Genomic DNA, 57,671 nt, shown 5'->3' on the forward strand with positions numbered 1-57,671 from the left:
CCTGAATGAACAGGGAGTTCGCCGCCACCCCGACTCGGGGCTCCAGGTCAAGGTTAGGTTAGGCTAACTTCATGTTGGTTGCGCAAGAGGGGCGGGTCCCAACGTCCGGATCCAGACCTCCCATACCGGGCTTGGCGAAGTTGCATCGCCCCACGCTGTGGGCGGCTGCCGCCCTTGTTGTCCTGCTCCTGCTGCTCGGCCTCCTTTCGCTCCTGGTCGGGTCCGGGTCGACACCGATGGGCCGCGCCTGGGACTTCCTCACCGGGGACCCGTCCGCGCGGGCCGACGCCCAGATACGGCTCGCCGTCATGGATGTACGCCTTCCGCGTACGCTCGCCGGCGTCCTGATCGGTGTCGCCCTCGGCGCGGCGGGCTGCCTCCTCCAGGCCGTCACACGCAACCCGCTCGCCGAGACGGGCCTCCTCGGGGTCAACTCGGGCGCGGCGCTCGGCGTCGTGATCGGCCTCACCTACTTCGAAGTGACGTCGGCGTACGGCGTGTTGGTGTGGGCGCTTGTCGGCGGCATGGCCGCGAGCGCGGTGGTGCTGCTGCTCGCCGCGTCAGGCCGGGCCGCGGGTTCCCCGCTGCGGCTCGTGCTCGCCGGATCGGCGCTCGGCGCGACCTTCCACGGCATGACGTCGTACGTGCTCCTCGGTGAGCAGGCCACCTTCGACACCTACCGCTACTGGACCATCGGTTCGCTGGCCGGCATCAAGACGTCCGAGACGTACCCCCTGATCCCGTTGATCGCGGTCGGGCTGCTCATCGCCTTCTGCTGCGTACGCCCGCTCTCCGCGCTCGCGCTCGGCGACGACAGCGCACGCTCGCTCGGCCACCACCCGGGGCGGATCCGCCTGATCGTGGCGGCGGCGGTGACCCTCCTCGCGGGCTCGGCGGTCGCCCTCGCCGGACCCATCGCCTTCCTCGGCCTCCTCGCGCCGTACGCCGCGCGCGCCGTCACAGGGCCCCGGATGGCGGGCCAGTTGGTGCTTTCCGCGCTGGTCGCCGCGAACGTGATGATCGCCGCCGATCTCCTCGCCAGGGTCGTGATCCGCCCCTGGGAGACCCCGGTCAGCGTGCTTCTCGCCTTCATCGGCGGCCCGTTGCTGATCTGGATCGCCCGCTCGCAGCGGATGTCCACGGCGGGGGTCGCCGCGTGACCACGGAACGCATGCCCGACTCCGGGCCCGCCGACATCACCCCGCCCGACTCCACCGCCGTACGCGTCGGGACCTTCTCCTGGCTCTTCCCCTACCGCAGCGCCCTCGCCGCTGTCGGGCTCACGCTGGTGATCGCGGCGGTCGTCTCGCTCGCCACCTTCGCCAGCTCCACCGGGATGAGCTTCTCCGACAGCCTCTCCGGACTGCTCGGCACCGGAGACTCCGCCACCGTCATGCTGGTCCAGGACTTCCGCCTTCCACGGATCGCCGTGGGGCTCATGGTCGGCGCGGCGCTCGGCATCGCCGGGTGCCTGACCCAGACGCTCGCCAGTAACCGGCTCGCGACGCCCGACATCATCGGCGTCAACGAAGGCGCCACCGCGGCCGTCGTCGCCTCCGTCGTCGGATCGTCCACCGGGATGATCGGCGACTGGTGGCTCGGGCCGCTCGGTGCCGCCGCCGCGGCCATGGTCGTCGTCGCCTGCGCGGGCGGAGCGGGCAGCGGGGGATACCGGATCCTCGTCGTCGGCATCGGCGTCTCCACCGTCATCGGCGCCGTCACCGACCTCGTCATGTCCCGCGAGAACGACAACACCGCGGGCGGCGTCTTCCTCTGGACCGTCGGCTCGCTCAGCGGCCGTGACTGGAGCGTCGGCACACCCCTGTCGCTCATCCTGCTCATCCTCGTCCCTCTGTCCCTCGTCGCGGGCAGCCGACTCCAACTCCTCCGCTTCGACGACGACATGGCGGCCACCCTCGGCGTCAACGTCCGCCGCGTCCGCGCCGTGACCCTCGCGCTCGCCGTCGCCCTGTCCGGCGTGGCCGTCGGCATCGGAGGGCCGATCGCGTTCGTCGCGCTCGCCGCGCCCGTCGTCGCAGGCCGGCTCAGCGGCCCCACCCGAGTCCCGATCATCGGCTCCGCCCTGGTGGGCGCGGCCCTCGTGGGCGCCGCCGACGCGCTCGGCCGCGTCGTCGCCCCCGTGGAGATCCCCGTCGGCGTCATCACCAGCGTCCTTGGCGGACCCTTCCTCCTGTGGGTCCTCTTCGGCAAGAACTCCGAGCAGCAGACCGGAAAGGCCTGACCCCGTGCAACTGACCGTCGAGGCGCTCACCTCCGGCTACCCCGGCCACACGGCCGCCGTGGACGGCGTCGACCTGACCATCCCCAGCGGGCAGGTCGCCGCCATCGTCGGCCCCAACGGCTGCGGGAAATCGACGCTGCTGCGCTCCATCTCCCGGCTCCACAAGCCGAGTTCGGGAACGGTGCGCGCCGGGGACGAAGACGTGTGGCGGCTCACCCAGCGCCGCGCCGCCCACCGCATCGCGCTGCTCGCCCAGTCGCCACAAGCCCCCGAGGCGGTCACCGTCGCCGGACTCGTCCGCTACGGCCGCCACCCCCACCAGGGCCTGTTCCGCCAGTGGTCGCGCGAGGACGAGGCCGCCGTGCGCGAGGCACTCGAAGCCACCGGCACCACAGGCCTCGCGGCGCGCCGACTCGACCACCTCTCCGGCGGTCAGCGGCAGCGCTGCTGGCTCGCGATGGTCCTCGCACAGCAGACGCCGATCGTGCTCCTGGACGAGCCGACCAGCGCGCTCGACCTCGGGCACGCGGTCGAAGTCCTGTCCCTGGTAAGGGAGGTGGCCGCAGCGGGCCGTACGGTCGTCATGGTCCTGCACGATCTGGCGAGCGCCGCGCGCTACGCCGACACCGTCATCGCCATGAACGCGGGCAAGATCGTCGCGAACGGCCCGGCCCGCGATGTGGTGACCGCCGAGCTGGTCAAGGAGCTGTACGGGATCGACGCGGACATCCTGCGGGCACCGGGCGACGGCTCCCCGGTGGTCGTACCGACGATGAAGGCGAAGGCGCCTGGAAGGGCGCCGGAGGATTCGGCCGAGCAGGCGCCGGAGGGGGCGACCGCCAGAACACCCGAGCAGGCGCCCGAAGCGGCCTCCACCACGGCCTCCGCGAAGGCGGCTAAGAGCGGCTAGGACCGGCTGCCGGCGAAGTCCGCCGCCGTCCATGCGAGGCCGACAGCCCCGTCGATCATGGCCTGTTCGGCGACCGGAGTGGCGGCCGCGGCGGCGAACTCCGGCTGGTGCGGGCCGCAGCCGCCCCCGCTGATGTCGAGCACGGGGTGGATCGACGGCACGACGTGCGAGACGTTGCCCATGTCCGTCGAGGCGAAGGGGCCGCGCCGCTGCGGTTCGGGGCGCCCGAGGGCGCGGGCGTTCGCTTCCCACAGGGCGACCAGAGCGGCGTCGGACCGGAAGTCGAGGTAGTCGGGCGCGGGCTGCTCCAGTTCCACCGCGCACCCGGCCGCGAGCGCCCCCGCCCGGAAGCAGTCCGCCACCCGCTCCCGCAGCTCGCGCAGTTCCTCCACCGACGGCGTCCGCAGCGCGTACGCGGCGCTCGCCCGCTCGGGAATGGCGTTGAGCGCCGTCCCCGCCTCGGTGGTGATGCCGTGGACCTTCCACTCCCCGGGCAGCTGCTGCCGGAGCAGCCCGATGGCCACCTGCGCCACGGTCAGCGCGTCGGCCGCGTTCCGACCGTCCTGCGGGTTGAGTGCGGCGTGCGCGGACTTGCCCGTGTACTCCACCGAGAGCGCCCCCATCGCGTACGAGTGGAAGTCGGCGACCTCGAACGGACACGGGTGGATCATCATCGCCGCGTCGACCCCCTTGAAGGCCCCGGCATCGAGCAGCAACGCCTTCCCGGCCCCGCTCTCCTCTGCAGGAGTCCCCAACACGCGCACGGTGAGCCCGAGTTGATCGACGACCGGAGCAAGCCCGAGGGCGGCCCCCACGCCCGCCGCCGCGATCAGATTGTGCCCGCAGGCATGCCCCATGCCGGGCAGCGCGTCGTACTCGCAGGCAAGCGCGACCGTCACGGGCCCCGACCCCAGGGTCGCCTCGAAGGCGGTATCGAGCCCGTACGCCGGAGCGGTCACCGCGAACCCGTGCCCGCGCAGCACATCCGCACACCACCCTGCGGCCTGCCGCTCCTCGAACGCGATCTCCGGATGGGCGTGAATACGCCGACTGAGCCCGACGAGCTCGCCCCGCACCTCACCGATCCGAGCCCGGATCCCCTCCTTGGACTGGACCGCGCCGCCTGCCATGTCGACTCCTCGCCGTTCTGTCGCCCCTGCCGGGACAGCTGGGTCAAAAATACTTGCCGAACGTGCGTGGGTTCTGGGCTCCGTGGTGCATATAAGCATCATGGGTGAGCTATGGGGGACGCCGGGCAGCGTGGGGACGCAGGATGTCCGTGATCACCTCGGGGCCTACGGATACGGGACGTTGCTGCGGCTGATCCGTTCAAGGCAGGTCTACGAACGATGCGTTGGCACGAAGCCCCCCATCAGGCCGACCTTCGACGAGCTGGAGACTCTGCGCCGTTCGGCCGACGAGCGCCACGTCCTGGCCAGCGAGACCGTCCTCGCGGTCCTGGAGAGGCAGCACAAGGTGTGGGCCACCTGGGACGCACGCAAGGGAGCGGCACTGGAGACGTACTTCGTGAACGCCCTTCTCCTGCGATTCCCGACGGTCTTCCGCACATGGCAGCGGACCCGCCGACGCCTTCCCCTCCCGTACGGCGCCGATGTGGCCGACCTGTCCGTCGAGGTCACCCACCTCGACCCCGCCCTCGCCATCGTGTCCCGCGACGCCCTGGAGCGGGCCCTGCGGACCGCCGGGCCCGAAGTCCGCGCCGTGCTCGGTCTTGTGGCCGTCGGCTACCCGCACAGCGACATAGCCGACCGCCTCGGGATCAGTGAACGTGCCGTCGAGGGGCGGCTGTACCGCTTCCGCAGGCAGGTCCGGAGCGGTCCAGATGGCTCCTCGGGGAACGTCGGCCCGCATGCCCATCAGGCCACGAACCTGGCGGGGGCACCAGGCCGGGCCGCTTCGCGGTCGCGCAAGCGCGAGCCTGGTGCCCCCGCCAGAACCGTGGCAGATGGAGCACGCGGGCCGACTGCCCCCGAGGACCAGTTGAATCACTGACCTCGGTCGGCGGTCGGCCACACCGTCACGCTTTTCCGAAGCCCCGCCTCCGGTAGGCGGGGCTTCGTGGTGTACCGACCCCGACACACTCCCGGAGGGAATCCGATGAGCTCCAAGACCACGCCACCGCCCGCCCCGCCGTTCTTCGAACTGCGCATCGGCGGAATGCGCGTGACCATCCAGCAGGCGCCGTACCGCCTGGTCGCCCTTGCCGCCGCCGTCGTGGGTCCGCTCGCGGGCGCGAGCTGGTTCGCCCGATGACGTGGCCCGCGGCGGGAGAGCCGGGCGGCTCAGACCGGCAGCAGACGCCCGATCAGCGCGCTGAGCTGCCGCGCGTTGCGGCACTCGTACATCTCCACCAGCTCGGCGTACGTGCCGGCCGCCGAGTCGCCCGTCTGCCACTGGGCGCGGCGCTCGGGGTTGAGCCAGTACACCTTGCGGGCGCGCGACGCGACGGTGCGCAGGGCGGGGATGTTCGGGTCGCTCATGTTCGTGCGGGCGTCGCCGAGTACGAAGACCGTGGAGCGCGGGGTGACCGCTTCGGTGTAGCGCTCGGCGAACTCGCCCAGGGCGGAGCCGTAGTCGCTGCTGCCGTGGTAGCCGGTGACCGCCGCTCCCGAGATGATGCGGCTGCCCAGGCCCTCGGGGTCGGCGGCGCCGCGCGCGATGAGGTCGGTCACCTCGTCGACGCGGTTGACGAAGGCGAACACCCGCACCTTGCTGAACTGGTCGTGCAGCGCCTGGACAAGGAGCATCGTGAAGTTGGCGAAGCCCGCCACCGAGCCGGACACGTCGCACAGCAGGACCAGTTCGGGGCGTGCGGGGCGGCGGCGCCGCAGGACCGGACGCATCGGGATGCCGCCCGTGGACAGGGAGCCGCGCAGCGTCCGGCGCAGGTCGATGTGGCCGCGGGCGGCGCGGCGGCGGCGCGCGGCGAGGCGCGTCGCCAGCTTGCGGGCCAGCGGCTGGACCGCTCTGCGGAGTTCGTCGGGCTGGGCGCGGCCCGCGATGAGGAAGTCGACCCGGTCGGCGGTCGGGGCTATGGCCCGCCGCGCGATCTCGTCCGCACCGCGCCGCTCGGCGACCCGGCGGCGCGCTTCGGCGCCCACGAGCGCGCGGAAGTTCTCGATGCGGCGGCGGATCTCGTCGGCGGTGAGACGGTCGGTGAACTCCGCATCGGAGGCGGCCCCTTGGCGGATTCCGGCCAGGACGCGGGCCAGCAGGGTCTCCGGGCGCAGCCGGGAGAGCGTCTGGTGGGACGACCAGCCGTCCGAGCCGCCTGTACCTCCCGAGCCCGGCCGCGTCCCGTATCCGCCCATGCCGTCGACCGCCTCGGCCGCCAACTGGGCAAGGAGTGCCTGGTCGTTGGCGACCAGCGCGGCGGCCAGTCGCTCACGTAGGTCGTCCCTGTCGAACTCCCGGCCACGTGAGTCGGCGCCCGATCCCCCCGGCGCCCCGATCCCGCGCGGAAAGTACAGGTCGAAGACCGGATCGAAGACCGGTCGCTGTCCCTCGCTGTGCAGCAGCGCGGCGGCGAGTCCCTCCCGCACCCGCTCCCGGTCGGCGAGACCGAGGGCCTCGATGGCCTGCCCTGCGTCCACCGTCTCGCCCGTACCGATCCGGATGCCGTGCGAACGCAGCGCCTGCACGAGCGCGCTGAGCCGCTCCGTGACGCCGGTCGAGGACGTGGTCACACCGCGTCCAGATCCAGCTTGGCCGCCGCCTTCAGCACGTCGTCCTGGTGCTTGAGGACGACGCCCAGAGTGTCGCGTACGACGTCCTCGTCGAGGGAGTCGGCGCCGAGGGCGAGCAGCGTACGGGCCCAGTCGATGGTCTCCGCGACCGACGGCACCTTGCGCAGGTCCATCGCGCGCAGCGCGCCGACCACGCGGACGACGGACCGCGCGAGGGCCTCGTCGAGTCCGGGCACCTTCAGGCGCACGATGCGGCGCTCCAACTCCTCGTCGGGGAAACCGATGTGGAGGAAGAGGCAGCGGCGGCGCAGCGCCTCGGAGAGCTCGCGGCTCGCGTTCGACGTGAGGACGGTGAAGGGGCGGCGCGTCGCCGTGATCGTGCCGAGCTCGGGGACCGTGACCTGGAAGTCGCTGAGGACCTCCAGGAGCAGCCCCTCCACCTCGACGTCCGCCTTGTCGGTCTCGTCGATCAGGAGCACCTTCGGCTCGCTGCCGCGGATGGCGGTGAGCAGCGGGCGCGGGAGCAGGAACTCCTCGCTGAAGATGTCCGTGCGCGTCTCGTCCCAGGACTCGTCGCGGCCCGCGGTGATGCGCAGGAGCTGCTTGGCGTGGTTCCACTCGTAGAGCGCGCGGGACTCGTCCACGCCCTCGTAGCACTGGAGCCTGACCAGGCGCGCGTCCGCGACCTCGGCGACGGCCTTGGCCAGCTCGGTCTTGCCGACACCCGCCGGGCCCTCCACGAGGAGCGGCTTGCCCAGGCGGTCGGCAAGGAAGACGGTGGTGGCGACGGCCGTCGAGGCCAGATAGCCCGTATCGGCGAGCCGCGTGGCGACATCGTCCACGGATGTGAAGAGCAACGGAGCCTCCGGGGCTGATACGGAACGGCGCGATGGCTCCTGCCACTTGATCAGCAGCACGGGCCGCTCCACAACGGGGCCGCCGCGTTTGCGTCGAACGTCACGTGACAGGTCCCGCACCCGCCGCGGGCTGCTGAGTCCAGTCCCGAGACCCACCGGGATGCCTGGCCCCTTCTCGTATCCTTGCGGCATGAGGCGGACCTCCTTTGCCAACTGGCCCTGCTCCATCGCCCGCACCATGGACCTGCTGGGCGACTGGTGGACCCCGCTCGTGCTGCGCGAGGCCTTCTACGGGATCAAGCGGTTCGACGCCTTCCAGCAGGAGCTGGGCATCGCGCGCAACACCCTGACCGACCGGCTGCGCCGCCTGGTCGACGAGGGGCTCATGGAGAAGCGCGCCTACCAGAGCGAGCCGGTCCGCTACGACTACGTGCTCACCGAGAAGGGCCGCGACTTCTTCGGCGTGCTCGCCGTGATGAACAGCTGGGGCAACCGCTGGCTGAGCGGTGACGAGGGCGCGCCGGTCGTCTTCGAGCACGACCGCTGCGGGCACGAGACCGAGGCCGAGGTGGTCTGCGGCCACTGCAAGGAGCCGATGTCGGCCGACGACACGCATGCGCGCATCGGCCCCGGCTACCCGGCACGCCTGGCCGAACGGCCGGACATCCGGGCCCGCTTCAGCCGCTGAACCCCCGTCTCCCTGTCGGAGCCCTCACCCTTGACGAGTGAGTCTATCTACGCAACTCTCGTGGTCAGAGAGGTAAGCAGGGCGACAGAGAGGCGGCCCCCGATGGAGTGGACAGGCGCGCGTTACGCGGACAAGCCGACGGCCGAGGTGCGCACACGGATCGCCGCGTCACCGGAACGCGTGTGGGAGCTCGTCTCCGACATCGGCCTGATGCCCACGCTGAGCGCGGAGCTGCGGTCGGTCGAGTGGCTGGACGGTGCGGCGTGGCCCGCGCTCGGAGCGCGGTTCGTCGGCCGCAGCGAGCACGCGTCCTTCGGCGCGTGGCAGACCACGTCGTACGTCGTGGAGTGCGAGGCCCCGCGCGTGTTCGCCTGGGCGGTGGAAGACCCCGAACAGCCCAGTGCCGTCTGGCGGTTCAGCCTCACGGCGGCGGACGACGGCGGCACCGAGCTGACCCAGTGGATGCAGATGGGACCGGGCCGCTCGGGCCTCTCGTACGCGATCGACCGGATGCCGGAGAAGGAGCAGAAGATCGTGTACGTACGGATGCGGGAGTTCGAGCGGAACATGACGGCCACGCTGGACGCGATCAAGAAGCTGGCCGAGGGCGCCGACTCCACGGAGGCGGGCGCCTGATGCGCACGTCGACGACCATCGAGGCGTCCGGGCCGAACTGGCGGGAGACCGTCGACTTCGTCACCGAGGCCGAGAAGCTGGGCATGGACATCTGCTGGGTCGCGGAGGCGTGGGGCGCCGAAGCGCCGTCCCCGCTCGGCTACTTGGCCGCGCGCACGGAACGTATCCTGCTCGGCTCCGGCATCATCCAGCTCGCCACCCGCACCCCGGCGGCCATCGCCCGCGCGGCGATCACCCTCTCCAACATCTCCGGGGGCCGCTTCCTCCTCGGGCTCGGCCCGTCAGGACCGCAGGTGATCGAAGGCCTGCACGGAGTGCCGTTCGCGCGGCCGCTCACCCGGATGCGGGAGACGGTGGAGATCGTCCGCCAGGCGGCCACGGGGGAGAAGATCTCGTACGCGGGACGGGAGTTCACGCTTCCGCTGCCCGGCGGCGAGGCAAGGCCCATGCGTCTGTCCATGCGCGCCGAACACGAACTGCCCGTCCATCTGGCCACCCTCTCGCCCAAGATGCTGCGCCTGACCGGCGAGATCGCCGACGGCTGGCTGGGCACCAGCTTCGTCCCGGAGGGCGCGAAGGAGGCCTACTTCGACCACCTCGACGCGGGCCTGGCCGCCTCCGGCCGCACCCGCCGCGACCTGGACATCTGCCAAGGCGCCGAAGTGGCCTTCGCCGACGACGAGGACGCGCTGCGCGCGATGGTCGCGGGCCGCAAGAAGGAGCTCGCCTTCAGCCTGGGCGGCATGGGCTCCGCCACCACCAACTACTACAACAATGCCTACAGCAGGCAGGGTTGGGCCGGCATCGCCGCCGAGGTCCGCGAGCGCTGGCAGTCCGGCGACCGCGACGGCGCCGCCACACTGATCACCGACGACATGGTCCTCGCCACCACCCTCATCGGTACCGAAGACATGGTCCGCGAGCGGCTGAGGGTGTGGCGTGGCGCGGGCGTGGACACCGTCCGCTTCTACCCGGCGGGCGAGAGCCTGGAGGCGCGGCTCACGACCCTGGGGCGGGCGATCGATCTGGTGCGGCAGGTGGAGGAGCAGGAGAGCGCTCCGGCCGCCCGGCCGCCGTCAGGCGCCACAGCGACGTGACCTCCGCCGCACGGGCCGCGTGCAGGGGATCCTCGGGGTCGGAGGCCCGCGCGTGCCGGGGCAGGGTGTCGAGGCGGGCGGCGACCCGCAGGCCCGCCGCCGCGAAGGCCGAGCGGAGTTCACCGGGGGCGCGCAGGCCCAGATGCTCTGCCAGGTCCGACATGATCAGCCAGCCTTCGCCGCCGGGCAGCAGATGAGCGGCCAGGCCCGTCAGGAAGGCGTGGAGCATGGCGCCCTTGGGATCGTAAACGCCCTGCTCAAGCGCCGAGTTGGGCTTCGCGGGGAGCCAGGGCGGGTTGCACACGACGAGGGCGGCGCGGCCCGGCGGGAAGAGTGCGTCGCCGGCGGTGATCTCCACCTGGCTCGTCAGGCCGAGGCGGCTCATGTTGGCGCGGGCGCAGGCCACCGCGCGGGGGTTGTTGTCGGTGGCCACGACGCGGCGGACTCCGCGCCGGGCCAGGACGGCGGCCAGGACGCCGGTACCGGTGCCGAGGTCGAAGGCCGGTCCGCCGTGCGAGGCGGGGCGGGGCAGCGGCGCCCGCGCCACCAGGTCGACGTACTCGCCCCTGACCGGTGAGAACACCCCGTAGTGCGGGTGGATCCGGGCGTCGATCGCGGGGACGTCCACACCCTTCGTGCGCCACTGGTGCGCGCCGAGCACACCGAGCAGCTCCCGCAGGGAGACCACCGAGGGGGTGGGCAGGGGCGGGCCGTACGCCTCCTCGCAGGCGGCCCGGATGTCCGGCGCCCTGCGCAGGGCGAGCGTGTGGTCCGCGCCCAGCGGCACGAGGAGCCTGCCGAGCACGCGGGCCCGGTGGCCACTGGCGCGGCGCTGGAGGTGGAAGGCCGCCGTCGGTGACGCGACCGCGGCGGGGGCCTTGCGGTCGATCCGGCGGCCCATCGCGCGCAGCAACTGGCACGCCTGGTGGTAGTCGCCCCGCCACAGCAGGGCGGTGCCTTCGCAGGCCAGGCGGTGGGCGGTGGACGCGTTCATACGGTCGTCGGCCATGACGACATGACGGGGTACCGGCATTCCGGACTCGGAGTGCCAGCGGGCGGTGTGCTCGGTGTCGCCGTCGGTCCAGTGGATCCAGCGGATCTCGGACACAGAAACTCCTCAGAGAGTGAACGTGCAGGGGCACGAACAGCACTTCGACGAGGAGCGGGAGCGGTCGGCTCAGGACTTCCTTGAGGAGATGGGCCGTGAGGAGGGCGAATGTCTCATACGGGACCGCGGCCGGGCAATCGAATTCCCGGCCCCTCAGCCGTGGCCACCCCTACCGGGTCTGACCAGCGGATCCGATGATCGTCAACTACCGGTGTGGCAGGGCCTGTTGGCTCCGGGAAACCCTTGATCTAACCTGGTAGCCGCCTGAGGGGGAGACGAATGAGCGGAAGCGTCGAGCACACCCGGGAAAGCAAACGGCCGGAGCCCGCCGGTAAGGGGGAGCGGGTCGCCGACTGGGCGGACGGCCGCCTCGGCATCAACACGCTGGCCAAGAGCCAGATGCGCAAGATCTTTCCCGACCACTGGTCCTTCATGTTCGGGGAGATCTGCCTCTACAGCTTTCTCATCCTGATCCTCACCGGGGTCTGGCTGACGCTGTTCTTCGAGCCGAGCGGCGCCGAGGTCGTCTACGACGGCGTCTACACCCCGCTCAAGGGCATCCAGATGACCCGGGCGTTCGAGTCCACGGTCGAGATCAGCATGGAGGTGCGCGGCGGTCTGCTGATCCGGCAGATCCACCACTGGGCCGCGATCGTCTTCGTCGCCGCCATGCTCGTGCACATGATGCGGGTGTTCTTCACCGGCGCCTTCCGCAAGCCGCGCGAGGTCAACTGGCTGTTCGGCTGGACGCTGCTGTTCCTCGGAATCATCACCGGCCTCACCGGATACTCGCTCCCGGACGACCTGCTCTCGGGCACCGGCATTCGCTTCGCGCAGGGCGCGATCCTGTCCGTCCCGGTGGTGGGGACGTACCTCTCCTTCTTCCTCTTCGGCGGAGAGTTCCCGGGCGACGCCATCATTCCGCGGCTCTTCAGCGTCCATGTCCTGCTGTTGCCGGGGATCATGCTGGGGCTCGTCGTCGCCCACCTGATCCTGGTCTTCTACCACAAGCACACCCAGTTCGCCGGGCCGGGAAAGACCGAGAAGAACGTGGTCGGGGCGCCGTTCATGCCCATCTACATCGCCAAGGCGGGCGGCTTCTTCTTCCTCGTCTTCGGCGTCCTGGCGTTCATGGGCGCGGTCGCCACCATCAACCCCGTGTGGGTGATCGGGCCCTACCGCCCGGACCTGGTCTCCACGGGCGCTCAACCCGACTGGTATCTGGGCTTCTCCGAAGGCCTGATCCGGGTGATGCCCAGCTGGGAGATCAACGCGTGGGGGCACACGCTCGAACTGGGCGTCTTCATCCCCTTCTCGCTCTTCCCACTCATCCTGATGGCCATCGCCGTCTATCCGTTCATCGAGGCCTGGGTCACCGGCGACAAACGCGAGCACCACATCGCGGACCGGCCGCGCAACGCCCCGGTGCGCACCGGGCTCGGCGTGGCGTGGCTGACGCTGTTCGCCGTACTGATGGTCGGCGGCGGCAACGACATCTGGGCCACGCACTTCCATCTCTCCATCAACGCGATCACCTGGTTCGTGCGGATCGCCTGCTTCGCCGGACCGGTCATCGCCTTCTACGTGACCCATCGATGGTGCATGGGGCTCCAGCTCCGCGACCGCGAGAAGGCGCTGCACGGCCGGGAGAGCGGCACGATCAAACGCCTGCCCCACGGTGAGTACGTGGAGGTCCATGTGCCGCTCACGCAAGGTGAGTTGTACAAGCTGACCGCACACGAGCAGCCCAAGCCGTACGAGATCGGCCCGGCCGTCGACGAGCACGGCGTCGCACGCAAGGTCACCCGGGGCGAGCGGATGCGGGCGCGCCTGGGACGGGCCATGTACGGCCCGTCGGCGCAGGTGCCCAAGGCGACGCCCGAGGAGTATCTGGAGATCCAGCAGGGTGGCGGGGACGGGCATCACTGAGGGATGGGGTGGCAGGGCCACCGAATACGTCGATCAGCCTCACGGAGTGACCCAAGTGCCGCAGAACCGCCCGAAGTTGTACGCCATCAGTGATCTGCACGTCGCGTACGACGACAACCGGAAGTTCCTCGAGTCCCTGCGCCCGGAGACCGACGAGGACTGGCTGATCGTCGCGGGGGACACCGCCGAGCGCATGGCCGACGTCGAGTGGGCGCTGCGCACTCTCACCGAGCGTTTCGCCAAGGTGGTGTGGACGCCGGGCAACCACGAACTGTGGACGCCCCGCGACGACCCGAACCAGCTGCGCGGCGAGGCCCGCTACCGCCATCTCGTGGACCTGTGCCGCTCGTTGGGCGCCGCGACCCCGGAGGACCCCTACCCGGTCTGGCGCGGCGAGGGCGGCCCCGTCACGGTGGCGCCGCTGTTCCTGCTCTACGACTACACGTTCCGCCCCGAGGGCACGTACGCGAAGCGGGACGCGCTGGAGGCCGCGCACGCGGCGGGCGTCGTCTGCACCGACGAGGTACTCCTGCACCCCGACCCCTACCCGGGCCGCGACGACTGGTGCCGCGCCCGCGTGGCGTTCACCGAGGAGATGCTCGCCCGACGGACGCCCGGCCTCCCCACGGTCCTGATCAACCACTGGCCGCTGGTGCGCGACCCCACCCGGATCCTGCACTACCCCGAGTTCGCCCTGTGGTGCGGCACCGAACTGACCGCCGACTGGCACGTGAAGTACGAGGCGGCGGCGGTGGTCTACGGCCATCTGCACATCCCCCGCACCACCTGGCACGACGGAGTCCGCTTCCAGGAGGTCTCGGTCGGCTACCCCCGCGAGTGGCGCCGCGACCATCACCCCGCCCCACGCCTCCGCCAGATCCTGCCGGAGCCGCGGGACGCCGGATAGTCAGCCGGGCCGGGGCGCGTCCAGCCTGCGGGCGAGATCGAGCAGGTCGGCGAGGCGCAGCGTCCGGCCCGGTACGGCGGAGCCCGGGAGCGGGACGTGCAGGGGAGCCGTCCATGCGGTGGGTACGGCGGCGAGGCCGTGCCGGGCGCCGGCCAGGGCGCCGGTGACCGCGGCCACGGTGTCCGTGTCGCCGCCCAGGTCGACCGCCGCGCGCACCGCGTCCTCGTACGACGCCGTGGCGCGCAGTGCCCAGACGGCCGAGCCCAGACAGGGCCAGACGGCGCCGTTGAACTCGGTGGCGTCGTCCGGGTGCCAGTAGGGGGCCAGGGCGAGCGCGTACCGGTCGCGGTGGTCCGGGTGGACCAGGGCCAGCGTCTGTGCGATGTGATCCAGCGGATCGGCGCCTTCCAGCGTCAGCCGCAGCAGTTCGTGGAAGATCGCCGTGCCTTCCCAGGCCGCGCGGTCGCCGTGGGTGAGGGCGGCGATGCGGCGGGCCGCGTCCATCGTGGCCGCCCGGCCGGCGCGGGCGAAATAGAGGGCCGCGGTGGTGGCGCGCATGAGCGAACCGTTCCCCGCGGCACGCGTGTTGACCTGGAAGTGGACCTGGGCGGCGAGGTCCCACGGCAGGCCGTTGGTGAGTACGTCCTCCGTCTGGAGGCCGATGTCCTTGGGTTCGGCCGCCGCCCACCGCTGGAAGCGGCGGAAGATGTCGGGCAGGTCGAGCCCCGCGTTCGTGAGCAGCGAGTCGGCGACGTGCACGGCCATCTGCGTGTCGTCCGTCGCCTCCCCGGCGTCCCAGCCGCCGCCCCCGCACATCTCCCCGCCCCGGCCGGGCTCCGGGAAGCGCGTCGAGAAGTCACCCGCGAGCCCGAACTCGAAGGGCGCCCCCAGCGCGTCCCCCACGGCGGATCCGACGAGGGCGCCCGCGGCGCGCTGGGCACGGTCGGGGAGAGGACTCATGAGGGCAGGCTAGCCCCGCCGCGCTCCGGCGGGCGGCGTCACCCCCGCCCGAGGCCGAGCGCCCCGTCCATCTGACGGTCGACGGCGAGCCCGAACTCCCGCAGCCAGTCCGGGCGTACGGCAGCCATACCCAATCCCGACGGGGGCCGCAGCGGGCCGTGGGACAGGTCCTCCTCGCGGTAGCGGCGGCAGTCGCGGTGCCAGGTGTAGATGCCCGCCATCCAGTTCTCCAGCTCGCGCACATAGCCGTCGAGGATGTCCCGCGTCTCCTGCGGCAGGGCGAAGTCGTCGTACAGGACGGGGAGTTCGTGCGTTGCGACGTGCTGGAACTGGCTCAGCCGGGACTTCATCAGGTCGTCGATGATGCCGAGCGCCGTCGGGTAGTCGCAGCCGAAGAAGTTCTGGACGACGAGGATGCCGTTGTGGATCTCGCCCTCGTACTCGATCTCCTTCTGGTACGAGAAGACGTCGTTCATCAGGGCGGAGTAGTCCCCGGCAGCGTTCTCCAGGCTCTGCATGGGGCCCGTGCGGTAGATCTCCTGCGGGACCTGGGGGCCGTTGCCGAGGCGGCACAGGCTCATCGTGAGCGGGGCGCCGAAGGTGAGGCGGCGCATCTCGATGTAGTCCACGGGGTCGGGGATACGGTTCTGCGCCTGGTTGTCCAGCTCCCAGAGCCAGCTGGCCGTCATCACCTCGATGGCGGTCCGCAGCGTGCGGCGCCCCTCCTGGTCCATCGGCTCCGCCGTGCGCACCCACAGGTCGGCGAGCCCCCGCTCCATCGCGTTCGTCGGCACTGGCATGTCGGCGAAGTCCAGCGGCATGAAGAGCGAGAGCCGCTCGTTGCAGAGCTTCGCGCCCGTCAGGTCGCGGGGCCTGCCGAAGACCACGGGGAAGTAGTCGTCCCCGTACGTCCCCCAGGTCAGCCACTGCGAGCCCAGGTCGAGAGCTTCGAGGTCCGCGTCCGGGTGGATCCCCGCGGCGCAGAGCGGGAAGTCGTAGCCGTACAGCTTGCGCGCGTCCCAGATGTCCGAACTCGGCACACCGGGCTGGGGCCGGAGCATGCCCATCCGGTCCGCCCACTCGACGGCGCGCGGGCGCGCCGCCTCCAGGTGCGGCGAGAGCCGGGTCTCGTACGGCAGGTCGAAGTCGGGCAGCCGTGACGGGCCCACCCGCTGGAAGGGCACATGGGTGTAGCCGCGCAGCCGCTCCGCACCCGTGGCGGCGATCAGCGCCTTGATCCCGGCGGCCGACGTGCCAGGTCCTGTGGGGCCGTCGAGCGGCGAAGGCGTGGCGCCGCCCTTGTTCATGTAGCGGCTCGACACCATGTGCCACTCCTGCCCGCCGGACTGCCAGTCCTGGAGCCCCTTGGTGTACGCGAGGACGTCCGCGCACTCCTTCGCGGGCAGCCCGGTCTCCGCGAACAGCGGGGCGAGTTCGGTCAGCGCCGTGTTCTCGAACTGCTGCATCCGCGAGGTCAGGAGGTCGTTCACGGCATCCGCCGCCTCCTGCGTGGTGCAGCCGAGGAACTTCTCAAGTACCAGCACCCCGTTGGACAGTTCACCCTCGTCCTCGATCTCCCGCTGGTACGAGAAGAGGTCGTTGCGCAGGTGGACGGCGTCGGAGAACGTCTCCTTGAGGACGCGCAGCGGCCTGGAACCGGCGACGGCCGGGGGAACCTCCGCGCCCGTCGCGTACTCGATGAGCCCCGCCGACCAGGGCGCACCGCCCACCTTGCGGCGCATCTCGATGTACTCGACGGGGTTGGCGATCCGGCCCTCGTTGATGTTCGAGAGCTCCCACAGGGATTCGTTGAGCAGATTCTCCGTGCTCTCGGCGAACCGCGCCCGCCACTCACGCGACATGTACGGCACCGTCCGCGCCCACAGGTCCGCGAGACCCGCCTCGACCGGATTCGTCGGCTTCGGCACGGGTGTGGACAGGTCCATCGGCATGAAGGCGGGCAGCCGGTCCAGATAGGCCTTGCCGCCCTCGCGGTCCTGGGTCCGCTTGAACAGTTCGAGGAAGTGGTCGTCGAAGAAGAACACCCACACATACCAGTCGGTGACCAGGGACAACGCGCGGCCGTCACAGTCGGGGTGGGTGTACGCGCACAGCAGCGCGTAGTCGTGGGCGTCTAAGTCACGCTGCTCCCAGACGCCCGACCCCTCCAGCATCCCCATGCCACGTGCCCACTTCCTCGAGTGCTCCCTCGCCTCTTCCACATGGGGGTTGAGGCGGGCGGGATGCACCATGTAGAAGGTGGGCAGTTCAAAGGGCTGCGACATACGGCGTACTCCTCGCGACGGCGGCTTACGGGCAGCGAAGCACTACCCCGGCGGGGGGTGGCCGATGCGGCGAGCGCCGGAGGGTCACACCATTGCGTGACCCGCGGAGTTCAAACCCTCAACGGAGCCACTCCATGCGCGTGGTGGCGGGCTCACCTCGGGTGCCGTCCGGGGCCACCGGTGTGAGGGTCAGTTCCGTGTGCGCCTCGCTTGCGGCCCTGCGCAGGGACTTCACGTAGTACACCTCGTCGTAGATCCGCCCCAGCCACTCCTCCCCGCGGTGGACGTCGTAGTACCAGACCTGCCCGGGGTCCGCGAGATGCCAGGAGAGGAACACCTCGGCGGTCCCGCCGTCGACGTACGCGGCGTCGATCCGGAAGCCGCAGGGGCGCTCCGGCGGCGGCAACGGGCCCTCGCGCAGGGCGAGTTCACCGAGGTATAGGCGAGAGGCGGCGCGCACCGCGAGCGCCGCGATCGTGCGCCCGCGGAACTCGGCGAGCGAGCGGGCCTCGGTGTGCCATCCGGCTCCGGAACCCGCCCCCATCCGCCGCCATACGAAGGTGCCCGGATCGTCGGCGAAGAGCAGCCCCACCTCCGGCGCGCTCCCCGAGAAGGTGGCCGAGAGCGTCTCCTCGCCCGTGCGCACCGCTAGCTCCGTCTTGTAGAGGCGGACCGTGGTGCCGCCCGGAATGCGCAGGCAGGAGCCGCCGTCGTAGGCCCGTGTGTAGTCGAAGTCGGGCGTCTCCCCGCCCGCGGAACCCTCCGTCCCCTCCGTCCCCTCCGTCCCCTCCGTCCAGAACTGCCACGTGGGCAGCACGTCCTGGATCGACGCGTTGTACCAGTCCGAGTCGCTCGCGCGGCGCCCCGCCAGGAAGAAGCCGCGGCCGTGCCCGGTGTTGAAGCGGGTGACGAAGGGGAACGCGCCGATCACCGAACGCTCGGTGATGTGGTGGGCCACGCCGTCCCACTTGTGGGGGTTGGCGGGGTCCGGCGCGCCGGGCTCATGAAGCTGGGTGCGGCCGGTCCGCGTGGGGTCGCCCGCGGGACCCGACCAGTACTGCCGCTCGCGCTCGAAAGCGGGGCCCTGGTCCTGAGGGTCCTCGTGCCCGGGATGCAGCTCCCAGACGAAGTGCGAGCCGAACAGGGCCCAACTGGTCCTCGCGGGAGCCGAATCGGGGAAGATCAGCCGCGGGTCGTACTCCGGATCGAAGCCGAACTGCTCGTTCTCCGTGCCGTGGAAGACCGCCTCGTACGGATCGCGGCCGAGGCGCAGGGCCGTGGCCCGGGAAGTCTCCACCCCCGCCTCGGTCATCCAGTAGTTGGCGAAGAAGCTGTCGGCGGCGGACTCCAGCCAAGGGGCGTTCTCGTCGTTCAGGTGGTTGAGGTAGTCGAGGCCGCCGTCCGGCCTGATCGTGTCGTACCACTGGAGATGGAAGCCCTCCGGAGCCCGGGAGCGGAGATACGTGAGCAGCTCGCGCAGCCGCTTCGCCTCGTCGGGCGGGGTCTCGGCCTCATGATTGATGAAGTAGCCGTCGAATCCGAAGTATTCGGCCATCTCGATCAATTTGTCCGCCACCGGGTACGAACCGTCCGCATGCCGTTCGAGATACGGGGCGAAATCCCCCGGCCGCGGCCAGAACCAGCAGCCGAGACTTCTGACGCCATTGCGGTGGGCGGCGTCCGTATAGGCGGGGTTGGGCGGATTGATCAGGCCGTGCACGATGCGGTCGGGCTCGGCGCCGGGCTCGGCGCCGGGCTCGGCGCCGGGTGATCCGTCGACCGGCAGGCCGTGCCAGGAGCCGTAGAAGTCCGAGTACTGCCAGAAGCGGAGCAGGCGCCGGGCAAAGGCGTCGTCGTACTTGCGGGCGGTGAAGAAGGCGCCGTCGTAGTCGTTGCAGAGGTTCATCACCTGGGCGCCCGTGGGGAGTTGAGGGCGGGCCTGGGTCGCGGGGAACGGTGCGATGCGCGCGGCGAGCGGCACGCGTGAGCGGAAGTACCTCGCCCAGCGGTCGGTCCGCGGACTCCAGTTCTTCAGCGCCTCGGCGTCGTACCCGTGCATGAAGGGCTGATGACAGGGTGCGGATGTCGGGCTCATCCGGGTGAGAGTGAAGCAGGAACAAGCCTCCGTCAATACCCGTAACAGCACCGGAATTTGGATTCCTACGCCCTCTTGTCCCCGGCGCCTTTAGCGCTTTAGCCTGCTCGCCCTCAAGCGCTTTAGCTCTGCGGCCGGCATCCGGCGGCACCCACGCGAGGGGAGGTCACGCATGCGCCGCACCCCGGCCCGACGCCCCACCATCAAGGACATCGCCCTGCGGGCCGGTGTCTCGGAGAGCGCGGTCTCCTTCGCGCTCAACGGCCGGCCCGGAGTCTCCGAGGCCACGCGCGGCCGCGTCCGCCGGGTCGCCGAAGACCTCGGCTGGCAGCCGAGCGCCGCCGCTCGTGCCCTCTCGGGCGAGGGGTCGGGCACGGTCGGTCTCGTCCTCGCGCGCCCCGCGAAGACCCTGGGCGTCGAGTCGTTCTTCCTCCAGCTGGTCTCCGGCATCCAGGAGGTGCTCTCGCGCCGCAACCTCGGTCTGCTCTTCCAGGTCGTCGAGGACATCGACGCGGAGTGCGCGGTCTACCGCCGCTGGTGGGCCGAGCACCGCGTCGACGGCATGCTCGTCGTCGACCCGCGCGGCTCGGACCCACGCCTCGCGCTCCTCGACGAACTAGGGCTCCCCGCCGTCGTGGTGGGGACACTGCCGGATCCGCACACCGACCATCCCGGCATCTCCAACCTCTGGGCCGACGACGCGCTCGCCATGGCCTCCATCGTCGACCACCTGTACGGCCTGGGGCACCGCCGCATCGCGCACATCGCGGGCCTGCCCGACCTCACCCACACCCGGCGGCGCATCGACTCCCTGCGGGCGGAGGCCGAGCGCCGCGGGCTGCGGCACGTGGACTCGCTCACCACGGACTACTCCGACACCCAGGGCGCCGAGGCCACCCGGCAGGTCCTGGCGTGGGACCCGCGGCCCACGGCGATCGTCTACGACAACGACGTCCTGGCCGTCGCGGGCCTCGGTGTCGCCGCCGAGCGCGGCATCGCCGTACCGGCCGACCTGGCCATCGTCGCCTGGGACGACTCCGTCCTCACCCGCTCCACCCACCCCACGCTCACCGCCCTCGTCCGCGACACCGCCGTCTACGGCGGGCACGCCGCCGAGCAGCTGATCGCCCTCCTCGACGGCGGCCCCGCCGTCCGCGTCCAGGACGAACTCCCGCATCTGGAGGCGCGCGGCAGCACCGCCGCCCGCGCCGCCCCCTGACCCGCCCCGCGCACCCGCGTACCGTCCCCGCCTGCCCGACAACGTTGCCAACCGGAGGTATCAAAGCCATGAAGTGGACCAGACTGGGCGTCACGGGCGCGGCCGCTCTCGCGCTCGCCGTCACCGCGGCAGGCTGTTCGGCGACCCCCGCCGCCTCCGGCGGCAGCGGCTCGGACTCCTTGACCGTGAACATGGGCTTCTCCGGCAACACCATTGCCCGCAACTTCAACCCCTTCTCCCTCAAGGCGAGTCAGGGCACCTTCGGCTTCCAGTACGAGCCGCTGTTCGCCTTCAACACCCTCCAGGGCGGCAAGTTCGTGCCCTGGCTCGCCACCAAGTACGCCTGGTCCGACGGCGGCAAGGAGATCACCATCGATCTCGACAAGCGCGCCAACTGGAGCGACGGCACGAAACTGACTGCCAAGGACGTCGTCTTCGCCCTGGAGTACGTCACGAAGCAGGACCTCCCCGTGGAGTGGAAGTTCGAGTACGAGAAGGCCAAGGCGACCGACGACCACACCGTCGAGATCACCTTCGACACCCCCGGCTACGCCCGCCTGCGCAGCATCGGCTCCATCCGCCCCGTACCGGAGAAGATTTGGAAGGGCAAGAACGGCAAGACCTTCACCAACCCGGAGCCGGTCGCCAGTGGCCCCTACACGCTCGAGCGGTACGCCGCACAGCAGCTCACCTTCGAGGCCAGGGACGACTACTGGAAGCAGAAGGTCCCGGTGAAGACCCTCAAGGCGCCGGTGGTCGCCTCGTCGTCCGAGATAGGCAAGCTGCTCAGCGGTGAGGTCGAGTGGAGCGGCGGCGCCGTCCCCGACGTCAAGAAGTCGTACGTCGACAAGGACCCGAAGAACCACCACGCCTGGTACCCCACCTACGGCGGCACCTACATGTTCTTCAACCACAAGAAAGCGCCCTTCAAGGACGTCCACGTCCGCAAGGGCATCTCGCTCGCCGTCAACCGCTCCGAGCTCGCCGACGTCGGCAACCCGGGCATGTTCGAGCCGCTCAACCTCACCGGACTCGACACCAAGACGCAGGGCAAGTGGATCGACGCCAAGTACCAGGACGCCGAGCAGCCCAAGCCCGAACTCGCGGCGGCTGAAGCGGAGTTCGCCAAGGCCGGCTACAAGAAGAAGGACGGAAAGCTCGTCGGCAAGGACGGCAAGCAGCTCAGCTTCAAGATCCTGGAGGTGACCGAGTTCGCCGACGCCATCCAGCGCGACAAGGTGCTCGCCCAGCAGCTGAAGCAGGCCGGCATCAAGGTCGAGGTCGAGCCCATGGCCAGCGCCCAGCTGGACACGGCGCGCCAGGAGGCCCAGTTCGACGTCCTGGTCGGCGGCGCCGTCTTCTACAACACGCCGTACAACTTCTACAAGGACATGCTGCACAGCAAGAACGGCGGCATCTGGACCAACTACGGCCATTACAAGAGCGCCAAGGCCGACGGCATCCTCAAGGAGATGGAGCGCGCAGGCGACGACGCCACCATCAAGAAGCTCTCCGCGAAGCTGGAGAAGCTGATGATCGACGAGGTGCCCGCCGCCCCGCTCATCACGAACGGCGCCTCCACCCAGTACAACAGCAAGAACTGGACCGGCTGGCCGGACGAGAAGAACCCCTACGCCATCCCCGCGCCCTGGGCGGGCCCCACCGACATGGTGCAGACGATCCTGTCGCTGCGCCCGGTGAAGGCGGGCTAGGTGACCGGCATCGCCGCCGTGACCGCGGCCGATGAACGCGCCAAGGACCGGCCGGCGGGCCGCCGCGTCCGGCTCGGCGCCGCCCGCTACTTCGTGCAGCGGCTCGGCTTCTACCTGGCCGCCGCCTGGATCGCCGTCACGCTCAACTTCCTGCTGCCCCGCCTGATGCCCGGCGACCCGGCCTCCGCGCTCATCGCGCAGATGCAGGGGCGCTCGGCGCTCAGCGGGGAGCAGATCGCCAGCATCTACCGGCTCTTCGGCGACCCGGGCGAACCCCTCTGGAGTCAGTACGTCACCTACCTCGGGCAGGTGGCGCGCCTCGACTTCGGCCTCTCCGTGGCGTTCTTCCCGACCCCGGTGTGGGAGGTCATCAGCGCCGGGCTGCCGTGGACGATAGGGCTCGTCGGCGTCACCGCCGTCCTGTCGTTCGTCATCGGCACCGCGGGCGGCATCATGGCGGGCGGTCGCGCGGGCTCGCGTACCGACTCGGTGGCCACGCCCGGGGCGATGTTCCTCAACGCCCTTCCCACCTTCTGGATCGCCCTGCTCTTCGTCCTCGTCTTCGGCTTCCAGCTGGCGTGGCTGCCGACCGGCGGCGCGTACGACGGGGATCTGACCCCGGGCTTCTCGGCCGCCTTCATCGGCAGTGTCATCAGCCATGCCGCGCTGCCCGCGCTCACCATCGCCCTGGGCTGGTCGGCCACGTGGTTCATCGGCATGCGGAACATGATGATCACGACGGTCTCCGAGGACTACGTGCTCCTCGCCCGCGCCAAGGGCCTCGGCAGGACCCGCGTGATGTTCCGGTACGCGGCCCGCAACGCGATCCTGCCGAGCGTCGCGGGCTTCGCCATCAACATCGGCAACGTGGTCGGCGGTCAGCTCCTGGTGGAGGCTGTCTTCGCCTATCCCGGCGTCGGCTATCTGCTCTACCAGTCCGTGGCCAGCGTCGACTATCCGCTGATGCAGGCCCTGTTCCTGATGGTCTCGCTGTCGGTGCTCGCCGCGAACTTCCTCGCCGACTCCGTGTATGGCCTGATCGACCCACGCGCAAGGGAGGGCCGCGCATGAGGCTCAAGGTGGTTCCTCGCCTGCCGGAGAACCGCAAGGTGCGGGGCCTGCCGGAGAACCGCAAGGTGCGGGCCGGGATCGCGATCCTGGTGTTCTTCGCGCTGTTCGCGCTGGCCGGTCCCTTCCTCGTGGAGGACGTCTTCGGGCTCTCCGCCACCGCCATCCACACCGCCGACGGCATGCAACCCCCTTCCGGTGAGCACCTGTTGGGCACGACAGCCACCGGCGAGGACGTCCTTGCCCAGCTCGTCGTGGGAAGCCGGGTCTCGCTGCTCGTGGGCCTGGTCGCCGCCGTCATCTCGACCACCCTGTCCGTACTCGTCGGCGTCGCGGGCGGCTATCTGGGCGGAACGGCGGACGCGCTGCTCACCGCGGGCACGAACATCGCCCTGGTCATCCCCAGCCTGCCGCTGCTCATCATCGTCGCCAGTTACGTCAAGGGGCGCGGCGGCTGGCTCACCGTGGCCCTCATCATCGGCCTCACGTCCTGGCCGTGGGGCGCACGCGGGAAACGCGCGCAGACCCTCTCGCTGCGGCGGCGTGACTTCGTGACGGCCGCCGAGATGACCGGCGAGAGCCGCTGGTGGATCATCACTCGCGAGCTGATCCCCAGCATGGCTCCGCTGATCTCGGCGAGCTTCCTGTCCGCCGTGGTCCTCTCGATGTTCGCCGACGCCGGGTTGTCCTTCATCGGCCTCGGCAACATCAACCTCACCAGCTGGGGCTCGATGCTCTACTGGGCGCAGAACGCGTCGGCCCTCGCGCGCGGAGCCTGGTGGTGGTTCATCCCGCCCGGCGCCTGCATCGCCCTTGTCGGGATCGCCGCCGGACTCATCAACTTCGGCATCGACGAGATCGCCAACCCCCGTCTGCGCAAGCCGAGTCGGGCCGTACGCCGCCGGGCAGCCTCCGCGGCGGCGCACACCCCCGAGGAGGCACGATGAACGACAGTCACGACGTGCTCCTGTCCGCGCGAGGCCTGCGCGTCGACTACTTCGACCAGGCGGAACCCGTCCACGCCGTACGCGACGTCGACCTCACCCTCTACCGCGGGGAGACCCTCGGGATCGTGGGCGAGAGCGGCTGCGGCAAGTCCACCCTGGTGACGGCACTGACCCGCCTTGAGCGCCCGCCCGCCGTGACGACGGGCGGCACGGTCGACTTCCACGGCACCGAAGGAACGGTCGACCTGCTGCGGCTCACCGAACGCGAACTGCGCGCCCTGCGCTGGGAACGTATCGCGATCGTCTTCCAGAGCGCCATGAACGCCCTCAACCCCGTGCACCGGCTCGGCGCCCAGTTCGCCGACGTCCTGCGCCTGCACCGCGGCCTGTCGCGGGCCGACGCGTGGCGGCGGGCGGGGGAGCTGCTCGGCATGGTCGGCATCCCCGCCGACCGGGTGCGCGCCTATCCGCACGAGCTGTCCGGCGGGATGCGGCAGCGCGCGACGATCGCCCTCGCCCTCGCCTGCGAACCCGACCTCGTGGTGATGGACGAGCCGACGACCGCCGTGGACGTGGTGATGCAGCGGCAGATCCTGCGCCAAGTAGCCCGACTCAAACGTGAGTTGGGTTTCTCCGTCATCTTCATCACCCACGACCTGTCTCTCCTCATCGAGATCGCCGACCGGATCGCTGTCATGTACGCGGGCCGCGTCGTCGAGACCGGACAGGCACGGCAGCTGTACGCCGACCCGCGGCACCCCTACACGGCCGCCCTGCGCAGCGCCTTCCCGCCGCTGCACGGACCGCGCCGCGAGATCACCGGCATCCCCGGATCGCCGCCGGGGCTCCGGCACCCGCCCGCCGGCTGCCCCTTCCATCCGCGCTGTCCGAAGCGGTTCGACCCCTGTGACGCGGAAGTCCCCGCGCTGCTCGCCGGGGAGGGCGGCGGGGTCGCCTGCCACCTGCACGACGAGCGTTACGAGCGGCAGAACGAGCCGAGGAGCACCAATGTCCGTGGGTGAACCGGTAGTTGACCCGGCACGTGAACCGGTACTCGTTCCCGCACGTGAACCGGTACTTGGGGCCCGCGAGGTCACGAAACGCTTCCCTCTGCACGGCCCGGGGCAGCACGGCAAGGTCGTACGAGCCGTCGAGCCCACCACCCTCGCACTCCACGCGGGCCGCATCACCGCCCTCGTCGGCGAGAGCGGCAGCGGAAAGTCGACCCTTGCCCGGCTCCTCGCGCTCGGCTATCCGCCCAGCGAGGGCGAGATCCGCCTCGACGGCGCACCCGTGGTGGCGGCACGCTCGGCCAAGGCCAAGCGTGCCTACTACCGCCAGGTGCAGATGGTGTTCCAGGACCCCTTCTCCTCGCTCAGCCCCGTCCACCGGCTGCGCTACATCCTCGGCCGTCCGCTGCGGCTGCACGGCCACGTCCGGGGCAGGGCGGAGGTGGAGAAGGCCGTCGTCGACCTCCTGGAGCGGGTGAATCTCACCCCCGCCGACCAGTTCATCGACAAGTTCCCGCACGAACTGTCGGGCGGACAGCGCCAGCGCGTCGCCATCGCCCGTGCACTCGCCGCCCGCCCCAAGGTGCTGCTCGGTGACGAACCCGTGTCGATGCTCGACGTCTCCATCCGCCTCGACATCCTCAACCTCCTCGGCAGGCTCCGCGACGACGAGGGCCTGGCGATCCTCTACATCACCCACGACATCGCGAGCGCCCGCTACTTCGCCGACGAGATCAAGGTGCTCTACGCGGGCCAGCTCGTCGAGTCGGGTCCGGGCGACGCGATCGTGGAGAACCCCCGACACCCGTACACCCGGCTCCTGTTGGAGTCCGCGCCCGACCCGGACCGGGGCGGACTCCTCGACGAGCCGGAGGTCCTCGACGCCGAGGAGACGCTCGGTGAGCCGCCGAGCCTCGTGGACCCACCGGCCGGCTGCCGGTTCCATCCACGCTGCCCGATCGCCAGACCGGTGTGCGCCACGGCCTTTCCGCCGCGCACGCACTTCGACGACGGGCAGTGGGCCCACTGCTGGAGCTACGACGAGGACAATTTCAAGTGAAGGAGAACTGCCAGTGATTCAGCCGTGGTTCAAGGACGCCAAGCTCGGCATCTTCCTCCACTGGGGCATCTACAGCGTGGACGGAGTGGCCGAGTCCTGGTCCTTCTTCCACGACCAGGTGCCCTATGACCGCTACATGGCGCAGCTCGACGGCTTCACCGCCTCCGCCTACGACCCCGACGCCTGGGCCGATCTCTTCGTCCGCGCGGGCGCCCGCTATGCCGTGCTCACCGCCAAGCACCACGACGGGGTCGCCCTCTGGGACACGGCGGCGAACGACCTGTCCGTCGTCAAACGCACCCCCGCAGGCCGCGACCTCATCACCCCGTACGTCGCCGCCCTGCGCGCCCGAGGCATCAAAGTCGGCCTGTACTACTCGCACTTGGACTGGTCCCACCCCGACTACGCCACCGTGCGCCCCGACGGACAGGACCCCGCCGAACGCGGCAACCGCTACTCGATGCCCGCCGTCGGCGAGGAGTCCGAGGAGAGGTGGGCGGAGTTCCTCGCCTTCCACCGCGTACAGGTTCGGGAACTCCTCGAACGCTTCGAGCCGGACCTGCTGTGGTTCGACGGCGAATGGGAACGCAGCCCCGAGCAGTGGCGGATGGCGGAACTCGCCGACGAGATCCGGGCGCTCTCCCCGCACACCGTCGTCAACGGCCGCCTCACCGGCCACGGCGACTACGCCACCCCCGAGCAGGGCGTTCCGATCGAACCACCCTCCCAGCCATGGGAGTTGTGCCTCACCGTCAACGACTCCTGGGGCTACCAGCCGCAGGACACCCACCACAAATCACCGCGTCAGCTCGTCCGCATCTTCGTCGAAGCCATCGGAGGCGGCGGCAATCTACTCCTCGACGTCGGCCCGAAGGAGGACGGCACGCTGCTCCCCGAACAGACCGAGCGCCTCGAAGCGCTGGGGGAGTGGACGGGCCGCCACGCCGACGCGGTCCACGGGACGGTACGCGGCCTCCCGCACGGCCACTTCTACGGCCCTTCGACGCTCTCCGCCGACCGCCGCACCCTGTACGTGTTCCTCTTCGACCGGCCCAACGAGTACGTGGTGCTGCGAGGCGTACGGAACGGCGTGACGTCCGCCCGTGTGCTCGGCACGGACACCGCCGTCCGGCACGAGCGGGTCGGCGGCCTCGGCGACGTACCCGGCTGGGAGTACGTACATCTCACCGACGACCAGCTCGATCCGCTGTGCACGGTCATAGCCCTGGAACTCGACGGCGAACTCGACCTGTACCGCGCGCACACGCGCGACTGAGCGCTCCCCTTGATCCCACCCGCACCCCCATCCCGAAGTTCGGAGGCCCTATGCCCCGCACCACACGCAATCTCAGACCCAGGACGGCGCTTCTCGCGCTCGCCGTCCTGGCGATCCCCCTCGCACCATCCGCGGCCGCCGCGCCTTCCTCTACCCAGGAGGAAGCCGTGACCGGCCGGCTCCCCGTAGTGTCGCCCACCCCGCAGCACATGGCCCGTGCGGGCGACGACGTGCCGCTGGCCCGGCGCGCCGAACTCGTCGTCGGCGACGTCGCAGGGGAAACCGACGAGGTGGCCAAGCGCCGCGTCACCGAGACGCTGCGTGCCCACGGGGTGCGCGACATCGACGTACGCGCCAAGGCGTCGGGCCGTGCCCCGCTGACCGTGCTGCTCGGCCCGGCGACCCGGCCCGACATAGCGAAGGCGCTCGGCGGCACGAAGGTGCCCGCGCAGGCGGAGGGCTACGCCCTGCGTGCGGAGCGCCGCACCGTCGCGCTCGGCGGCAAGGACGCGACCGGCCAGTTCTACGCGGCGCAGACCCTCGGCCAGCTCATCTCCAAGGGGCGGATAGCCGGTGCCGAGGTCTCCGACTTCCCCTCCATGCCGCTGCGCGGCAGCATCGAGGGCTTCTACGGTCCGCCCTGGACCGAGGCCGAACGCCTCGACCAGATGGACTTCCTGGGCGACACCAAGGCCAACACCTACGTCTACGCGCCCAAGGACGACCCCTACCACCGGGAGAAGTGGCGCGAGCCGTACCCCGCGGACAAGCTCACCGAACTCGGCAAGCTGATCGACCGCGCGAGCGCCAACCACGTGCGCTTCACGTTCGCGGTCTCGCCGGGCGGCTCCATCTGCTACTCCGACCCGGCCGACGTCAAGGCGCTGACGGCGAAGCTCCAGGCGATGTACGACCTCGGGGTGCGGTCCTTCTCCGTCCCGCTGGACGACATCAGCTACACCAAGTGGAACTGCGAGGGCGACAAGGCCAAGTTCGGCGAGCCCGGCCGCGGACCGGCGGCGAAGGCGCAGGTGGGGCTCCTCAACACCATCCAGCGGGACTTCATCGCCAAGCACGAGGACGCCAACCCGCTGCAGATGGTGCCCACGGAGTACGGGGACCTCACCGACACGGCGTACAAGCAGACGATGCGCGCCGAGCTCGACGGCGCGGTGGAGGTGATGTGGACCGGGACGGACGTGGTCCCGCCTGAGATCACCAACTCCCAGGCGGAGAAGGCCGCGGAGCTGTTCGGGCGGAAGGTGTTCGTCTGGGACAACTACCCGGTGAACGACTTCGCGCGTACGGCGGGGCGGCTGCTGCTCGCGCCCTATGACAAGCGCGAGCCCGGTCTGTCCGGTCACCTGAGCGGCATCGTGTCCAACCCGATGAACCAGGAGGGCGCCAGCAAGCTCGCCGTCTTCACCATGAACGACTTCTCGTGGAACGACCGCGGGTACGAGCGGGCGCGGTCGGGGCGGCAGGCGGCGCTGTATCTCGCCGGGGGCGATGGGCGGGTCGCCGACGCGGTGCAGACGTTCGTGGACCTCAACCACGCGGCGCCCACCTTCGGTGAGTCGAACTGGCAGCCGCAGTCCCCGGTCCTCGGCCCGAAGCTGGACGCGTTCTGGAAGCGGTACGAGAGTGACCCCGCCGGGGCGGTACGGGCGCTGCGGCCCACAGCTCGGGAGATCGAGAAGGTCCCCGCGGTGCTGCGTGGCGGGGTGCCGGATGCTCTGTTCCTCCATGATGCGAAGCAGTGGCTTGATGCTACGGAGCTGTGGGGTTCCGCGATGCGGCATGGGCTTGCGGCGCTGTCCTTCGCCCAGGAAGGGGACTCGGCCTCGGCGGCGCGGGAGCGGGCCTCGATGGAGTCCCTCGCGGGACGGGCGCGGGCGATTTCCGTGGACCCGGCGGAGCATCATCAGCTGGGGGCGGTGAAGATTGCTGACCCGTTCCTGGATCAGTTCGTGAAGGGGGTCCAGGACAGGGTCTAGCCCCTGGGCTTCGCGACGGATTTCTTTCCCACCCACCCACCCGTTTACCCCGTAGTGCAGGGGGGAGCGGGTGGGTGGGCGTGCGTGGTCCCGTGCTGGTGGGTCGGTCGTCCCCGTCGTCCCCGTTGTGGGCAGGCGTTCCGCACGGCGGAACGGGTGGGCACAACGCACCGCTGCCGGGTCGCGATGTACGAGGCGCCAGCCCCGGCGGGGGAGGGAGACATTGCGATAACTGAGACGTCAGTCAGGATCGCAACCCCGGCGGGTAGCTGCGCAAAGGACCGCCCCGCGGATTCGCGGATTGCGATCAGCGCAACGTCAAGGTAGCGTCACCGCCCATGCAGCAAGACCCCGAGGTCGCGGACAGAGTCCGCAAGGTCATCGCCGACGCCGGAGCGACCCAGCGCGAGTTCGCCCGGCGCATCGTCATGGACCCCTCCAAGCTCTCCCGCTCCCTCGGTGGCACCCGCCGCTTCACCGCCGCGGAGCTGGCCCGCATCGCCGACACCGGCGGCGTGGACGCGGGCTGGCTCCTGGGCACCCAAAGCCTGCCGGGCACCCAGCACGTGGCACCCTCGGCCCGCCGGGAACGCACTGCCGCCGCCCCGGCGGAAGGCGGCCGCCCCCTCCAGATCGTCCGCGAAACCGTACGGCTCGTCGCCGAGCGCGGATTCCACGCCGTCCGCGTCGCGGACATCGCCGAAGCCTGCGCCACGAGCACCGCCGCCATCCACTACCACTTCCCCGGCCGCGACGACCTCCTGGAGGCCGCGGTCCGCTGGTGCATGGACGAGGACACCGCCCGCCGCGCGGCCCGCATCGCCGACGCGGCCGACGCCGCCGACGAGCTGCGCCAGCTGATCGAGCTCCAGACCCCCCGCACCCCGCAGCAGCGCTGGCAGTGGAGCGTCTGGCTCGACCTGTGGGCGGAGGCCGCCCGCTCCACCGCCGTGGGGCGGCTGCACGCCGAGTACTACCGGCAGTGGCGCGCGACCGTCGCCGACGTCATCCGGCGCGGCGTCGACCAGGGAGTGTTCCGCCTCGTCGATCCGCAGTCCGCCGCGCTCCGGCTCACCGCGCTGATCGACGGCCTCGCCACCCAGGTGCTCGCCTCCACCCCGGGAGACGACGGCACGACCCCCGACGACATGCACGAGGCGCTGCTCGTGTACGTGGACGCGACGCTCGCCGCGCCGAGACCCGCATAAGTATCAGCTGAGCTTCTGCAGTACCTCAGTAGTACCCACAGCCCCCAACACCCCACCCCCGAGGGAGAGTTCACCATGCCCGTGAATCAAGACGTCATCATCACCGCCGCCCTCACCGGAGCGGGCGACACCGTACGCAAGAGTCCGCACGTCCCCGTCACTCCCGAGCAGATAGCCACCTCCGCCGTGGAGGCCGCCGAGGCGGGCGCCGCCGTCGTGCACATCCACGTACGCGACCCCGAGACCGGCGACCCCTCGCGCGACCCCCGCCTGTACCGCGAGGTCGTCGAGCGCATCAAGGAGACCGGCACCGACGTCGTCATCAACCTCACCGCGGGCATGGGCGGCGACCTCGTCATCGACCCGGTCGAGCCGCTGAAGGAGCTCGGCGAGCTGCCCGGCACCGATCTCGTCGGCGGCCTGGACCGGCTTCCGCACGTCGAGGACCTGCTCCCGGACATCTGCACCCTGGACTGCGGCTCCCTCAACTTCGGCGACAACCTCTACATCTCCACCCCCGACATGCTCCGCCAGGGCGCCAAGCGCATCCAGGAGCTTGGCGTGCGACCGGAGTTGGAGATCTTCGACACCGGTCAGCTGTGGTTCGCCAAGCAGCTCCTCGCCGAGGGCCTGCTCGACAACCCGACCGTCTTCCAGCTCTGCATGGGCATCCCGTGGGGCGCCCCCGCCGACCCGGGCGTCCTCCAGGCCATGGTCAACATGCTTCCCGAGGGCGCCCAGTGGGCCAGTTTCGCGCTCGGCCGCATGCAGATGCCGTGGGTCGCCCAGTCCATTCTGCTCGGCGGTCAGGTGCGCGTGGGCCTGGAGGACAACCTCTACCTCGGCAAGGGCAACAAGGTCAGCAACGCCCAACTCGTCGAGCGTGCCGTGCAGATCACCGAGAACCTCGGCTCGCGCGTCGCCACGCCGGACGAGGCGCGCCAGAAGCTCGGCCTCAGGCCCCGCGCCTGACACCCCTCCCCCCCCCACGACGAGTAGGACCCCGCATGAACGACGCCACCCCCACACCCCCCGCCCCCTGCGCCCCCGAAGACGTACGCCGCATCGCCTGCGTCGGCGCCGGAGTGATCGGCGGCGGCTGGGTCGCCCACTACCTCGCCCGCGGCTACGACGTCACCGCCTGGGATCCCGCGCCCGACGCCGAGCAGAAGCTGCGCCGCCTGGTCGACGCGGCCTGGCCCGCGCTGACGCAGCTCGGCCTCGCCGAAGGCGCGTCGCCGGAGCGCCTCACCGTCACCGCCACCCTCGAAGAGGCCGTGGCCGACGCCCAGTTCGTGCAGGAGAGCGCCCCGGAGAAGCTGGAGCTGAAGCGCGATCTGCTGGCCAAGCTGGACGCCGCCGCGCCCGCCGGAGTCGTCATCGCCTCCTCCACCTCCGGCTACCCGATGACCGACATGCAGACCGAGGCCACCGACCCCGGGCGCCTCGTCGTCGGACACCCCTTCAACCCGCCCTACCTGATCCCGCTCGTCGAGGTGGTCGGCGGCGACAAGACCGCTCCCCACGCGGTCACTTGGGCGTCGCGCTTCTACGAGGTCGCGGGCAAGTCCGTGATCACCATGGCGAGCGAGGTCCCCGGTTTCATAGCCAACCGCCTCCAGGAAGCCCTGTGGCGCGAGGCCCTGCACATGGTCGCCAACGGCGAGGCCACGGTGAAGGAGATCGACGACTCGATCACCGAAGGCCCCGGCCTGCGCTGGGCGTTCATGGGCCCCATGCTCACCTTCGCGCTCGCGGGCGGCGAGGGCGGCATGGCCCACATGCTCGACCACTTCGGCCCGTCCCTGAAGTCCCCGTGGACGCGGCTCGAAGCACCCGAGCTGGACAAGGAGTTGTACGACGCCGTGGTCGCCGGATGCGACGACGCGGCGGACGGCAGGACCATCGCCGACCTGGTCGCCGAGCGTGACCAGGGAGTCATCGACGTACTGCGGGCGACGGGACGCCTGCCGCAGCAGCGCACCAAGGAGGAAACGAAGTGAGCGAGCCCCTGCACCGCGAGCGCGAGCCCCTCCCGCTCCTGCACCGGACCGTACGACCCGAGTGGATCGACTACAACGGCCATATGAGCGAGGCGTTCTACGTCCTCGTCTTCGGCTACGCGACCGACGCCATGATGATCGAGACGGGCCTGCACGCGGGATACCGCGAGGCGACCGGCTGCTCCCTCTACACGGTCGAGGCACACATCCGTTACCTCGACGACGTGGCGGAGGGTGCCCACCTCGCCGTCCGCACCCGCATCCTGGGCGCGGACGCCAAGAAGGCACGCTTCACCCACGAGCTGTACGTGACCGAGGAGCCCGAAGCGGAGATCGCCCCGGACGCGACCCCGGTGGCGACCACGGAACTCCTGGCCCTGCACGTCGACCAGAACGCGGGCCGCACAACCCCCTTCCCGGACCCGATCCGCGACCACCTGACGGCACTCTCGGAACAGGCCCCCGAGTGGGCGGGCCGCTCCATCGCCGAGGTACCCCGCCCGACCTGACCGCGCTGAACCTCAGGTGTCGCAGCCGACGCCGTCACCGTCACGGTCGAGGTGAGGTCCGTAACCGGGCTCACCGCGGTGGACGGGCGCGGCTCCCGCCGCACGGGCTTCGCTGCAGTTGCCGAACGAGACGCTGCCGCCCCCACCGGTGCCGGAGTCGCTGTCACCCGAGCCGGGATCGGCAGCTTCCGGCTGAGCGGTCACCGTGGCTTTCACCGTCTTGGTGGCTTTGACGGTCTTGGTGACGGTGGGGGCCGGCTCCGGTTTCACTGTCTCAGTTGCCGTGGCAGTCGCCGTGACGGTGGGAGTCGCGCTCGATTTCTTCTCGGCGGCCTTCGCCGTGGTGGTGTTGCCGTCGTCACCGAGCCCGGCCCCGAGCCCGATGAAGAAGGTGAGTGCGAGGGCGGGCAGCATGTAGCGCTTGCGCGCCCATTTCGGTGCGGCTCTTGGTGCGGACGGCGGTGCGGGATACGGATTGGCCATGGCGCCCCCTCAGAACGGGAAGGGGCATGACGCTAGTCCTGCGGTGTCGGATGTGAAGGTGCTTTGTTCGAGCAGTGACGGTTCCGTGACCGGCTCAGCGGTCCAGTTCCTTGTGCGCGGTTTCCGGGAGCCTGAGATACACCGCTGACGACGCCAGGCAGAGCGCGGCCACGTACCAAGGGAAGAGGCCCGGGTTGCCCATTTCCTTGAACAGGGTGCCCATGTACGGGGCCGTGCCGCCGAACAGGGCGACCGTGAGGGAGTACGGGAAGCCGATTCCCGCGGCCCGGACGTGGGCGGGGAAGATCTCCGCGTTCACGGCCGCCGAGATCGATGTGAAGCCGGTGAGCAGCACCATGCCCGCGCACTGCACCAGCAGGAGCGAGCCGAACGAGCCGTTCAGGGAGCGCAGCAGCGGCACGCTCAGGACGGCGAAGCCGAGTCCGAAGAAGAGCAGGAGCGGCCTGCGGCCGAAGCGGTCGGAGAGCAGTCCGCCGACCGGCTGGAGCAGCGCGAAGAACGCGAGCGAGAGGGTGCCGGAGAGCAGGGCCTGACTCTTGCTGATGTCGGTGTTCAGCTCGGCGTACGTCGGAAGGTACGACGTCCACGTGTAGTACGCGATCGTGCCGCCCGCCGTGATGCCGCAGATCAGCAGGGACTGGCGCGGATAGGTGCGCAGGGCGTCGAACAGTCCGGGCCGTTCGGATTTCTCCTGGGGCGCCTGATGGGTCTCGTACGCGCCCTGCCTGATCCAGAAGCCGACCAGGCTGAGCACCGCGCCGATGACGAACGGCAGCCGCCAGCCCCAGCCGTCCATCTGCCCGTCCGAGAGCGTGCCGACGAGCAGAGCCGCGATCCCGGAAGCGGCGAGCTGCCCCGCGCTCGTCGACACGTACTGGAAGCTGGAGAAGAGACCGCGCCGACCGGGCCCCGCGGACTCGACGAGGAAGGTCGTCGATGCAGCGAACTCACCGCCCACGGACAGGCCTTGGAGCAGCCGGGCCAGGACGAGGACGACCGGAGCCAGCACGCCGACCGACGCGTAGGTCGGCGTCAGGCCGACCAGCAGGCTGCTGCCGCCCATCAGCAGGATCGTGACGGTCGGCGCGGCGCGCCTGCCGCGCCGGTCGGCGACCGCGCCCATGAGCAGGCCACCGACCGGACGCATGAAGAAGCCGACCGCGAAGACGGCGAACGTGGAGAGCAGCGGTACGAGGGAGTTGCCCGAGCCTTTGGGAAAGACCTGGTCGGCGATGTACGTGGCGAGGAACGTGTACGCGTACCAGTCGTACCACTCCACGGCGTTGCCCACCGAAGCGGCGAGCAACTGCCGTATGGGGCGGCGGGTGCCGGCGGGGAGTGTGTCGGGCACGGGTTCGTGCCGGTGTTGCTGTGTCATGATCGCGACCATCCCCCGGCAGGACCCTCCGCACACGTCCGGCGTGTGCGGGGTGTGTTCGGAGCGGGCGCGCCCAGGTCAGCCGGTCGTCAGCCGGTCGTCGGCCTGTACGAGTACACCGACGTCGTCACCAGGCACGGCACCGGAGGCACGACCTCGGCGCGCAGCGTACGGCGCTCGGAGTCGTAGTCGACGCCCTCCGCCTCGAACGTGCCGCGGCAGATACTCCGTTGAGGGATGGCGAACAGACTCGTGACCTTGCCCGTGACGGGCTTCCCGTCGAGCGCGTGCTCCAGGTCCACCTGGAGGACGGGCCGGTCCTCGGGCCACAGCTCCTTCGACGCGTCGTTGGACGCACACACGAGGCGGGTGGCGGAGACGAAGTCGCAGCCCTGGATGTCACGGACCGGCTTGTCGAGCGAGATCTGGCCGGCCTGGGGGAGTGCACCACCGGTGGGCGGGGTCGAGGAGTTGAGGAGCGGGGCGGGGAAGACCTGGAGGCGGTTCTGGTCGCCCCACTCACCCGACACGAGCCACTGGTTGTCGGGCGAGACGGCCGCGAAGGAATTGTTGAGCTTCTCGCCCGCGTCGAGCTGGTGCTCGTAGAGGTAGCGCTTCCCGCCGGGCGTCGTGACGGCGAACATCTTCGACTTCGCGTCGTCGCCGCCCTGATAGGCGTCGACGGTGTGGCCGGCGGCTATGTCCGGGTCGCCGACGTGGCTCCAGCCCTTGACCCGCAGGTCGAGCGGTATCGAGGCGAGACCCCGGTAGAGCAGGCTTCCGTCGGCGCGGCTCGCCAGGCCCTGGCTGCCGGTGAGGGAGTTGACGGACGAGACGCCGGACTCCTGCCAGCCGCCGGGGGATCTCGGGGCGGTGTCGGCGTCGGCGGATGCGCTGGTGCCGGTCGCCATCGTCAGCGCGAGGGCGCCGAGCAGGGCGGCGGATGCCTTCGCGGTCGTCTTGAGGGGTGTCATGGGTGCGCTGCCTCCGTGGGGGGTCGATCGCTGCCGGGCAATCGTACGTAACGTGACCTCTGTCGACGGGTGAGTTTCTGACAGGTCGACAGGTACGTGTGCACCGGTTGAGTCAGTTGGGCCGGTTGCGTCGGTTCCGACAGAAGGTGGTTGAGACGTGAAGCTGGTCATTCTCGGTGGCGGCGGATTCCGCGTTCCGCTCGTGTACGGGGCGCTGCTCGGCGACCGTGCCGAAGGCCGGGTCACGGAGGTCGTCCTGCACGACCTGGACGCGGGCCGGCTCGGTGCGGTCGCCCGCGTACTGGCCGAGCAGGCGGCCCGGGTGCCGGACGCCCCCGCCGTCACGGCCACCACCGACCTCGACGAGGCGCTGCGGGGCGCGGACTTCGTCTTCTCCGCGATCCGGGTGGGAGGTCTGGAGGGGCGGGCTGCCGACGAGCGGGTCGCCCTCGCGGAGGGCGTCCTGGGCCAGGAGACGGTCGGCGCGGGCGGCATCGCGTACGGCCTGCGGACCGTGCCCGTCGCCGTCGACATCGCGCGGCGGGTGCGGCAGCTGGCCCCAGACGCCTGGGTCATCAACTTCACCAACCCCGCGGGCCTGGTCACCGAGGCGATGTCCCGGCACATCGGCGACCGCGTCATCGGCATCTGCGACTCGCCGGTGGGCCTGGGCCGCCGCGTGGCGCGCATGCTGGGCGGCAACCCCGACGAGGCGTTCATCGACTACGTCGGACTCAACCACCTGGGCTGGCTACGGGGCCTGCGGATCGCGGGACGCGACGAACTGCCGCGGCTGCTCGGCGACGCGGAGCTGCTGGGCTCGTTCGAGGAGGGGCGGCTGTTCGGCGCGGAGTGGCTCCAGTCCCTGGGGGCCATCCCGAACGAGTACTTGCACTACTACTACTTCAACCGCGAGGCGGTCCGCGCCTACCAGGAGGCGGAGCAGACGCGCGGGGCTTTCCTGCGAGACCAACAGGCGCGCTTCTATGGGGAGTTGGCGCGGACGGCCGACGGGGCTTCGTCGTCGGCGCTGAAGGCGTGGGACGCGACGCGTGCGGAGCGTGAGGCCACGTACATGGCCGAGAACCGGGAGGCCGCGGGCGTGGGGGAGCGTGCGGCCGAGGACCTTGAATCCGGGGGGTACGAGAAGGTCGCCCTCGCCCTGATGCGGGCGATCGCGCGGGACGAGCGGACGACGCTGATCCTCAACGTCCGCAACCGCACGACGCTTTCGGCGCTGGACGCCGAGGCAGTGATCGAGGTCCCGTGCTCCGTCGACGCCAACGGCGCGCATCCCATGGCGGTGGATCCGCTGCCAGGTCACGCGACGGGGCTTGTGTGCGCGGTGAAGGCGGTGGAGCGAGAGATCCTCTCCGCGGCGGAGAGCGGCTCCCGCACCACGGCGGTGAAGGCGTTCGCGCTGCATCCGCTGGTGGATTCGGTGACGGTGGCGCGACGATTGGTGGAGGGGTACAGGGGGGTGCATGCGGGGTTGGGGTACTTGCGCTGAGGGTTCCTTGCGGGGGCTGCTTTCGCTGCGGGGCTGGTGCGTGTGTGGGTGCGGGGCCGCGCCGGTATGTCCGTCCTCGCTATCGTCCGGTGGCCGCAGGGCTACTTCGGCGCCGGAGCGCCGCGAACCGTGCTCCGGGCAGACAAACCGGCACGTCCCCTCGCGAGCGCTGCCGCTGCAGCCGATCGATGGCTGATCGATGGTCGCTGCGGGGTAATCGGGTGGGAGAGGGCTGAGATGATCACTGGATGAGTCCCGTCATCTCCATCGGATCCGCCGCCGCCCGCCCCTGCACACTGGTCGTGTGCCGGGGCTGCTGCTGCGGCAACTCGCGGAAGCACCCCGGTACCGACCACGCCTGGCAGCTTGAGCGGATGCGGGCCGCCGCCGCGGAATCGGCGGGGCGGTTCGCGGTGCGTACGAGTGAGTGCCTCGGGCCCTGCGGGCAGGCGAACATCATCGTCATACAGCCATCCCGGGAAGGGCGCAGGCGAGGTGGCCGAGCCGTCTGGGTCGGCTTCGCCATGGACGACGACTCGATCGACGAGATACTCGCGTGGGCCGGGGCCGGCGGTCCTGGCATCGCCGCGCCGTCGGCGGCACTCACGCTGCAGATGGTCGATCCGCGGAAGACCTGAGGGTCAGGCCGCCGCCTTCGAGCCTTCGAGGACCTTGGCGACGAAGCCGTGCAGGTTCGCCACGGTGCGCGCGTTCTGCTCCTCCAGGGTGAGGCTTTCCTCGAAGCGGCGGGCCAGTGCGGTGGTCTTCTTTCCGCGTACGTAGAGGGAGCAGGCGAGGTCCGCGCAGATGTAGATGCCGACCGAGTTGCCCTGTCGGCCCGCGGGGCCGGAGAGGGGTGCCACGAGCAGCGTGATGCCCGAACCGGACTGCGGGGTTACGCAGATGGAGCAGATGCTGGACTTGAGCAGGCTCTTGCGTGCGCCGGTCGAGGCGCGCAGGGCGATGCCTACGTACTCGCCGTTCCGCTCCGTCACGATGTAGCCGCGGTCCGGGGCCTTGGGGTCCCGCCAGCCGAGGAAGTCCAGGTCGGACCAGGGGGTGTCCGGGAAGCCCGCAGGGAGAGTGAGTCTGCGGGCTTCGCCCTTGGAGCAGTTGACGAAGGACGCGCGGATCTCTTTCTCGCCGATAGGTTCCATGATCCGGAATTTACCAACCGGGCCGCGGCCCCGTCCTCCCCTTTTTCCGCCGGCGAAGCGCAGGGGTTCCACCGAACAGACCTCTCCCACCCACCCGCCCGTCACCCCGCATCCACCCCTGAACGAACAAGCTTTCCCGCCCACCCACCCGATTACCCTGCGGCGACCATCGATCAGCCATCGATCGCCCGCAGTCGGCGACGCACGCGAGGGGACGTGCCGGTATGTCTGCCCGGAGCACGGTTCCCGGAGGCTCCGGAGCCGAAGCACCCAAGCGGTCACTGGACGATAGCGAGGACGGACATACCGGCGCGGCCCCGCACCCGCAGACGGACCGGCGCCGCAGCGCGCCACGCACCCGCAGTCGGCAGTGAGACGCGAGGGGACGTGCCGGTTTGTCTGCCCGGAGCACGGTTCCCGAAGGCTCCGGAGCCGAAGTAGCCCCGCGGCCACCGGACGATAGCGAGGACGGACATACCGGCGCGGCCCCGCACCCACAGACGCACCTGCCCCGCAGGGACCCCTCAGCTACCCCCGCCCCCACCCCCCACCGGCACCCGAGCCGACAGGAACCGTGTCCCGCGGCGCAGGCTGAAGCCCAGTGACTCGTACAGCCGGATGGCATTCGTGTTCTGCGCCGACGTGTGCAGGAACGGAGTCTCCCCGCGGGCGCGGATCCCGTGCGCCACCGCCAGGACCAGCCGCGTCGCAAGCCCCTCCCCCCGGTAAGCCGCATCAGTGCAGACCGCGCTGATCTCCGTCCACCCCGGCGGACGCAACCGCTCCCCGGCCATCGCGACGAGCGCACCCCCGCGGCGTATGCCGAGGTACGTGCCGAGTTCGACGGTGCGCGGCAGGAAGGGACCGGGCCGCGTGCGCTCCACCAGAGCCAGCATCTCCGGCACGTCATCCGCCCCGAGCCGCACAGCCTCCGCGTCCGGCGCGGCGGCCACCCCGTCATCCACCAACTGCACGCCCGCCATGTCGAACGTCACCTCCCACCCCTCCGGCAGAGCCACCCGCACCCCGGCCAGCGGAACGTCCGCACCGGGCCCCGCCAGCGCGGCGAGATCCGCCCAGTCGCCAGCCTCCGGGGCATCGGGCAGCCCCAGCCAAGGCGACACGTCCAGCGGATACCGCACTACGCGCCCCCGCCGCTCGGCGAACCGCGCATGGGGCCCGTTCAACGCGGCGTAGGCGGGATTGTCCAGGGGATGCGCAACCTCCAGGCCGCCCTCCAAGTCGGCCCCCAGGCCAGCCCCCAGGCCAGCCTCCAGACCGGCCGGACCACCGCTCAAGGCCGAAAGGCCAGCCCCCTTCACGCCCCCACCTCAATCACAACCTTGCCCCGCGCATGCCCGCCCTCGACCGCCCGAAGCGCCTCCCCGGCCCGCTCCAGCGGATACGTCACCGTCACCTCAGGACGCAGCACCCCATCCACGGCCAGCCGCGCCACCGCCTCCAGGACCTCACTCGTCCGCGCCCGCGCGACCGCCGCCCCGCCCAGCTCACCGACCGTCTCCTTGGCCGCGGCCGTGATCAGTTTCCCCTCGCGGCCGGGGAGCGGCAGCAAGGACGCCACCGCCACGAGATCCTCGCCGCCCACCAGATCGAAGATCGCGTCGACGCGCCCGCCCGGCGCGGCCGCCCGAACCCGGTCCGCCAGATCGGGCCCCGGCGGCACATGCACCGCCCCCAGCGACTCGACGAAGTCCTTCTTGCCCGCGCTCGCCGTGCCCACGACATGGATGCCAAGGTGCCTCGCCAACTGCGCCGCGGCCACGCCCACCCCGCCGCCGACCCCGGTGATCAGCAAGGTGGCCCCGGCCGGCAGATCCAACTGACGCACCCCGTCGTACGCCGTCGCCACGGCGACCGGCAGCGCGGCGGCTTCAGCGAAGGTCAGGCCCTCCGGCTTGTGCGCGGCGAGCGAGGCGGGGAGCAGGGTGTACTCGGCATAGCCACCGGCGTCCGGGTTGCCGAACACCGCGTCGCCGACCGCGAAGCCTTCGACACCCGCCCCCACCGCTTCGACCACGCCGGCGACCTCGCTCCCCAGCACCTCGGGGAACTGAACCGGCGGCGCCCCCGGCCGCCGCTTTCCGGCCCGCAGCTTCCAGTCGACCGGGTTGACCCCGGCGGCCCGCACCGCGACCAGGAGCTGCCCCGGGCCGGGCTCCGGAAGCTCCTGGTCGATGAAGGCCTCCACCTCAGGGCCGCCGAACCGCGTGAATACGTACGCCTTGGACATGTGCTCCCTCGCTTCGAACCGTGAACGTGAACCGACGTGGGTGTCACCTTGACCGACGTGGGTGTCACCTTGGACGACCGCCATGATCGCCTCGCTATTCCCCGTACATCGCAGCGTTCATGAGGCCGCAACGAGAGTCGCAACGAGAGCCGACCCCACCGCCCAGATCCAAAAACTGAACGACCCACAAAGTTTTGCCGACGCGAGCCTTGACCTTAAGCGTTCAACCAATCAAGACTCAGGCCCCGTAACACCGCACTGGCGCGGATGACGCATTCAGTTCTTGGCGTCGTCGACCAGTTCGGCATGCCCAGAGCTGCGTTGAGAGCTGCGTTCAGAGCCGCGTTCGGAGGCCATTCCGCCATGCCTGCCACCACACGTCGTGAACTTATGAAGCAACTGGGCGGCACCGCAGCCGCCTTCGCCTTCGTGGCCGCCGCCGGCCCGATCGCCGCCGCCACCCCCGCCGCGGCGGCAACCAACCCCACCGCCTCCCCGGCCGCGGCCGCCGCCACGCGCCGCGTCCGGGGGCTCATCGCCCGCCTCACCCTCGACGAGAAGATCAGCCTCGTCCACGGCGCGACCGACCCGCGAAGGCTGGGTCAGGCCGGGTATCTGCCGGGCGTCAAACGGCTCGGCATACCGGAGCTCCGCCTGAGCGACGGCCCCGCGGGCGTGAACGTCACGAAGTCCGCGACCGGCCTCCCGCCCGTCGCCACGCTCGGCTGCTCCTTCAACCTCGAACTCGCCCGTGAATACGGCGAGGTGATGGGCCGTGAGGGCCGCACCCTCGACATGGACGTGCTGCTCGCCCCCCAGATAGAGCTCTCCCGCACGCCCTTCTTCAGCCGCAACAAGGACCAGTCCGGCGAGGATCCCTACCTCAACGGCCTCATCGGCGCCGCCCAGGTCGAGGGCGTCCAGGCGCAGGGCATGCTCGCCCAGGCCAAGCACTTCATCGCCAACAACCAGCGCCTGCACGAGTTCGACCGCGAGAAGCCGGAGAACTCCTACGACTTCATCGTCGACGACCGCACCCTGCACGAGCTGTACCTGCCGGCCTTCGAGGCAGTCGTACGCGCCGGTGTCGCCTCGGTCATGTCGGCGTACAACCACCTCAACGGCAAGTGGAACTCCGAGCAGCGCACCACCCTCACCGACATCCTCCGCGGCGAACTCGGCTTCAAGGGCTTCGTCACCTCGGACTGGGGCGCCACCCACTCCACGGCCGCGCTCGAAGCGGGCCAGGACATGCAGATGTGGGACGGCTCGTTCTACGGGGAGCCCCTGAAGAAGGCCATCAAGGACGGGTCCATCCCCGAGACCGCCCTGGACACCGCCGTCTCCCGCATCCTCGGCCAGTACGACGCCTTCGGCATGCTCGACGGCAGCCGCGTCCCCGCCCGCAGGAACATCGACGTCAGGGCCGGTGCCCGAGTCGCCCGCGAAGTCGCCACCCAGGGCGCGGTGTTGCTCGCCAACGACGGCGGCCTGCCGCTGTCGCGCGCCGCCCTCCACGACCTCGCACTCATCGGCCCGACCGCGGGCCAGGTCGCCACATCGGTCTCGGGCGAGCGCGCGTACGGCTTCGAGGAACGCCTGGTCAGCCCCCTCGATGCGCTGCGCCGCAGCACCAAGCGGAAGATCGCGTACGAGGTCGGCGTCGACCTCACGGGCACGGCGGTCCCCGCGTCCGCGTTCCCCAAGGGCCTCACGCGCAAGGGTGGGGGCACCGACAGAGCAGTCGACTTCGTCGGCGACAAGGCCCTCCCCGTCGGCACGACCGCCGAGTGGACCGGCACCTTCGTGCCGCCCACCACCGGCGAGTACGCGCTCAAGATCCAGGGCTGGGGCGCGGCCGTCTCGCTGAGCCTCGACGGCAAGGAGCTGACGACCGCGGCGGGCGCCCGCGACAGCTTCGCGCGCAAGTGGTCATCGATCGTGCCGACCACGGACGGCCTCGACAACGGCCAGGCCGACCCCATCCAGCTCACCGGCGGCAAGTCCTACCAGGTCGTCGTCAAGGCAACCGGCTGGGCCGCGACCATCGCCGAACGCGGCCCGGTCCAGGTGCGGTTCGCCTGGGTGACCCCCGAGCGGCGCACCGCTTCCATCGCCGCCGCGGCGAAGCTGGCCCGGCGCGTCCACACCCCGGTCGTCTTCGCCTTCAACGGGTCGGGCGGCTCTGTGGGCGGCAGCGGCGACTTCACCACGCTGACTCTCCCCGCCCACCAGGACGAGCTGATCACGGCGGTCGCCAGGGCCAACCCGCGTACGGTCGTCGTCCTCACCACCGGCTGCCCGGCGACGATGCCCTGGCGCCGCGAGGTCGGCACGATCCTGCACACCGGTTACGTCGGCCAGGAGGGCGGTTGGTCCACCGCCGACCTCCTCACCGGCCGTGCGAACCCGGGCGGCAAGGCCACCGTGACCTGGCCGAAGAAGGACACGGACCACCCGACCCTGGACCCGGCCCACCCCGAGCGCTACTACGGCGTCGACGGAGTGGTCACGTACAGCGAGGGCATCTTCACCGGCTACCGCGGCTTCGACAAGGCGGACATCGAGCCCCTCTTCCCCTTCGGACACGGCCTGTCCTACACGGAGTTCGGCTACCGCGACCTGTCCGTGCGCAGGGCGGGCGAGGGCTACGAGGTGTCGTTCACGGTGACCAACCGGGGGCGGCGCACGGGCGCCGAGGTCCCGCAGGTGTACGTGGGCCCGCCGCGCGGCGCCGATGTCGAGATGGCCGTCAAGACGCTGGCCGCCTTCGACCGCGTCGAACTGCGCCCGGGGGAGTCGCGCAGGGTCAGGGTGCGGGTCGCCGAGCGGCAGCTGTCGTACTGGGACACGGACCGCGGCCGCTGGGTGCGTCCCGAGGGGCGGCGCGCGGTGTACGTCGGGTCGTCGTCGCGCGACATCCGGCTGACGGGGGTGGCGCGCTAGGCGGACGAGGGCCCGCTGGAGGGCTGACCGTACCCAAGTCCCTTGCCGTCCACGGTGAGGGCTTGGGTGAGCCGGTCCAGGTGGGCTCGGTACAACTCGACGAAATCCAGGCGCCCTTCGGCGATGGCCCACTGGACCTGGAGCCCGTCGGACACGGCGAGGACCTCGCGGGCGACGCTCTGCGGGTCGGTGCCGGGTTTCAACTGGCCTGCATCGACCGCGCGTTGGAGCACGGAGGCCAGGGACAGCGCGACGCGTTCGTACCGCTCGGCGAAGTAGGCGTGTGCCGGGTGCGAGGGGTCCCCGGCCTCCGCCGACAGCTTGGTGTAGAGGTGGATGAGCCCGGGCTGGGTGAGGTTGTACGCGGCCAGCGCGAGCACCTCGTGGAACAGCGCGCGTACGTCGTCTCCGCCGGAGTCGGGGCCGAGCCGTCCGAAGGTACGGACCGTGCGCTCCTCGCGGGCTTCGAGCACCGCCATCAGGAGCCGCCGCTTCGACCCGAAGTGGTGGGTGATGACGGTGGCGGATGTGCCCGCTTCCTCGGCGATCTTCGCCAGGGAGGAATTCAGATAGCCCGCCTTGGCGAAGAGCGCGAGAGCCGCGTCGATGATGGCCGCTCGGCGGGTGTCGGCGGCGGCGTACTGCCCGGTCGGGCGGTGGCGGGGGGTGTGCTGCTCCATGGGGGCAGATTACGTTCCCCCCTGGCCCCCACCCCCGACCTCCAACCCCTACCTCAGGGCTCGGTACAGCGCCCCCACCAGATGCACGCTCCGCAGATCCTCTCCCGAGGTCCCGCCGCCCATCTGGTTCATCACGTACGCGTACGAGACCTTGTTCTCGGGATCGGCGAACGCGTACGACCCGCCCGCGCCCCCGTGCCCGAAGGCCCGCGGATTGGGTCCGGCCTGGCCGTACAGGTTCAGCATGTAGCCGAGTCCCCATTCCCACTTCTCGCCCCACGCCGTGCCCGCCGCGAGAACCAGGTCCGGCTCGTCGGGCTCACCCTGCCGGGTCCGGAGCCGCTCCAGCGCGGCGGGACCGACCAGCTCCCCGCTACCCAGCGCCGCGTACACCGTCGCGAGCCCCCGGGCGGACGCGTGCCCGTTGGCCGCGGGGATCTCGGCGGACCGATAGGCCGCGCTGTTCACGTTGCCGACGGGGAGGTACCGCAGGGCGAGCGTGACGACGGCCATCGGGTGGTCGTCGATCGACGTCACCGGCGGCGCGGGCGGAGGAGCGGAGCCGAGCGCGCTGCGCGGGCCGTCCGGAGCGAGCGGTCTGGCCATGTTCGCGCACCGGCCGTGCTCGCTCTCCGGAGTGCCCACGTACACATCCGCACCCAGCGGCCCCGTGACCTCGCTCCGCAGGAACGTGCCGAGCGAGACCCCGGTGATCCGCCTGACGACCTCGCCGACGAGATAGCCGTAGCTCAGCGCGTGGTATCCCTGCGCCGAACCGGGCTTCCACCACGGCGGTGTCGCGGCGAGCGCCCCGCACACCTTCTCCCAGTCGTAGAGGTCGTCCGAGGTCATGGGCTCGCGCGGCGCGATCACCCCGGAGCGATGACTCAGGAGCCAGCGCACCGGGATGTCGGCCTTGCCCTCCTGGGCGAACTCCGGCCAGTAGCGGGCGACCGGCGCGTCCAGATCGAGCTCGCCCCGGTCGGCAAGGAGATGCGCGCACAGCGCGGTCATCCCCTTGGTCGTGGAGTACACGTTCACCAGCGTGTCGCGCTCCCACGCGCGCGTGCCCGTCCTGTCCGCGTCACCGCCCCACAGGTCGACGACGAACTCGCCGTCCACGGTGACGGCGACGGCCGCACCGAGGTCGCCCCGCTCGGTGAAGTTCCGCTCGAACTCCTCGCGTACGCCCTCGAATCCCGGGGCGCAGCTGCCATGGATGTGTGCGGTCATGAATCTCCAAAAAGAGAAGGCAAGGAGGTGTTCCCACTCCTTGCCACTCTTAATTTATAGCGCAGTGGGGGGCTTGCGGCAAGGCCCCGGTCATGCCGCACAATCGCAGGCCTAAGCCCGCGACCTGCGAAAACGGGAGATTCACCAAGTGCCTGCGTTGCTGTCTGCGTTCGACCTTCCTGCCCACCTCGCCCCCAAGTCCGACCCGACGCTGATCGCCCGGGACGAGAAGCACTTCGCGGCCATCGCACAGAGCCTTGAGCAGACCATCGCCGAGGTGTCCGACCGCCTCGACGCCCAGCGCAAGGCGCCCGGCGGCATCGGCCGTGAGGCGATGGACCGGGACCTGGAGATCCACCGCCTGACCGGTCGCCTGCGTGCCCTGAACCGCTTCGGCCTCGACCTGTGCCTCGGGCACATCGTCACCGCGGGCGACCCCGAGCCCGTATACATCGGCAGGCTCGGCCTCACCGACAGCGAGGGGCGCAGGCTGCTGCTCGACTGGCGCGCCCCGGCGGCCGAGCCGTTCTTCGCGGCGACCCACGCCGACCCGATGGGCCTGGCCAGCCGCCGCAGATACCGCTGGACCGACGGCCGGATCAGCGACTACTGGGACGAGGTGTTCACCGCCGACGGGCTCGAGGGGCACGCGGCGCTCGACGACCAGTCCGCCTTCATCGCCAGCCTGGGCAGCAACCGCTCGTCCCGGATGCGCGACGTGCTCGCCACCATCCAGTCCGACCAGGACGCCATCATCCGGGCGGGCTCCTGCGGTGCTCTCGTCGTCGACGGCGGCCCGGGCACGGGCAAGACCGTCGTCGCCCTGCACCGTTCCGCCTATCTCCTCTACTCCGATCCCCGTCTCGGGCACAGCCGGGGCGGCGTGCTGTTCGTCGGCCCGCACCGGCCCTACCTGAACTACGTCTCCGACGTCCTGCCCAGCCTCGGCGAGGAGGGCGTGCAGACCTGCATCTTGCAGGACCTGGTCACCGAGGGCGCCACGGCACAGGCCGAGAGCGACCCCGAAGTGGCCCGCCTGAAGTCGTCCGCGGACATGGTGAAGGCGATCGAGAAGGCCGTCAGGTTCTACGAGGAGCCGCCCACCAAGGGCATGACCGTCTCGACCGACTGGGCCGACGTCTGGCTGAGCGCCGACGACTGGGCCGAGGCGTTCGACGCGGCGGGACGCGGCACTCCGCACAACGAGGCGCGCGAGCAGGTCTGGGAGGAGATCGTCGCGATCCTCCTCGACAAGCTCGACGGCGACGTCCCCGGCGAGCTCTTCGAGAAGTCGCTGCGGCACGACGAGGAGCTGGTCACCACCCTGCATCAGGCGTGGCCGCTGCTCGAAGCGGCGGACCTCGTCGGAGACCTGTGGTCGAACTCCGCCTATCTGCGGATGTGCGCGCCCTGGCTCGACCGGGACGAGGTGCGCACGCTGCTCCGCAAGGAGGCGCCGCAGGCCTGGACGCTGTCCGATCTGCCGCTCCTGGACGCGGCACGCCAGCGGCTCGGCGACCCGGAGGCGGCCCGGCAGAAGCGCCGGCACGAGGCCATACTCGCCGCCCAGCGCGAGCAGATGGCGCAGGTCGTCGACAACTTGATCGACGCCGCGGCCGCCTCCGGCGCCGACGGTGACGACGGCGAAGGCCTGGTGACGATGTTGCGTGGCCAGGACGCCCAGGTCAGCCTGGTCGATGAGTCCGAACTGCCGCCTGCGGACCCGGACCGGCTCGCGGGACCGTTCGCGCACGTCGTCGTGGACGAGGCCCAGGAGCTGACCGACGCGGAGTGGCAGATGCTGCTGCTGCGCTGCCCGTCCCGCAGCTTCACCATCGTCGGCGACCGAGCCCAGGCCCGGCACGGGTTCACCGAGTCGTGGCAGGAACGCCTGGAGCGGATCGGGCTCGACCGGATCGAGGTGGCCTCCCTGGGCGTCAACTACCGGACGCCGGAAGAGGTCATGACGGAGGCCGAGCCGGTCATCCGGGCCGCGCTCCCGGACGCCAACGTGCCGACCTCCATCCGCAGCAGCGGCGTACCCGTCGTGCACGGCTCTGTGACGGAGCTCGACTCGGTGCTCGACGGCTGGCTCGCCGCCAACGCCGACGGGATCGCCTGTGTCATCGGCGATCCCGCCTTCGAGGCGACGTCCCGCGTCCGGTCACTGACCCCGGAGCTCTCGAAGGGACTCGAGTTCGACCTGGTCGTCCTCATCGACCCGGACAACTTCGGCGGGGGCATCGAGGGAGCGGTCGACCGCTATGTGGCGATGACCCGGGCGACCCAGCAGCTCGTCGTCCTCACGAGCTGACCGGGCCGCCCCTGGGGTCTTCGGCGTCAGAGCCAGCTGCCGTAGCGACGGATGTACCAGCCTTTCACCACCTGGGTGAGCGTGCAGTATGCGAGCAGCGTCCCGATCAGCCACGGGAAGTAGCTCATCGGCAGCGGCTCCATCGACAGGGCCGGAGCCAGCGGCGAGAACGGCAGCCAGAGGCCGAAGGCCATCACCGCGCCCGTCATGAGCAGCACCGGCAGTGACGCGCGGGACTGGATGAACGGGATCCTGCGCGTGCGGATCATGTGCACGATCAGCGTCTGCGACAGCAGACCCTCCACGAACCAGCCCGTCTGGAAGAGGGTCTGCTGCGCGGGCGAGTTCGCCTGGAAGACGTACCACATCACCAGGAACGTGGTGATGTCGAAGACCGAGCTGATCGGACCGACCCGGATCATGAACCGGCCGATGCCCTTCGCGTCCCACGTGCGCGGCTCGCGCAGGTACTCCTTGTCCATCCGGTCCCAGGGGATCGACAGCTGGCTGATGTCGTAGCAGAGGTTCTGCACCAGGAGGTGGATGGCGAGCATCGGCTGGAAGGGGAGGAACGCCGAAGCGACCAGGACCGAGAAGACGTTCCCGAAGTTCGACGACGCCGTCATCTTGATGTACTTGATGGTGTTGCCGAAGGTCTGACGGCCCATCAACACGCCCTGTTCCAGGACCATCAGGTCCTTCTCCAGGAGGATGATGTCCGCGGACTCCTTGGCGATGTCGACGGCCGTGTCGACCGAGACACCCACGTCCGCCTCGCGCAGCGCCGCCGCGTCGTTGATGCCGTCCCCGAGGAACCCGACCGTGTGCCCGTCGGCCTTCAGGGCCCGTACGATCCGCGCCTTCTGGACCGGGTTGACCCGCGCGAACACCGTGGTCGTACGGGCGAGACGGCGCAGCTCCGCGTCGTCGACCAGGTCGACCGTGGCGCCCGTGATCAACTCGCTGACGTCGAGGCCGACATCGGCGCAGACCCGCGCCGCGACCAGTTCGTTGTCGCCGGTGACGACCTTGACCGCGACGCCGTTGCCGGCGAGCGCGCGCAGGGCGTCGGCGGCGTCCTGCTTCGGCGGGTCGAGGAACGCCAGGAACCCGACGAGGGTCAGGTCCGACTCGTCCGCCATCGTGTAGGTGTCGCGGTCGGCGGGCACGGTGCGCGTCGCCACCGCCAGGACGCGCAGGCCCTCGCGGTTGTGGCGTTCGCTGATGTGCGTGACGTGGGCGCGCAGTTGGGCGGTGAGTCCGACGCGCTCGCCGCGGTCCATGACGTGAGCGCACCGCTCGACGACCTCTTCCACCGCGCCTTTGGTGACGATGGTGTGCTCGGCGGCCGGACCCGACAGTTCCTCGCGGCGCAGCACCACGGACATCCGTCGTCGGGCGAAGTCGAAGGGGATCTCGTCGACCATCGTGAAGAGCCGGTCGACGACAACCTCCTCGGCCTCGTCGATGCGGTCGACGACCGCCTGGTCCATGAGATTGCGCAGGCCCGTCTGGAAGTGCGCGTTGAGGTAGGCGTATTCGAGCACCTCGCGGTCCTCGTGACCGCGCGCGTCGAGGTAGCGGTCGAGGACGATGCGGTCCTCGGTGAGTGTCCCCGTCTTGTCGGTGCACAGCACGTCCATCGCGCCCAGGTTCTGGATCGCGTTGAGTTGCTTGACGACGACCTTGTGCTTCGACATCGCGACCGCGCCGCGCGCCAGGTTCGCCGAGACGACCATCGGCAGCATCTCAGGCGTGAGCCCGACCGCCACGGAGATCGAGAACAGCAGCGCCTGGTCCCAGTCGCCCTTGGTGAAGCCGTTGACCGCGAAGACGATCGGGACCATCACCAGCATGAAGCGGATGAGCAGGAAGCTGACCCGCCGCACGCCGAGGTCGAAGGCGGTCTGCGGGCGGTCACCGGCCAGGGCGCCCGCCATCGAGCCGAAGTAGGTGTCCGCGCCCGTGGCGACGGCCACGCCGGTCGCCGTGCCCGAGGTCACCGACGTACCCATCAGGCAGAGGTTGTCGGCCTCGACGGGATCGATGGTCGTGCGCTGGCCGAGGTCGGGGGCGCGCGTGTCCGCCTTGGCCGCAGGCAGCGACTCGCCGGACAGGGCGGCCTGGCTGACCATCAGGTCCTTGGCGGTGAGCAGCCGCAGATCGGCCGGGACCATGTCGCCCGCGGCGAGCTTCACGAGGTCGCCGGGTACGACCTGCTCCATCGGGATCTCTTCGGTGCCGGGGCGCTCGCTCCACCGGCGCTGGACCGCGCAGGAGGTGGTGACCAGGGCTTTCAGCGCCTGCGCCGAGCGGGTCGAGCGGAACTCCTGCCAGAACCGCAGCAGGCCGCTGATCAGCACCATCGAGGTGAGGATCCAGACGCCGGGGTCGGCCGGGTCCTGCCAGTACATGACCGCCGCGAGCACGACGAGTACGCCGATGAAGGGGTTGCGGAAGGACTTGGCGAGCTGCGCCGTCCAGTGCGGTGCGCGCTCCTGGGCGACGACGTTCTCGCCGTGCCGCTCCAGGCGTTCGAGGACCTGGTCCTGGCGCAGTCCGCGGGTGCCCGTGCCGAGGTCCCGCAGGACGTCGCGGGCGGGCTTCGCGCTCAACTCGGCGAGCCGTACGCCGACTTCGCGGGTCCGGGCGTCCAGCTCGGCGGCCTTGCGCTCGCGGTTGTTCACGGGGTTCTCGCCCGGCGTCGCCGGGCGTACCTGGGGAATCAGCTTGTTCATGGCAGACCTCCCTCCGTGCGGGGGCATGGCGAAGCACGCCCGCGCACAGGGACGTAGATGTGATGGGTCGCCGCCTGCGGGCATGGCGGACTACCGCGCAGGCATGACTGCGCGAGCATCACCGCAGGGCGGAAAAAGGGGCGAGGCAGGGTGACGCCTCAGCCGGGGAAGCGGAACCGCTTCAGTGAGACGTGACGCTGACGCAAGGACTTCCTTCGGGACTCATCCCGAACACCTCCTTGCGATCGCGGAACACGGAAGAACGCACCATCGAGCGGTGCAGGGCCAAGTCAGGCATGTCGGTTCACATATGTCAAATACAGGACTTTGGTCCCCATAAGGTCAGGCCTTGTGTCCCGCCCACCAAGGATTGGACTTCTCTTCACATCCAGGTCACAGCCCCTTCCCTGATCCTTGCTCCCCTTGAAACACTTCACCCGCTCACGCCCCCCACACCCCACACCACGAGGTCGAATCCACTCATGCCAGAACTCAATCGGCGCCGGTTCATGCAGATCGCCGGCGGCACCGCAGCCTCCGCGATGCTCACCGAGAGCATCGCCCGCGCTGCCGCCCTGCCCGCCCAGCGCCGCTCCGGTTCCATCGAGGACGTCGAGCACGTCATCGTCCTGATGCAGGAGAACCGTTCCTTCGACCACTACTTCGGCACCATGAAGGGCGTACGCGGCTTCGGCGACCCGCGCCCGGTGACCCTGCCCAGCGGAAAATCCGTCTGGCACCAGTCGGGCGGCGGCAAGGAGGTGCTGCCCTACCACCCGGACGCCGAGGACCTCGGCATGCAGTTCATCGCGGGCCTCGACCACGACTGGGCGGGCGGCCACAGTGCCTTCGGCAACGGCAAGTACGACAACTGGATCGCCGCCAAGTCCGAGCGGACGATGGCGTACCTGACGCGCGACGACATTCCGTTCCACTACGCCCTCGCCGACGCGTTCACCGTCTGCGACGACTACCACTGTTCGTTCATCGGGGCCACCGACCCCAACCGCTACTACATGCTGACGGGCCACGTCGGCAACGACGGCAAGGGCGGCGGCCCGGTCCTCGGCAACCAGGAACTGGGCTACGACTGGACGACGTACGCCGAGCGCCTGGAGCAGGCGGGGGTCTCCTGGAAGGTGTACCAGGACATCGGCGACGGCCTGGACGCGGCCGGAAAGTGGGGCTGGATAGACGACGCGTACCGCGGGAACTACGGCGACAACTCGCTGCTCTACTTCAACAAGTACCGCAACGCCAAGCCCGGCGACCCCCTCTACGACAAGGCGCGCACCGGCACGAACGTCAAGGCGGGCGACGGCTACTTCGACCTCCTGAAGGCCGACGTGAAGGCCGACAAGCTCCCGCAGGTCTCCTACATCGCCGCGCCCGAGGCCTTCACCGAGCACCCGAACTGGCCGGTGAACTTCGGCGCCTGGTACATCGCGCAGGTCCTGGACGCGCTCACCTCCAACCCCGCCGTGTGGGCGAAGACGGCGCTGTTCATCACGTACGACGAGAACGACGGCTACTTCGACCACGTCGTCCCGCCGTACGTCCCCAAGGACGCCAACCAGGGCCTGTCCACCGTGGACACGAAGCTCGACTACTTCCCTGGCAACGCGCAGTACGCCGCCGGACACTACGGCCTCGGCCAGCGCGTCCCGATGGTCGTCGTCTCGCCGTGGAGCACCGGCGGCTTCGTGAACTCCGAGGTCTTCGACCACACGTCGATCATCCGGTTCATGGAGAAGCGCTTCGGCGTGCAGGAGCCCAACATCTCGCCGTGGCGGCGCGCCATCTGCGGTGACCTCACCTCCGCCTTCGACTTCGCGGGCAAGGACACCGACCCCGCCCAACTGCCGGACACCGACGCCTACGAGCCGCCGGACAACGAGCGCCACCCCGACTACGTGCCCAAGGCGCCCGCGAAGGGGACCCTGCCCAAGCAGGAGTCCGGCTCCCGGCCCGCGCGCCCGCTGCCGTACGCGCCGCTGGTGGACGGAACGGGAGTGCCCGCCGACGGCAAGTTCACGCTCACCTTCAGTGGCGGCGACGCTGCCGGTGCCTGCTTCCACGTCCGCTCCAACAACCGTACGGACGGCCCCTGGACGTACACCACGGAGGCGGGCAAGAAGATCTCCGACACCTGGAACACGGCGTACTCGAAGGGTGCGTACGACCTGTCGGTGTTCGGCCCGAACGGCTTCCTGCGCGTCTTCAAAGGCCCCGGCAAGACCGTGGGCCCGGAGGTGACCGCCCGCCACGACAAGGCGACCGGCAACCTCAAGCTGACCCTGAAGAACGCGGGAAGCGCCGACGTGAACCTCAGCGTCTCCAACGGCTACGGCGGCGCGGCACAGACGTTCAAGGTGAAGGCGGGCAGCACCGTCGAGCACACCGTCGACCTGCGGGCGAGCAAGCGCTGGTACGACGTGACGGTGAAGTCCGACGCGGACGCCACTTTCCTGCGGCGCTTCGCCGGGCACGTGGAGACCGGCCAGGCCGGGGTCAGCGACCCGGCGATCATCTCCGCCTGACTCCCCGAAGGGGCCGCCGCCGGACCACAGTTCCGGCGGCGGCCCTTTCGCGCGCCCGCCGTCGAAAACAGGAGGCCGTCAGATCCTGCCCGCGCATAGCATGCGGAGGCATGACATCCTCCCATCGCGCGAGCGCGGACGGCGTCCCCGACAAGCCTGTTCTCGACGGGCTCGAAGTGAAATGGTCGCGGCGATGGGACGAGGCGGGCGTATACGCCTTCGACCGTTCCAGGACGCGGGAGGAGATCTTCTCCGTCGACACCCCGCCGCCCACGGTCAGCGGCTCCTTGCACGTCGGACACGTCTTCTCGTACACGCACACCGACACCGTCGCCCGCTATCAGCGCATGCGCGGCAAGGAAGTCTTCTACCCGATGGGCTGGGACGACAACGGCCTGCCGACGGAACGCCGCGTCCAGATCCACTTCGGTGTGCGGTGCGATCCCGCGCTGCCGTACGACCCGTCGTTCCGCCCGCCCGAGAAGCCGGGGAAGCAGCAACTACCCGTCTCTCGGCGGAACTTCATCGAGCTGTGCGAGCAACTCACCATCGAGGACGAGAAGGCCTTCGAGGAACTGTGGCGGCTGCTCGGGCTGTCCGTCGACTGGTCGCGTACGTACCGGACGATCGGCACCGAGGCGCGCGCCACCGCGCAGCTCGCGTTCCTCAACAATCTGGCGCGCGGCGAGGCGTACATCACCGAGGCGCCCACGCTGTGGGACATCACCTACCGCACGGCCGTCGCGCAGGCCGAACTGGAGGACAGGGAGCGGCCCGGCGCCTACCACCGGCTCACCTTCCACGGCCCGGACGACCGGCCGGTCCTCATCGACACGACCCGGCCCGAACTGCTCCCGGCCTGCGTCGCCCTGGTCGTCCACCCCGACGACGAGCGCCACAAGGACCTGATCGGCGCGACGGTCCGCACCCCGCTCTTCGGCGTCGACGTGCCGGTCGTGGCGCACCGCGCCGCTGTTCCGGACAAGGGCACGGGCATCGCGATGATCTGCACGTTCGGCGACACGGCTGACGTCACCTGGTGGCGTGAGCTGCGGCTCGCCACACGACCGGTGATCGGCTGGGACGGCCGCTTCCTCGCGCAGCCGCCGAGCGGAATCGAATCGGCTCAAGCCGTCGCCGCGTACGGGCAATTGGCGGGCGCCACGGCGCACACCGCGCGGGAGCGTGTCGTGGAGCTGCTGCGGGCGAGCGGTGAACTGGAGGGTGAGCCGCGGCCCGTCACGCACGCCGTGAAGTTCTACGAGAAGGGTGAGAGGCCCCTGGAGATCGTCACCACCCGGCAGTGGTACCTGCGCAACGGCGGCCGCGACGAGCGGCTGCGGGACGAACTCCTCGCACGTGGCGGCGAGTTGGCGTGGCATCCGCTGCACATGCGGGTGCGCTACGAGAACTGGGTTGGCGGCCTCAACGGCGACTGGCTGGTCAGCCGGCAGCGCTTCTTCGGCGTGCCGATCCCCGTCTGGTACCCGCTGGACGGCCACGGCGAGCCGGACTACGCCCACCCGATCGTCCCGGACGCGTCCGCCCTGCCCGTCGATCCGAGCGCGGAGGCGCCGCCCGGATACGAGGACGACCGGCGCGGCGTGCCGCACGGCTTCACCGGCGACCCGGACGTCATGGACACCTGGGCCACGTCCTCGCTCACCCCGCAGATCGCAGGCGGCTGGCGCTCGGACCCGGATCTGTTCGCGCGGGTCTTCCCCATGGACGTCCGGCCGCAGGCCCACGAGATCATCCGTACATGGCTGTTCGCGACAGTGGTGCGCGCGCACGCCGAGCAGGGAGAGCTGCCCTGGCGTCATGCCGCGATCTCCGGCTGGATCCTCGACCCGCATCGCAAGAAGATGTCCAAGACCAAGTCGAACGCGGTCACGCCCGGGGACCTGCTCGCCCGGCACGGCTCCGACGCGGTCCGCTACTGGGCGGCGAGCGGGCGGCCCGGCACGGACACGGCGTTCGACGTCGGCCAGATGAAGGTCGGCCGCCGCCTGGCGACGAAGATCCTGAACGTCGGCAAGTTCGTCCTCGGCCTCGGTGCCGTGGACGGACCGGCGGCTCCGGTCACCGAGCCGCTCGACCGGGCGGTGCTCGCCGAACTCGCCGCGACCGTCGAGGAGGCGACCGCGGCCTTCGACGACTTCGACTACGCGCGGGCGCTGGAGCGTACGGAACGGTTCTTCTGGAGCTTCTGCGACGACTACGTGGAGCTGGTGAAGGCGCGGGCGTACGGCGACCAAGGGGCGGGCGCGGGGACGGAGTCGGCGCGCGTGACGCTGCGGGCGGTGCTCGACGCGCTGGTCCGGCTGTTCGCGCCGGTCCTGCCGTTCGTGACGGAGGAGGTGTGGTCCTGGTACGCCCAGGGCTCCGTCCACCGCGCAGCGTGGCCCACTCCTGAGGTCCCTGCGGGGGCGGATGCCGCGGTCCTCGCGACGGCCTCGGAAGCCATCGCGGCGATCCGCAGGGCGAAGTCGGAGGCGCGGCTGTCCATGCGGGCGGAGGTCGCGGGCCTTGTGGTGACGGGGCCGCGGGTGAGCCTGGAGCGCTTCAGGGCCGCGGAGGCCGATGTGTGTGCCGCGGGGCGCGTCGGGGCGGTGGAGCTGAGGGAGAGCGGGGCGCGGCTGGAGATCGAGGTCCGCTCTCCCTCGGTGAGGCCTATGACCTCGGGAACATGACGTCGCTGGCCGCGTTGACGAACGGCGCGGCCATGCCGGCGAACGCCGACGCGCCTTGTGCGAGCGGCTTGAGAGGGTCGACCGAGGCTGACTTGCCGCCGGGCTTGGGGTCGGCGGCGACGGCTGACGCGCCGCCCTGCAAGGCGGCCACAACTACGAGCAGGACAATGGCACGCTGAAAGGTACGAGATCGCATGTCTGCCTCAACGACGGCTGTTGTCCCTGGTCACAGGCGTGCCGAAAGTGTGATCTAAGGGGTAGCCGCGGGGCGCGAAGTCAACGGCGTACCTTCCGCCATTCCTTCGATTGACGCGGTCGGCTCTCGGGCACGTCTCGTCGTGTCGCCGCAGGAGGTCGCAGATGATCGTGGCTCATCCCTCACCCCTTGTCCTTTCGCCGGAAGGTGCATGTCGCCATGGAATTGCGATTGTCCGAAGTGGAACTTCCGCCGCTCTACTGCCCGTTGGAATCCTCCCTGCATCCCCATGTCCGGGACATCGAAAAGCGGGCCGTGGAATGGATCGGAACCAGCGGTATGTGCGCGTCGGAAAAGGAGAAGGCATGGGTCGTGGCGACCCACAGTGCTGACTTCTTCGCCCGTTTCGCTCCCGTGGCGGACGACGACCGGTTGCTTGCGGCCGTCCTGTGGGTCTACTGGGGCTTCGGGTTCGACGACGAGCGCTGTGACAGCGGACCGCTGAGCGGACGTCCCGCTCAGTTCAACGCCCTGGCGGGGTTGGTGCAGCGGGCGTGCGAGACCGACTCGGCCTCGGCCGACGACCGGTTCATCGGCGCCTTGAAGGACATCATGCGTCGCTTCCGCTCCTTCGCCCCGCCCACGCAGGTGCACCGCTTCGTGCAGGCGCACCGGGCCTGGCTTTCGGGAGTGTCCTGGCAGATCGGTAACCAGGCGCTGGGCCGTATGCCGGGTCTCGACGAATTCCTGGCGATGCGGCTGTTGTCGGCGGGCGGTTTCCCCACGATGGCGCTGCTGGAACTGGCCACCGGAGCCGAGGTGCCCGACCGGGAGCTCCATCACCCGGCGGTGCGGGCGCTGACCGAGATGGCGGCCATGGTGGCCGCCCTCGACAACGACCGGCACTCGCTGCACAAGGAGATGAGCCACAGCCAGGCCGACCAGAACATCTACACCGTGCTCATGGCCGAGCGGGAAGTCCCGCTGCAGGAGGCCGTCCACCAGGCCAACGCGCTGCGCGATCGCATCCTGCGACGTTTCCTCCAGCTGCACGACCGCGTCAGGCCGGCCGCCGGCGCGGACCTTGCGACATACCTCCAGGGTCTGCGGTACGGCATGCGCGGAAA

The 57,671-nt window shown here is 70.3% G+C and carries 46 protein-coding genes (1 of these 46 cut by a window edge); 29 read left to right on the forward strand and 17 right to left on the reverse strand.

From position 1 onward, the window contains the following. Window positions 1–71: 71 nt before the first annotated feature. From ACWGI2_RS03600 to ACWGI2_RS03610, 3 genes are read left to right on the forward strand one after another with little or no spacing between them, the layout of a single operon-like run. On the forward strand, window positions 72–1,160 hold the full coding sequence (locus ACWGI2_RS03600; protein WP_453693554.1) for a FecCD family ABC transporter permease: 1,089 nt from the start codon (window positions 72–74) through the stop codon (window positions 1,158–1,160). Between the two features lie 11 nt (window positions 1,161–1,171). Continuing rightward, on the forward strand, window positions 1,172–2,242 hold the full coding sequence (locus tag ACWGI2_RS03605) for a FecCD family ABC transporter permease (protein ID WP_453694644.1): 1,071 nt from the start codon (window positions 1,172–1,174) through the stop codon (window positions 2,240–2,242). Between the two features lie 4 nt (window positions 2,243–2,246). Next, window positions 2,247–3,152: an ABC transporter ATP-binding protein gene (locus ACWGI2_RS03610; RefSeq protein ID WP_453693556.1), complete on the forward strand. Its 906-nt coding sequence runs from the start codon at window positions 2,247–2,249 to the stop codon at window positions 3,150–3,152. Here ACWGI2_RS03610 and ACWGI2_RS03615 read toward each other — a convergent pair. Next, window positions 3,149–4,282, reverse strand: coding sequence for a M20 family metallopeptidase (locus ACWGI2_RS03615; protein ID WP_453693558.1), 1,134 nt, complete (start codon window positions 4,280–4,282; stop codon window positions 3,149–3,151). The two genes, ACWGI2_RS03610 and ACWGI2_RS03615, sit on opposite strands and share 4 nt — an antisense overlap. 100 nt (window positions 4,283–4,382) lie before the next feature. Here ACWGI2_RS03615 and ACWGI2_RS03620 point away from each other — a divergent pair, with 100 nt between their 5' ends. Together ACWGI2_RS03620 and ACWGI2_RS03625 are read left to right on the forward strand one after the other, a co-directional pair. Beyond that, window positions 4,383–5,165 carry an RNA polymerase sigma factor gene (locus ACWGI2_RS03620; protein WP_453693560.1) on the forward strand — a complete coding sequence of 261 codons (783 nt, stop codon included), beginning with the start codon at window positions 4,383–4,385 and terminating at the stop codon, window positions 5,163–5,165. Between the two features lie 105 nt (window positions 5,166–5,270). Further along, the gene (locus ACWGI2_RS03625) at window positions 5,271–5,426 is read left to right on the forward strand and encodes a hypothetical protein (RefSeq protein ID WP_453394483.1); all 156 of its coding nucleotides are present in this window, start codon (window positions 5,271–5,273) and stop codon (window positions 5,424–5,426) included. A gap of 29 nt (window positions 5,427–5,455) precedes the next feature. Here the strand turns inward: ACWGI2_RS03625 and ACWGI2_RS03630 are convergent, their stop codons facing one another. Together ACWGI2_RS03630 and ACWGI2_RS03635 are read right to left on the reverse strand one after the other, a co-directional pair. Then, a complete protein-coding gene (locus tag ACWGI2_RS03630) occupies window positions 5,456–6,859 on the reverse strand; it encodes a vWA domain-containing protein (RefSeq protein WP_453693562.1) in 1,404 nt (467 codons plus the stop codon). Continuing rightward, window positions 6,856–7,716 carry an AAA family ATPase gene (locus tag ACWGI2_RS03635; RefSeq protein ID WP_453394915.1) on the reverse strand — a complete coding sequence of 287 codons (861 nt, stop codon included), beginning with the start codon at window positions 7,714–7,716 and terminating at the stop codon, window positions 6,856–6,858. Before ACWGI2_RS03635 ends, ACWGI2_RS03630 begins: the two co-directional genes overlap by 4 nt. Window positions 7,717–7,906: 190 nt before the next feature. Here ACWGI2_RS03635 and ACWGI2_RS03640 point away from each other — a divergent pair, with 190 nt between their 5' ends. From ACWGI2_RS03640 to ACWGI2_RS03650, 3 genes are all read left to right on the forward strand, one after another. Then, complete coding sequence (locus ACWGI2_RS03640) at window positions 7,907–8,404, forward strand: winged helix-turn-helix transcriptional regulator (protein ID WP_453394485.1); 498 nt, start codon at window positions 7,907–7,909, stop codon at window positions 8,402–8,404. Between the two features lie 102 nt (window positions 8,405–8,506). Next, the gene (locus ACWGI2_RS03645; RefSeq protein ID WP_453394486.1) at window positions 8,507–9,040 is read left to right on the forward strand and encodes an SRPBCC family protein; all 534 of its coding nucleotides are present in this window, start codon (window positions 8,507–8,509) and stop codon (window positions 9,038–9,040) included. After that, complete coding sequence (locus ACWGI2_RS03650; RefSeq protein ID WP_453394487.1) at window positions 9,040–10,137, forward strand: LLM class flavin-dependent oxidoreductase; 1,098 nt, start codon at window positions 9,040–9,042, stop codon at window positions 10,135–10,137. Before ACWGI2_RS03645 ends, ACWGI2_RS03650 begins: the two co-directional genes overlap by 1 nt. Here the strand turns inward: ACWGI2_RS03650 and ACWGI2_RS03655 are convergent. Then, window positions 10,040–11,236 carry a methyltransferase gene (locus tag ACWGI2_RS03655; RefSeq protein WP_453694645.1) on the reverse strand — a complete coding sequence of 399 codons (1,197 nt, stop codon included), beginning with the start codon at window positions 11,234–11,236 and terminating at the stop codon, window positions 10,040–10,042. The two genes, ACWGI2_RS03650 and ACWGI2_RS03655, sit on opposite strands and share 98 nt — an antisense overlap. 288 nt (window positions 11,237–11,524) lie before the next feature. On the opposite strand from ACWGI2_RS03655, the gene qcrB reads away from it, so the two are divergent. Further along, complete coding sequence (gene qcrB, locus ACWGI2_RS03660; protein ID WP_453394488.1) at window positions 11,525–13,174, forward strand: cytochrome bc1 complex cytochrome b subunit; 1,650 nt, start codon at window positions 11,525–11,527, stop codon at window positions 13,172–13,174. A 55-nt stretch (window positions 13,175–13,229) separates the two neighbouring features. After that, a complete protein-coding gene (locus ACWGI2_RS03665; RefSeq protein WP_453693564.1) occupies window positions 13,230–14,081 on the forward strand; it encodes a metallophosphoesterase family protein in 852 nt (283 codons plus the stop codon). Here the strand turns inward: ACWGI2_RS03665 and ACWGI2_RS03670 are convergent, their stop codons facing one another. The 3 genes from ACWGI2_RS03670 to ACWGI2_RS03680 form a co-directional block, all read right to left on the reverse strand. Continuing rightward, the gene (locus ACWGI2_RS03670) at window positions 14,082–15,041 is read right to left on the reverse strand and encodes an ADP-ribosylglycohydrolase family protein (protein WP_453394490.1); all 960 of its coding nucleotides are present in this window, start codon (window positions 15,039–15,041) and stop codon (window positions 14,082–14,084) included. It abuts the gene before it with no gap. Window positions 15,042–15,079: 38 nt separating this feature from the next. Continuing rightward, window positions 15,080–17,326 (reverse strand): terpene synthase family protein, encoded by a 2,247-nt coding sequence (locus tag ACWGI2_RS03675; RefSeq protein WP_453693566.1) that lies wholly within the window; start codon window positions 17,324–17,326, stop codon window positions 15,080–15,082. Window positions 17,327–17,444: 118 nt separating this feature from the next. After that, window positions 17,445–19,421 (reverse strand): endo-beta-N-acetylglucosaminidase, encoded by a 1,977-nt coding sequence (locus tag ACWGI2_RS03680; RefSeq protein ID WP_453693568.1) that lies wholly within the window; start codon window positions 19,419–19,421, stop codon window positions 17,445–17,447. Between the two features lie 172 nt (window positions 19,422–19,593). On the opposite strand from ACWGI2_RS03680, the gene ACWGI2_RS03685 reads away from it, so the two are divergent. The 12 genes from ACWGI2_RS03685 to ACWGI2_RS03740 all read left to right on the forward strand — a co-directional run bounded on the left by ACWGI2_RS03685 (window position 19,594) and on the right by ACWGI2_RS03740 (window position 33,430). Further along, window positions 19,594–20,640, forward strand: coding sequence for a LacI family DNA-binding transcriptional regulator (locus ACWGI2_RS03685; protein WP_453693570.1), 1,047 nt, complete (start codon window positions 19,594–19,596; stop codon window positions 20,638–20,640). Between the two features lie 68 nt (window positions 20,641–20,708). Beyond that, the gene (locus ACWGI2_RS03690) at window positions 20,709–22,352 is read left to right on the forward strand and encodes an ABC transporter substrate-binding protein (protein ID WP_453693572.1); all 1,644 of its coding nucleotides are present in this window, start codon (window positions 20,709–20,711) and stop codon (window positions 22,350–22,352) included. Window positions 22,353–22,445: 93 nt separating this feature from the next. After that, window positions 22,446–23,423, forward strand: coding sequence for an ABC transporter permease (locus ACWGI2_RS03695; RefSeq protein WP_453694646.1), 978 nt, complete (start codon window positions 22,446–22,448; stop codon window positions 23,421–23,423). Then, window positions 23,420–24,367 carry an ABC transporter permease gene (locus ACWGI2_RS03700; protein WP_453693574.1) on the forward strand — a complete coding sequence of 316 codons (948 nt, stop codon included), beginning with the start codon at window positions 23,420–23,422 and terminating at the stop codon, window positions 24,365–24,367. Before ACWGI2_RS03695 ends, ACWGI2_RS03700 begins: the two co-directional genes overlap by 4 nt. After that, a complete protein-coding gene (locus ACWGI2_RS03705) occupies window positions 24,364–25,389 on the forward strand; it encodes an ABC transporter ATP-binding protein (RefSeq protein WP_453693576.1) in 1,026 nt (341 codons plus the stop codon). The genes ACWGI2_RS03700 and ACWGI2_RS03705 overlap by 4 nt, the downstream gene beginning before the upstream one ends. Further along, window positions 25,376–26,437, forward strand: coding sequence for an ABC transporter ATP-binding protein (locus ACWGI2_RS03710; protein ID WP_453693578.1), 1,062 nt, complete (start codon window positions 25,376–25,378; stop codon window positions 26,435–26,437). Before ACWGI2_RS03705 ends, ACWGI2_RS03710 begins: the two co-directional genes overlap by 14 nt. 16 nt (window positions 26,438–26,453) lie before the next feature. Continuing rightward, window positions 26,454–27,713, forward strand: coding sequence for an alpha-L-fucosidase (locus tag ACWGI2_RS03715; RefSeq protein WP_453694647.1), 1,260 nt, complete (start codon window positions 26,454–26,456; stop codon window positions 27,711–27,713). Window positions 27,714–27,763: 50 nt separating this feature from the next. Then, window positions 27,764–29,710 carry a beta-N-acetylhexosaminidase family protein gene (locus ACWGI2_RS03720; RefSeq protein ID WP_453693580.1) on the forward strand — a complete coding sequence of 649 codons (1,947 nt, stop codon included), beginning with the start codon at window positions 27,764–27,766 and terminating at the stop codon, window positions 29,708–29,710. Window positions 29,711–30,048: 338 nt separating this feature from the next. Further along, window positions 30,049–30,918, forward strand: coding sequence for a TetR family transcriptional regulator C-terminal domain-containing protein (locus tag ACWGI2_RS03725; protein WP_453693582.1), 870 nt, complete (start codon window positions 30,049–30,051; stop codon window positions 30,916–30,918). 75 nt (window positions 30,919–30,993) lie between these two features. Then, the gene (locus tag ACWGI2_RS03730) at window positions 30,994–31,890 is read left to right on the forward strand and encodes a 3-keto-5-aminohexanoate cleavage protein (RefSeq protein WP_453394500.1); all 897 of its coding nucleotides are present in this window, start codon (window positions 30,994–30,996) and stop codon (window positions 31,888–31,890) included. A 35-nt stretch (window positions 31,891–31,925) separates the two neighbouring features. Further along, entirely contained in the window at window positions 31,926–32,921 is a 996-nt protein-coding gene (locus tag ACWGI2_RS03735; RefSeq protein WP_453693584.1) for a 3-hydroxyacyl-CoA dehydrogenase NAD-binding domain-containing protein, read from the forward strand. Continuing rightward, window positions 32,918–33,430, forward strand: coding sequence for a thioesterase family protein (locus ACWGI2_RS03740; protein ID WP_453394502.1), 513 nt, complete (start codon window positions 32,918–32,920; stop codon window positions 33,428–33,430). Before ACWGI2_RS03735 ends, ACWGI2_RS03740 begins: the two co-directional genes overlap by 4 nt. A gap of 12 nt (window positions 33,431–33,442) precedes the next feature. On the opposite strand, the gene ACWGI2_RS03745 is transcribed toward ACWGI2_RS03740, so the two are convergent. The 3 genes from ACWGI2_RS03745 to ACWGI2_RS03755 all read right to left on the reverse strand — a co-directional run bounded on the left by ACWGI2_RS03745 (window position 33,443) and on the right by ACWGI2_RS03755 (window position 36,286). Beyond that, window positions 33,443–33,913: an excalibur calcium-binding domain-containing protein gene (locus ACWGI2_RS03745; RefSeq protein ID WP_453394503.1), complete on the reverse strand. Its 471-nt coding sequence runs from the start codon at window positions 33,911–33,913 to the stop codon at window positions 33,443–33,445. Window positions 33,914–34,007: 94 nt separating this feature from the next. Further along, the gene (locus ACWGI2_RS03750) at window positions 34,008–35,324 is read right to left on the reverse strand and encodes an MFS transporter (RefSeq protein WP_453693586.1); all 1,317 of its coding nucleotides are present in this window, start codon (window positions 35,322–35,324) and stop codon (window positions 34,008–34,010) included. A gap of 77 nt (window positions 35,325–35,401) precedes the next feature. Further along, a complete protein-coding gene (locus ACWGI2_RS03755; RefSeq protein ID WP_453693588.1) occupies window positions 35,402–36,286 on the reverse strand; it encodes a hypothetical protein in 885 nt (294 codons plus the stop codon). A 157-nt stretch (window positions 36,287–36,443) separates the two neighbouring features. Between ACWGI2_RS03755 and ACWGI2_RS03760 the strand changes: the two genes are divergently transcribed. Both ACWGI2_RS03760 and ACWGI2_RS03765 read left to right on the forward strand, forming a co-directional pair. Next, window positions 36,444–37,796, forward strand: a complete 1,353-nt coding sequence (locus tag ACWGI2_RS03760) for a 6-phospho-beta-glucosidase (protein WP_453693591.1) — start codon at window positions 36,444–36,446, stop codon at window positions 37,794–37,796. A 248-nt stretch (window positions 37,797–38,044) separates the two neighbouring features. Then, window positions 38,045–38,434, forward strand: coding sequence for a (2Fe-2S) ferredoxin domain-containing protein (locus ACWGI2_RS03765; protein WP_453693593.1), 390 nt, complete (start codon window positions 38,045–38,047; stop codon window positions 38,432–38,434). Between the two features lie 3 nt (window positions 38,435–38,437). On the opposite strand, the gene ACWGI2_RS03770 is transcribed toward ACWGI2_RS03765, so the two are convergent. The 3 genes from ACWGI2_RS03770 to ACWGI2_RS03780 all read right to left on the reverse strand — a co-directional run bounded on the left by ACWGI2_RS03770 (window position 38,438) and on the right by ACWGI2_RS03780 (window position 41,204). After that, window positions 38,438–38,953 (reverse strand): FBP domain-containing protein, encoded by a 516-nt coding sequence (locus tag ACWGI2_RS03770; RefSeq protein ID WP_453394508.1) that lies wholly within the window; start codon window positions 38,951–38,953, stop codon window positions 38,438–38,440. Between the two features lie 524 nt (window positions 38,954–39,477). Then, window positions 39,478–40,182 (reverse strand): GNAT family N-acetyltransferase, encoded by a 705-nt coding sequence (locus ACWGI2_RS03775; RefSeq protein WP_453694648.1) that lies wholly within the window; start codon window positions 40,180–40,182, stop codon window positions 39,478–39,480. 89 nt (window positions 40,183–40,271) lie between these two features. After that, a complete protein-coding gene (locus ACWGI2_RS03780) occupies window positions 40,272–41,204 on the reverse strand; it encodes an NADP-dependent oxidoreductase (protein ID WP_453693595.1) in 933 nt (310 codons plus the stop codon). Between the two features lie 363 nt (window positions 41,205–41,567). Between ACWGI2_RS03780 and ACWGI2_RS03785 the strand changes: the two genes are divergently transcribed. Further along, window positions 41,568–44,150, forward strand: coding sequence for a beta-glucosidase (locus ACWGI2_RS03785; protein WP_453693597.1), 2,583 nt, complete (start codon window positions 41,568–41,570; stop codon window positions 44,148–44,150). Here the strand turns inward: ACWGI2_RS03785 and ACWGI2_RS03790 are convergent. Further along, the gene (locus ACWGI2_RS03790; RefSeq protein ID WP_453693599.1) at window positions 44,147–44,830 is read right to left on the reverse strand and encodes a TetR/AcrR family transcriptional regulator; all 684 of its coding nucleotides are present in this window, start codon (window positions 44,828–44,830) and stop codon (window positions 44,147–44,149) included. The genes ACWGI2_RS03785 and ACWGI2_RS03790 overlap by 4 nt on opposite strands. A gap of 48 nt (window positions 44,831–44,878) precedes the next feature. Continuing rightward, window positions 44,879–46,063 carry a serine hydrolase domain-containing protein gene (locus tag ACWGI2_RS03795; RefSeq protein ID WP_453693601.1) on the reverse strand — a complete coding sequence of 395 codons (1,185 nt, stop codon included), beginning with the start codon at window positions 46,061–46,063 and terminating at the stop codon, window positions 44,879–44,881. Between the two features lie 148 nt (window positions 46,064–46,211). Here ACWGI2_RS03795 and helR point away from each other — a divergent pair, with 148 nt between their 5' ends. Further along, window positions 46,212–48,377, forward strand: a complete 2,166-nt coding sequence (helR, locus tag ACWGI2_RS03800; protein WP_453693603.1) for an RNA polymerase recycling motor ATPase HelR — start codon at window positions 46,212–46,214, stop codon at window positions 48,375–48,377. Between the two features lie 26 nt (window positions 48,378–48,403). On the opposite strand, the gene mgtA is transcribed toward helR, so the two are convergent. Next, complete coding sequence (mgtA, locus tag ACWGI2_RS03805) at window positions 48,404–51,115, reverse strand: magnesium-translocating P-type ATPase (protein WP_453693605.1); 2,712 nt, start codon at window positions 51,113–51,115, stop codon at window positions 48,404–48,406. Window positions 51,116–51,597: 482 nt separating this feature from the next. On the opposite strand from mgtA, the gene ACWGI2_RS03810 reads away from it, so the two are divergent. Continuing rightward, window positions 51,598–53,655 carry a phosphocholine-specific phospholipase C gene (locus ACWGI2_RS03810; protein WP_453693607.1) on the forward strand — a complete coding sequence of 686 codons (2,058 nt, stop codon included), beginning with the start codon at window positions 51,598–51,600 and terminating at the stop codon, window positions 53,653–53,655. Window positions 53,656–53,765: 110 nt separating this feature from the next. Next, window positions 53,766–56,348, forward strand: a complete 2,583-nt coding sequence (gene valS / locus ACWGI2_RS03815) for a valine--tRNA ligase (protein ID WP_453693609.1) — start codon at window positions 53,766–53,768, stop codon at window positions 56,346–56,348. On the opposite strand, the gene ACWGI2_RS03820 is transcribed toward valS, so the two are convergent. Next, window positions 56,329–56,544, reverse strand: coding sequence for a hypothetical protein (locus ACWGI2_RS03820; protein ID WP_453693611.1), 216 nt, complete (start codon window positions 56,542–56,544; stop codon window positions 56,329–56,331). The genes valS and ACWGI2_RS03820 overlap by 20 nt on opposite strands. 372 nt (window positions 56,545–56,916) lie before the next feature. Between ACWGI2_RS03820 and ACWGI2_RS03825 the strand changes: the two genes are divergently transcribed. Continuing rightward, a protein-coding gene (locus ACWGI2_RS03825; protein ID WP_453693613.1) for a terpene synthase family protein crosses the window boundary here: on the forward strand, window positions 56,917–57,671 show its 5' portion. The gene runs 166 nt beyond the window's last position; 755 of the gene's 921 nt are visible here — the first part of the coding sequence; its start codon is at window positions 56,917–56,919; the stop codon falls past the right edge of the window.

The sequence above is a fragment of the Streptomyces sp. NPDC054866 genome (assembly GCF_053610745.1).

Bases quoted from the DNA above. Each gene is read 5' to 3' on its own strand.
- ACWGI2_RS03700 (WP_453693574.1), top strand. From the start codon at position 23,420: ATGAGGCTCAAGGTGGTTCCTCGCCTGCCGGAGAACCGCAAGGTGCGG.
- ACWGI2_RS03795 (WP_453693601.1), bottom strand. From the start codon at position 46,063: ATGACCGCACACATCCATGGCAGCTGCGCCCCGGGATTCGAGGGCGTA.
- ACWGI2_RS03770 (WP_453394508.1), bottom strand. From the start codon at position 38,953: ATGGAACCTATCGGCGAGAAAGAGATCCGCGCGTCCTTCGTCAACTGC.
- qcrB (WP_453394488.1), top strand. From the start codon at position 11,525: ATGAGCGGAAGCGTCGAGCACACCCGGGAAAGCAAACGGCCGGAGCCC.
- ACWGI2_RS03690 (WP_453693572.1), top strand. From the start codon at position 20,709: ATGAAGTGGACCAGACTGGGCGTCACGGGCGCGGCCGCTCTCGCGCTC.
- ACWGI2_RS03670 (WP_453394490.1), bottom strand. From the start codon at position 15,041: ATGAGTCCTCTCCCCGACCGTGCCCAGCGCGCCGCGGGCGCCCTCGTC.
- ACWGI2_RS03780 (WP_453693595.1), bottom strand. From the start codon at position 41,204: ATGTCCAAGGCGTACGTATTCACGCGGTTCGGCGGCCCTGAGGTGGAG.
- ACWGI2_RS03790 (WP_453693599.1), bottom strand. From the start codon at position 44,830: ATGGAGCAGCACACCCCCCGCCACCGCCCGACCGGGCAGTACGCCGCC.
- ACWGI2_RS03820 (WP_453693611.1), bottom strand. From the start codon at position 56,544: ATGCGATCTCGTACCTTTCAGCGTGCCATTGTCCTGCTCGTAGTTGTG.
- ACWGI2_RS03750 (WP_453693586.1), bottom strand. From the start codon at position 35,324: ATGGTCGCGATCATGACACAGCAACACCGGCACGAACCCGTGCCCGAC.
- ACWGI2_RS03650 (WP_453394487.1), top strand. From the start codon at position 9,040: ATGCGCACGTCGACGACCATCGAGGCGTCCGGGCCGAACTGGCGGGAG.
- ACWGI2_RS03675 (WP_453693566.1), bottom strand. From the start codon at position 17,326: ATGTCGCAGCCCTTTGAACTGCCCACCTTCTACATGGTGCATCCCGCC.
- ACWGI2_RS03615 (WP_453693558.1), bottom strand. From the start codon at position 4,282: ATGGCAGGCGGCGCGGTCCAGTCCAAGGAGGGGATCCGGGCTCGGATC.
- ACWGI2_RS03640 (WP_453394485.1), top strand. From the start codon at position 7,907: ATGAGGCGGACCTCCTTTGCCAACTGGCCCTGCTCCATCGCCCGCACC.
- mgtA (WP_453693605.1), bottom strand. From the start codon at position 51,115: ATGAACAAGCTGATTCCCCAGGTACGCCCGGCGACGCCGGGCGAGAAC.
- ACWGI2_RS03755 (WP_453693588.1), bottom strand. From the start codon at position 36,286: ATGACACCCCTCAAGACGACCGCGAAGGCATCCGCCGCCCTGCTCGGC.
- ACWGI2_RS03685 (WP_453693570.1), top strand. From the start codon at position 19,594: ATGCGCCGCACCCCGGCCCGACGCCCCACCATCAAGGACATCGCCCTG.
- ACWGI2_RS03620 (WP_453693560.1), top strand. From the start codon at position 4,383: ATGGGTGAGCTATGGGGGACGCCGGGCAGCGTGGGGACGCAGGATGTC.
- ACWGI2_RS03680 (WP_453693568.1), bottom strand. From the start codon at position 19,421: ATGAGCCCGACATCCGCACCCTGTCATCAGCCCTTCATGCACGGGTAC.
- ACWGI2_RS03735 (WP_453693584.1), top strand. From the start codon at position 31,926: ATGAACGACGCCACCCCCACACCCCCCGCCCCCTGCGCCCCCGAAGAC.
- ACWGI2_RS03720 (WP_453693580.1), top strand. From the start codon at position 27,764: ATGCCCCGCACCACACGCAATCTCAGACCCAGGACGGCGCTTCTCGCG.
- ACWGI2_RS03605 (WP_453694644.1), top strand. From the start codon at position 1,172: ATGCCCGACTCCGGGCCCGCCGACATCACCCCGCCCGACTCCACCGCC.
- ACWGI2_RS03705 (WP_453693576.1), top strand. From the start codon at position 24,364: ATGAACGACAGTCACGACGTGCTCCTGTCCGCGCGAGGCCTGCGCGTC.
- ACWGI2_RS03600 (WP_453693554.1), top strand. From the start codon at position 72: ATGTTGGTTGCGCAAGAGGGGCGGGTCCCAACGTCCGGATCCAGACCT.
- ACWGI2_RS03745 (WP_453394503.1), bottom strand. From the start codon at position 33,913: ATGGCCAATCCGTATCCCGCACCGCCGTCCGCACCAAGAGCCGCACCG.
- ACWGI2_RS03725 (WP_453693582.1), top strand. From the start codon at position 30,049: ATGCAGCAAGACCCCGAGGTCGCGGACAGAGTCCGCAAGGTCATCGCC.
- ACWGI2_RS03645 (WP_453394486.1), top strand. From the start codon at position 8,507: ATGGAGTGGACAGGCGCGCGTTACGCGGACAAGCCGACGGCCGAGGTG.
- ACWGI2_RS03810 (WP_453693607.1), top strand. From the start codon at position 51,598: ATGCCAGAACTCAATCGGCGCCGGTTCATGCAGATCGCCGGCGGCACC.
- ACWGI2_RS03765 (WP_453693593.1), top strand. From the start codon at position 38,045: ATGAGTCCCGTCATCTCCATCGGATCCGCCGCCGCCCGCCCCTGCACA.
- ACWGI2_RS03625 (WP_453394483.1), top strand. From the start codon at position 5,271: ATGAGCTCCAAGACCACGCCACCGCCCGCCCCGCCGTTCTTCGAACTG.
- valS (WP_453693609.1), top strand. From the start codon at position 53,766: ATGACATCCTCCCATCGCGCGAGCGCGGACGGCGTCCCCGACAAGCCT.
- ACWGI2_RS03730 (WP_453394500.1), top strand. From the start codon at position 30,994: ATGCCCGTGAATCAAGACGTCATCATCACCGCCGCCCTCACCGGAGCG.
- ACWGI2_RS03710 (WP_453693578.1), top strand. From the start codon at position 25,376: ATGTCCGTGGGTGAACCGGTAGTTGACCCGGCACGTGAACCGGTACTC.
- ACWGI2_RS03785 (WP_453693597.1), top strand. From the start codon at position 41,568: ATGCCTGCCACCACACGTCGTGAACTTATGAAGCAACTGGGCGGCACC.